Source organism: Halodesulfovibrio sp. MK-HDV, assembly GCF_009914765.1.
Taxonomy (GTDB): Bacteria; Desulfobacterota; Desulfovibrionia; order Desulfovibrionales; family Desulfovibrionaceae; genus Halodesulfovibrio.
In genome coordinates, this window is record NZ_WYDS01000021.1 from 1 (window position 1) to 57,671 (window position 57,671).

Sequence of the window (57,671 nt, forward strand, 5' to 3'; positions counted from 1 at the left end):
TAAAGATGAGTTGGCAAAATGGCTTTCGTTTTTTCTGTGATTGCAGCTTCAATTTTATCAGGGTTAATGTTGCCCCACGTGCCAGACTCTACGAGCACAGGTGTTGCGCCAACACGTAGTACCGCAAGGATTGTGGCAATAAAACCGCCAGCACTCACGATGACTTCGTCACCAGCGCCAATGTCTGAAGCTCGTAAGATGATTTCCAGTGCATCAAGTCCGTTGCCTGTTCCGATACAATATTTTGTGCCAGTCTCGGCAGCAAAAGACTTTTCGAATTTTTCAAGGCGTGGCCCCATGATGTAATGGGCTTCATCAAGCACGTCTTCTGTTACTTGCTGTAACTGGAGACGAAATTCTTCGTAACGACGGTGCATAGCAAGGTAACCTACCTCACTGATAACATTACGTTCCGCATCAAATGCGTTAAATATCTGTTTGTCGTGGATGTAGTCTTCAGGCTTGTAATCATCGGAAGCGAGCACCATAAGAACAGCATCTTTTGAAAAATCACTCATTTCCCGCCAGTAGCCAGCCGGAACAAGGACACCCTTATTAGGAGAATTTAGTTCGAAGGAATATGTAGTTCCATACCCTTCAAGCGAAAGCGTCACACTACCTGAGGTCGCAACAATACACTGCTGAAGTTTTTTATGTCCGTGAAATCCACGGGCGTTATTATCTTCAATACTATGAATGTAGTATATACGGCGAATAGGAAAATTGAGGTGCGTGTTGGCTTGAATAACAGACAGGGAACCACTTTTTTCTGTTTTATGTGTTTCAATGTCGATAAGTTTTGGGATGTTGTTCATATCAATAACTCCTTAGTTAACTGGGAGATGTGAAAACTGGGGGATGTGAAAAAATGGAATCGTTGTTCGATTGCTTATCACTTTGCATCAAAAGGTGTGCCCCAGCTTCCTTCGTTAATACGGACGTATTTCAAGAACACATAAAAAAAGCCGTGCATTGCATTGATGAATCCGGCTTTTCCATCAAGCATACCAAGCTTGAAAAAGTAAATTTTTATAAATCGCATTGTGGCATGAGCCAGAGCTACGGCGATACCGCCTTTGCGATTCTTTGCTCTTAGGTCTTCTGCACCTTCCTGAGCATAGAGATTTATCTTGCTGAGGTGATGAGAAAAGCTTTCATAAGGATAGTGCAGTATATCTGCATTGATATCCTTAACTGTTCCAGATGACTTAAAGGATTCGTGTGAGCCACTTTGTGTCACTGTAAGCTTTTCAGGACGGAAGATGCGAATCAACCTGTCAGGATACCATCCGGAGTGCTTCATGAAGCGGTTGTAGTACCAGTTGCGTCGACGTGGACGAAACGCGGTTACGGATGAATCTGCATTTTTGAGCTCGTTAATGATTTCTGTCTTCAATTCTTCCGAGCAAATTTCATCTTGATCGAGTGAAATAATCCACTTGCTCTCAATGTTCTCGAGGCCGAATTCAAGTTGTTTTTTGAAGCCGCTCCACGGGTTTTGAAGAATGGTTGCCTTGTGGTTTTTAGCAATGGATAGAGTCTCGTCTGAAGAAAAGGAGTCTACAATGACGACTTTGTCGCAAAAAGAAAGTGATGTTAGGCACTTATCTAAAAGGCGTTCGCCGTTGTATGTGAGAACCAATCCAGTGATTGAAGGCATAATTTTTTCCTTAAAAAAAGGGGGAGAGAAAACTCTCCCCCCTTATAAGCTGTTAGATTACCGTAGGTTCTCTATTCAGCGTCTTCTTCTTTAGCAGCGTCTTCACCAAGTTCGAAACGAGCGAAAGAAGCAATAGATGCGCCCTTGAGAAGGTCGCGAATAGTCATTTTGTCGTCACGGATGTAAGGCTGGTTCACAAGGGTAATTTCCTTGAAGAATTTAGCCATACGACCGTCAACGATTTTGTCTACGATGTTCTCAGGCTTACCCTCTTCGAGGGTTTTCTGACGATGAACTTCGCGTTCGCGAGCGATGAGCTCTGCAGGTACTTCAGTTTCATCGATAGCTACTGGGTTGGTTGCAGCAATCTGCATTGCAACGCCTTTAGCCATTTCAGCATCGTCAGAACCGAGGATCTCTACGAGAACGCCGATTTTGCCGTTGGAGTGAATGTAGGAACCGATGATACCTTCGCCGGAAAGTTCCATGCGATGTGCACGGCCAGCGGACATGTTTTCACCGAGGGTAGCGATAGCATCGTTTACTTCAGCTTCAACACGTGCGGTAAAATCTTCAGCACCATTTTCGAGAACGTCAGCAGCAAATTTAGCAGCGATGTCCTGGAACTTTTCGTTGCGAGCAACGAAGTCAGTTTCGCATTTAAATTCTGCAATAGCAGCGCGGTTAGCTTCAACTACGCAACCAACGAGACCTTCAGAGGTAGCGCGACCTGCTTTTTTAGCAGCTTTGGACAGACCCTTCTGGCGGAGCCAGTCGAGTGCTGCAGCTTCATCTGCGTCGTTTTCTACGAGTGCTTTTTTGCAGTCCATCATGCCGGCGCCAGTTTTTTCGCGCAGGCTCTTAACCATAGCAGCAGTAATAGCCATGATCTATTCTCCCTCTGAGTGAATTATTCGGATGCGGTAGCGGTTGCAGCAGCAGCTTCTTCAGCTTCAGCAGCTTTAACCATTTCAGCTTCAGCGTCTTTGCCATCTTTAGACATAGCGCCGCCTTCTGCACATGCGTCAGCAATGTGAGAAACGAAAAGCTTAATAGCGCGGATAGCGTCGTCGTTACCTGGAATGATGTAATCAATCACGTCAGGATCGCAGTTAGAGTCAGTTACTGCTACGATTGGAATACCGAGTTTACGGCATTCTTTAACAGCGATGTCTTCACGCTTAGGGTCAACAATGAAAGCGAGCTGTGGCAGGCGTTCCATGTTTTTAATACCACCAAGAGTAGCTTCGAGTTTGTCCATTTCGCGACGCAGACGAAGGATTTCTTTCTTCTGGTAGCGGTTGACGGTGCCGTCATCGAACATGATCTCGAGCTTTTTGAGGCGGTCAATAGACTTGCGGATTGTCTGGAAGTTGGTGAGTGTACCACCCATCCAGCGGTTGGTTACGTAGTACTGATCGGAACGAGCAGCTTCAGTTTTCACAGCTTCGTGAGCCTGACGCTTTGTACCGATGAAGATAACTTTGCCGCCATTGGCAACAGTTTCTACTACTTTGTCGTGTGCACGACGGTACAGTTTTACAGTCTGCTGGAGGTCCATGATATGGATGCCGTTGCGAGCGCCGAAAATGAACGGACGCATTTTTGGGTTCCAACGACGAGTCTGGTGACCAAAGTGAACACCAGTTTCCAACATTTGTTTCATAGTTACGTAAGCCATTGTAATCTCCTTCAATGGGTTTTTCTTCCACCCCGTGCCAAGTCCCTCCACCTCAAGAATCTTACGAATTCTCAAGGCACCCAGGGAAGATGCATCGGAGTGTGCTTTGTATTAAAAGGCAGGGATACATACTGCGAATAAATGAGTTTGGCAAGCATTCTTACCGTTCATTCGCATTTTTTTGTATGACGATCTCTTCGCCACATTTTTTACTATATCGCAGAATCTACTGAACTGGAACCCCTGACGAGTCCTTCCGCTGGATGAAATTTTTAACTGGATTGATCAGGGTGCCGATGCCGTCAATTTCTACCTGTACTTCATCGCCTTCTTTCAAAGGGCCGACTCCATGCGGGGTTCCCGTTAAAATCACGTCACCTGGCAACAGTGTCATAACATGAGAAATATCTGCAACAAGTTCGTGTGGACTGAATAGCATGTCTGAGGTGTTACCCTGCTGAATGATCTGATCATTTTTATAGAGCTTCACAGAAAGATCTGAAGGGTCGGGGATGTGAGTCTCAAGCCATGGACCAATCGGTAAGAATGTGTCGAAGCCTTTGCACCTGCCGAACATGCCATCACTTTTTTGCAGGTCGCGGGCTGTCACATCGTTGGCACAGGTGTAGCCGAATATGTATTCTGGAACTGCCTGCGGAGAGAGAAAACGGGCTTCTCGTCCTATAATAATGGCAAGCTCTGCTTCGTGATCCACCCGTGTCGATTGCGGTGGGATGTATATCGGCTGACCAGTATTAATGATACAGGACGGTGGCTTGAGGAAAAACATAGGCTCTTCCGGTAGCGGCATTCCAAGCTCTGCTGCGTGATCTTTGTAATTGAGTCCGACGCACACAACTTTTGATGGAGTTACTAATGGAAGAAGTTGTGCCTCTTCCAACGAAAAACGTTCTGAAATTCCGATGTGCGGAGTGAGGCAGCGCAAGAGTCCGTCTTCAAGAGCTGCGTAGAATGTTTTATATTGGTAATGGACTCGAACTATTTTCATGACACACTCCTATAATGATATTTGTATCTTATGACAGAATGTATTGGTCGAAACTATGATTACGACAGCATTGTGCCTACAATTTCTATGGTGCTGGTAACGGATGTGCAAATCTTGGTCATTATGGCAAAAAAAGTGTTACATTATCTTCTTTTTATGTACGGTTACCCAGTTTATCCAATTATTATAGAATATGTTTTTGAATGTAATTTCAGTCTGATATATACGAAATATTTTTTCTGCCCGTCAGGAGCCCGTAATGTCTGAGTCTGCTTTAATTGATAGGTTTTTACCTGAGTACACATTTAACGAATGCCACGAAATTATCGTGAACAGTCCTATTGAAGAGGTGTACGAAGTAACAAAAAATGTTGATCTTTCAAAATCTACATTGATTGTGACTCTATTTAAGCTCCGCGGCTTACCTACACGTAGGATGACATTGCAGGGGATCATTGAAGATCTCGGTTTTCTACGTCTTGCAGAAAACTATCCTATTGAACACCTAATCGGCTTTTTGGCAAATAGTCGTGTTGTTCCTATTTCTGATGCGAAAGAGTTTTTAACGCATTCGCTTTCTGCCAAAGTAAAAGTTGCCTGCAACTTCAGTTTATTTGAAATTAGTCCGGGACTGACAAAGGTTAGAACAGAAACACGAATTCTTTGCTTATCTACCGTTACACGAAGATTTTTCAAAGCATATTGGGTGGTTTTTAAGCCATTCAGTTCCATGATTCGAAAACGCATGTTGAAGATAGTGAAGCGGCAGTCTGAACTGATAGGGTGGAATTGCTACTTATAGGCATAACTAAATACCAGCGCCCATTTTTATAGTCATAGCAAAATGCCGCTCGTTATGAACGAGGGCGAAGTTAGCCTCATCAGAATTACATGATATAAATGAGATGATGCAAGCGGTGTGCTACTCCTGAGAATACCGCAACGCTTTATGCAATACAGGAGGACGTATGCCACAGATGAGTGAAACCGGAATGCTGGCAATGGTGCTGATTTGTTTAGCCGGATTTGTGTTGTATTCCATAGTCGTAATTTTGCCTTGCTGGATTATTGCTAAACGAAAAAACATTGCACCTCGTTGGTGGAATTGGGTGATTCCTCTGTGGAATCTGTATATTGCGTTTCGCATTGGCAACGGATCATTAAAGAACTTATTTCTCTCATTGGTGTTTTTTTTAGCCGGTATTGGTGCCTTTGCACTACAGGAGCAAGCTCAGTTTTTTGCGATAGCAGGGATTGTGCTTTTTGTTTTGTCGCTCGTGGTTGGGATATATGTCGCCTATAACTGGTTACGAAACATCAGTATTCTTGCCGGAAGACATCCGATGCTTCTTCCAATGGTGATGCTTGTTATTCCGTGTGTTTTGGCATTGGCTGGTGGCGCACTTGTCAGTCAGGGTGTCATTTCGCCAATGGAAGTAAGGGGCTCAGAAAATCTTATCAGCTTTGTTACGTGGATCATCTTTATGATTATTGCATTGCGAACACCACGGAACAAACAGGCTGAGCCGGATTTCATTCTCGGTAAGGAATAGGCGGTATGACACGTTAGACTCCTGCGGTACTATCAAAATATGATGTAGCAGAAAGCAATTTTGCAGCAGTAAAAATGAACCCCTTTATACTATGAACATGGTGGAGGGGTTTTTTTATGTCTGTTTCTATAGCTATAGAACCTGTCTTGTTTATTTCAAATGAGTCTTCACTTATTAAGAAAGTATAAAAAACGTTCAGTCACTTGAGAGGGGGGGATGTCGTAAGTGCATTGCGACACCGGAGAACTAAGATGGGTGGGGTGGGTTTTCTTACTAATATATTGAAAGCTTGTACTTTACTGGAAAGAATCAGATTGAGTTTATGCAGGTTGAATGTGTCAGATTGTTGCTAGTGTTGGTCTATATCGGCTAGGCTTTTTTCTAATCTGTTTACTTTTTTTACCGATATGATTTGAGCGCCATTAAAAGTTGTCTTTTATGATTTGTTATTTGGTTGTGGTTGATGTTTTTCAGCAGACGGGCGCGTAGACTCGATGTAGGTGTTTCGAGACTAGAATTGTTTGCTTACCGATTGATATGAGAAGCTTTAGTTGAATTTTGAGAAGGAAATTTTATGTTGGCTTTATTGTTTCTATGCTTATGCTCAATTTTGTATGTTGCTCCATGTTGGATTTTAGCCACCCGTAAAAATGTAGCACCTGCTTGGTATCATTGGGTGATCCCTTTTTGGAATCTTTTTGCCGCTTACAATGTCGGTAAGGGATCACTCAAGATGTTGTTTGGGGCATTGGCATTGTTTTTTGTTTTTGGAATAGCATCAGCCTTTGCACCCGGCATCGCCATGGGATTGCTGATGTCTGTAGGTGATGGCTTTAATTCCGCGCCGTTAATGTCTGGTGGCTTATTTTTTTATATGGCACTGGGATTGTCGGCATATGGCGTGTATCTTTATGCTATTTGGAAGTGGGCAAAAAATATAAGCGAGATGGCAGGGGTAGATCCGATGGTATTGGGTTTACTATTGGTTGTTATGCCTGCAATCCTTCCGATTGTGTGCAGTATTGCTTTGATGATGGGCTTGATTTCACCGGTTGTTTCGTCGGCAGTAAGTCCGTTAGCTTTTGTGCTGGCTTGGGTAGCTTTTTTAGTTATTGCACTTCGCACTCCTAAGGTGGGATACTTAGCCGATTCAGTATGATTAAAGTATAAAAAAAGCCCCGTCCGAAAATATTCGGCGGGGCTTTTTTTACGTGTAATTTTAAACCATCGTAATAACCGGAACGACAACAGGATCGCGCTCCAGTACTTTGCGGAAGAACCGACGAAGGCCGGAACGTATTCTGTCTTGGAGTAGCTGAATATCTTCAGGGCCGATGTTTTCGAGGAGTTCGAGAATGATGCATTTAGCGTCTTCTAAAACATGATCGAAATGAGCCTCAAAGATAAAGCCTTTAGAAACGATGGTAGGTCCGTGCAATATCTCCCAGAGCTGTTCATCCAGCACCATGAAGACCACAACCATTCCTTCTCCGCCAAGAATCTGGCGTTCTTTCAATACGGTGAGTCCAACATCGCCGACACCTTTACCGTCAACAAGAATTTCTTCAAGTTCGAGCGGTTTCTCGCGGGTGAGGGTTCCGTCACATAAGGTGACGGGCTGACCGTCTTCAATAATAAATGTATTTTCTTCCTCAACACCACACAGCTGTGCAAGACGGCAATGTTTTACCAGATGACGGTATTCACCGTGGACTGGAATGAAGTGTTTAGGAGCAACTGTATTTAGCATTTCACTCAGCTCGTCGCGGTAAGCGTGGCCTGATGCATGAATGTTACGGAAGCTTTCATAAAAGACTTCTGCACCCATGCGGTACATGTCGTTAATCATGCGAGTAATCGCAAGAGTGTTACCCGGAATAAAACGGGATGACATAACAACTGTATCGCCTTCCTGAATAGCAAGGTGTCTATGTTCACCACGGGCAATTCGGGAGAGAGCAGAAAGCGGCTCACCCTGTGAACCGGTGAGGAGCAGCACTGTTTCTTCGTCCGGCAGTTCCGGCATGTCTCGTGTGTCCATGTACAGTGGAGTACGGATACGAAGGAAGCCTAAATTATCGGCGATTTCTATGTTTTTAACTAGGCTGCGGCCGGATACGGCGATCTTGCGACCGTAACGGGCAGAAATATCGAGAACCTGCTGGATTCTTTGGATGTGGCTGGAGAATAGAGTGACAATGATGCGTCCCTTAGCGTTGGCAAAGAGATCTTCAAATGCACCTTTAATGTCACGTTCACTTAAAGAATGTCCCTCCCGCTCAATATTTGTTGAGTCGGAAAGAAGAAGTTCAACCCCGTCTTCAGAAAAAGCCTTGAAGGCTTCGAGGTCGGTGCGGTGGTTGTCAATTGGAGTCTTGTCGAGTTTGAAGTCACCGGTGTGAACAATTTTGCCAGCCGGAGTCTCAACGCCGAAGCCATATCCATCGACGATGGAATGGCAAACAGGGAAGAAGTTGAAGGCCAGATCTCCAAGTTCTAAACGTTCACGTGGAGCCACTGGGATAAGCTTTGTGCGGTGGAGCAGTTCTGCTTCACGCAATTTCCCTTCAACAAGAGCAAGGGTGAACGGAGACCCGTAAATAGGCACACTGAGCCAGCGGATAAGCCATGGAAGCGCACCAATGTGATCTTCATGTCCGTGGGTGAGTACAATGCCTTTGACTTTATCTTTCAGCTTAAGAATATGCTCAAACTGCGGGATAACAACGTCGACACCAAGATGGTAGTCGTGGGGGAACATGAGACCACAGTCTACGACAACGGTAGTTGTTTCTGTAGACCATATGGTACAGTTCATACCGATTTCGCCCATGCCGCCCAACGGCGTAAGTGTTACGCTTGGTTTTTGTGACATGCGCGCATCTCCATGTATTTTTTGTTCATGCGCTCACGGAGCATGTCGCTAAACTCGTTACGCTGTTTAACGGAATATTCAGCGGTGCTGATAGGGTCCATTGCCGTAATATAGACGTTTTTCCGTCTGCTGAGCTTCACGCGTCCTTTTGGCAGAATGTCACCGCTACCTTCGATAAGAACTGGTACAATAGGAACACCGGCTTTAAGAGCCAGCATAATAGCACCGGTTTTGAATTCACCGAGTTCGTCAAACTGCTGTTGGCGTGTGCCTTCTGGGAATATGATGACAGAGCGACCATTACGGATTGTTGTGGCAGCATCTTCAAGAGATTTCATTGCAGCACGTCTGTTGCTGCGATCAACGGAAATATTACCGTATAATCTGAAGCAGCGCCCGATGAGCGGTAGCTCTTGAAGATTCTTTTTTGCCATAAACGCAGGAAGTGCTTTTTGCAACGCAACGGTTGAAAGCGGAATATCGAATTGACTTTGATGGTTGACAACAAAAATTACCGGTTCATCAGTTGGTATATTATCTGTGTCTGTAATAAGCTTTATTTGCGAACAAAAGCGAGCAGATTTGCACCAGAACAGTCCAAAGTGTCGAACTAATTTTTCGGAGTTAGCGAATGTTGCTGCAATAGGCATAAAAATACAGACGTAAAGTGTCGTAATTAAAAAGGAAAAATAAAACCAGATTGTGCGTATCATACGTTGTCCAAATAAAAAAGTGAGCTGGTAAAAAAAAGCAAAATCAGCGCCAGACTCAAGTTTAGAAAGCCGGGGCGCATTGTAATGATGCGGTGCTTGTAGCACGGAGGGGGAAAAAGCCGTTAGCACTTTATTGTGTTAGGAAATTTTCAATTGCAAAAGCAGGTTGGAAGAGGAAGTGGGATTTTTGATTTGATGAAAGAAAAAAGGCCAACTTTTATCAATAACTGCAATAAAAGTTGGCCAAAGTTTTTAAATTGTCGGGTAAAAGTATTCTTTTTCGGTTTTTGTATTTTTCGTCTGAATATACAGTTATGTAATGCCCTGACTGATTTTTTGATGAATACATGGCGTTGTCAGCTCTCTTGATTAACGAGTCGGTATCAAGCCCTGAATCAGGGATGAATTCTGCAAGACCGATACTCATGGTAACAATGCAGTCAGGATCAATTTTTGAAAAAACGTTTATGAGCCGTTTACAGACGGTTTGAGCCTCCTCGGCGGAAGCGTTTGGAAGAATCATGCAGAATTCATCTCCGCCGTACCTTGCGCCGATATCTTCGTCTCGCAAAATTTGTTTTACTGCGGATGCAACATTTGTAAGAACCTGATCACCGAACTTGTGCCCATGAGTGTCGTTAGCTTTTTTGAAATTATCCAAATCAAAATAGCAAAGCGTAAACGTGTCAGCGCGCCTCTGAGACCTAGAGAGCTCGGTACCAAGGTATTCATAAAATGTTCGTTGGTTGTACAGACCAGTCAGGCCGTCTTTACTAGCTTGTTCTGCTAATTCTTTTGTGCGGCTTGCAATAGTGTCCTCAAGTTCCCGCGCGTATGTTTCGAGGTCTTCTTTACTACGGTTAACCTCGTTAACCAGTCCTTGAATGTATGTGTCAAAAACTAATACAAGGTCAAAGAGCATCAAGTTTTCCAGTGAACCGGATCTGCTGCTGCAAATATCGCATGAATTATCTTTATTATGTTCTCGTAGTTTTTTGCGTAATATTTTGCTGAGAATTTTATATGCAGCGATGTAAAGTTTCGGAGGAACTCCAATACGTTTATGAACAAGCCCGATACGAAGGCGGGTTTGAACATATTCCATATCGTACGGTCCTTCAAAGAGTGAACGAAGATAGCCCTGCAAGTGATTTTTAAGGCGATACAGGCTTTCGGCATCGCCAATTACTTGAGCTACACCCTCAACTTCTACAAGTGTTGTATAGAAATCAGTTACTATGTCGTCCAGCTCAGTGAGTATGATCGGCTTAACTTCGAGCAAATTTTGAACATCTTCATCTGAAAGATGAAAGATTTTTTTCCGTCTGATAATTTCATGTGCAGTAATTCGTAATTGCTCATCTAATGTTAAGTCTGTCGGCTTCATGATTCCTCCGGTAGCCTGATCATGGTCTCTTCTCGAGATACGATATCGTGTCGGCCGATTTTTTTTTCGCTCTCCGTAGAGCATATGGGCTCTAAGCGGGGCTCCATATGATAAGCTTTTTTGTGGTGGGGGCTCTCATTAAGCGGTTAAAAATCGGCTACAGATCATATATATTTGCAAATAGCGAAAGATGAGCAGGGACTTTGAATGAGAGACTTGGAGTTTGAAGCGGGATGATAAATTAGCCTGAGTGACTAGGGACGAAACATAGTTTTGATGCGTGATTTTGTTATAGCAAAGTGTTGGGTAGCATGCTTTTTCAGAACAAAAAGCCCCCTCATCATAAGATGAGAGGGCTTTCTTATTATACCCACAATAACAAGGAATTTTCTTTTAGTTGTCAGTTTGGATCACTAGCTAGCTTGTTTTTCGGCAACAACTTTATCAATTACTGGAGGTGGTGCCTCTTCGTAATGGTCAAATTCCATTGTGAAAACACCCTGACCGCCGGTAATAGAACGGAGGTCTGGAGCATAGCGGAGCACTTCGCCCATAGGAACATGCGCTTTAATTTCCGTGATGCCTGTTTTTGAGTCAGAACCAAGTACTTTGCCACGGCGTGAAGATAAATCACCGATTACGTCACCCATAAATTCATCAGGGATGTGTACGGTCATTAATACAATCGGTTCAAGCAAGGTTGGTTTTACCTGATCCAGTGCACCCCTAAGTGCAAGGGAACCGGCGATTTTAAAGGCCATCTCTGAGGAATCTACGTTGTGGTATGAACCATCATAGAGCCGTACTTTAAAGTCAACGAGAGGGTACCCTGCAAGGCAGCCACGGTGCGCAGCTTCTTGAATGCCTTTATCCACTGCAGGGATGTACTGACGAGGGATAACGCCACCAACGATGGCATTTTCAAACTCGTAGCCGAAGCCCTGCGGCATTCCTTCAATTTCAATCCAGCAATCGCCGAACTGTCCGCGTCCACCAGACTGTTTCTTATGTCTGCCTTGAACCTGTGCTTTACCTTTTATTGTTTCACGGTACGGAATTTTAGGGGTCTTCAAAACCATGTTGCATTTGTAACGGCGCATGGCACGTTCGATGCTAGTTTCAATGTGCAGCTGTCCCATACCGGAGAGCAGAATGTCGCTTGATTCTGCATCGCGGGAAAGGGTGAGTGTAATGTCCTCATCAAGTAATCTTTGGACAGCTGTATAAATCTTATCTTCATCGCCTTTCTCTTTTGGAGCAATAGCGTATGATATAAGATTAGGAGGAAGTTCCGGCATAAGAACTTCAAAAGTAGCTTTAGGGTCTGCCAGCGTATCGCCTGTTTTTGTAGCTTTAAGCTTAGGAACAGCGATAATAGAACCCGGGCCGATATCGCCCTTGGCTGGTTCAGATTCTTTACCATTCATGAATAATGGGGACCCGATACGTTCAGTCTCATCCTGAGTAACATTTTTCAGAGCTGCGTCGCCGTTAAATGAACCGGACAGAACGCGCATGATGGAGAGCTGACCTGAGAAAGGATCTGAGAGTGTCTTGAAGGTAAGTAATGCCAACGGCGCATCCGGAGAAGATGGGTGTTCGTTGCCTTCTTTATCCATCCATGCAGCGTGTTGCAGAGGTGAAGGCAATAGATCCTGCACGGCATTGAGAAGTTCAGCACCGCCACGGTTTTCTAGGGAAGACCCGAGCATAACCGGAATAAGGTCACGTGAGAGCACGCCGTCACGTAAGCCAGTTGTGATTTCTTCTTGAGAGAGTTCGCCTGTCTCAAGGTAGTTTTCCATCAGTTCTTCATTACTTTCTGCAATGTTTTCGATAGTCGTTTCGCGAAGCATTGATACTTCATCGGAAAGATTTTCAGGCACATCGCCTTCTGTTGTTGTTCCATCTTCATTAAAGAAGAATGCTTTGTTGTTAAGAACATCAACGTACCCTTTAAAATCGTCACCCTGACCAATTGGCATTTGTAGCAAAACAGGGCGGATTCCAAGGATTGAAGACAACCCGTTAAAGGCGGTGTCAAAATCTGCGCGATCGCGATCCATCTTGTTAATGAAGACGATGGAAGGAAGGGTTGCATCTTGAACAAAGTTCCAAAGACGGCTTGTAAGTGGGCGGACGCCATCAACTGCGTCAATAACAAAAACGGCGCCATCAACCCCGAACAATAGGTGGTTAATGTCGCCTACAAAGTTATTGTCGCCCGGGACGTCCATAAGGAAGTGGCGATTTTTGTTCCAGTCAATGGTGGCAAAGCCAGGTTGAATAGACCCCCTGCGCTTTACTTCCTCTGGTTCATAGTCGAGCGAAGTGGTGCCTTCTTCAATTTTCCCAAGGCGATTGATAACCCCGGACTGAAACATAAGCATTTCAGCCAGCGAGGTTTTTCCACTTCCTCCCGTGCCCACAAGGGCATAAGTTCTCTGAGAATCAAGTGTCTTGGCCATATACCTTCTCCCTTATGTGGTTTTAGGGGATTATGCTTGCTAAGAATGCAAACTACGGTGTTCCATAACTTGTCTAGAGGGGGTACCAATGTGCTGTTTTAGGGGGCACCCCTATGGTGTCACCTTGTATAACGTAGCGGTACTTGTCAACCTTTCAGACGAAATTTTCAAATTCTCAGACGGATACGTACCTTTATGTTGAATTTTATCGTAAGTTGTAGAAATATAATCCGTCATTAATTTTTGGTTACGCCAATACTGCTGATCTGGGAGTACAGATGTACATCAACATACTTGTTGGAATAGTCTTCATTGCACTTGTTGTGTGGATAGTGAGAAACTTTTTGCATAGTTTAAAGTCACCTGCGCGAATTATGGAAGATGAATTGAACCAGCGGCGGAAAAAGCAGGAGCAGATTTCTGCCAATTTAGAAAGAATTCGGGACACAGGGGTAAAAAAGCTTATTCCTGTGAATCAGGCGCTGGAAGAAATGAACGCTGCATTGCCAGAAGAAAAGCGATTTACCATAGAAAATAATCGTGACAGTGTGGCGATTATTTTCGAAAAAACATATGTAGAGATCACACATCGGTTAACACAATTCTCTCTTAGCGGTAGTGAACAGGATTTTTCGGATGATGTATCCATGCATCAAAGCTTTCTTGTTGAACGAAAGGATGAGCATGGAGATGTTATCACAAGCCGTGAGGCTGAAACGGAAGAGGAAACCATCCGCATTATTGCTAGAGAAATTGCCAATGTTGTTGAACCATGAGTAAGTAGCAACTACTTGCATAATAACCGCTGAATGTTGTTTTGGTGGTATATGAGTGGTAGTCTGATTTCGTTGCGTCCAATTTTTTTCAACCAGTTTGACGTGTACTACATTTTCCAAATGGGGGCGAAATGTCGAAAGAATGTACCCTGTATGCACTTTCTACCTGTATTCATTGTAAGAAAATGAAAATCTTCTTAGAAGACAATGATGTGAATTTTGATAATATTTTCGTAGATAAGCTGAGAGGCGATGAGCGAAAAGAAATTATTGATAGAATTAGGAATTACAATCCAAAACTGTCTTTTCCGACGCTTGTAGTGTCCGAAGGACAGTGCATCATTGTTGGCTTCCACAAAAATCAGATTGAGGAGGCGCTAGACCTATGAGTGATAAAATGACAGCTGAAAAGCTTTATGAAATGCTCAAAAAGATTCAAGAGCCGCGCGGATTTTTCTTTAATAAAGATATGTCCATGACCTTACCGCTGCTTGAAAGCCTGCTTGTCAATAAAGAAGAGTATGGCTACATGGCCTGTCCTTGCCGTTTGCCTAACGGTGAGTTTGATAAAGATAGAGATATCGTTTGCCCGTGTGAGTACCGCGACCCCGATTTAGAAGAGTTTGGCGTCTGCTATTGCGGCCTCTACGTGACAGAAGAGTACAATAAAGAAGATCATGACGAAGTGGCTATCCCCGAACGCCGCCCGCCTGAAAAAATTTTAGGGTAGCTCTTTGCCTACGGCGTTTTTTGAGCTTTATTGCCTTCGGCGAGTCTCCGACGGGCAGGCTCTGCCTTGCATCCGCAAGGGGGAATCCTCCTTGACCGTGACTGCGAGAAAAATTTATTCGTGAAGAAAATTACGGCTTAAAGCAGTTGAGAAAAGGGTGGAGTATAGTTACTCCACCCTTTTTTTATTTTGCAGAAAGGTGATGGGGCATAAGCCGCGAGGTTGTGTAACCAACGGGCTGAGCTCGCAGGTAAAAGTTTTAGGAAGGGGGTCTGGGGGAGAACCCTTTTTTAAAAGGGTTTCAGCCCAGCCGCCGGAGGCTCGTCGAAGACAAAAAAGCGTCGAAGACTAACCGGAGGCAAAAGCTTTATTCTAATCCAAGTAGCTCAGCACCATTGCTAAGGAACATTTCCAGCTTTGGTAGTGAGAGCTTGAGACGTTTTTTTTAGCTTCATAACTTCTCTTTCGGGACTGTAGAGCGGATAATCTGACCCGAAGAGAATTTTCTCATGTGGGTGTTTTTTCATAATCGCGCTTAGGGTCATGTCATCGATAAAATCAAGCGAGCTTGAGGTGTCGATGTAGACATTTCTTCCTATGAGTACTTCTAATGCGTGCTGCCACTGGTGATAGCCTCCAAAGTGCGCTGCAACAAAGCGTGCTTTCGGAAAGTTGTCGAGCAGTGCCGCAAGCTTGTACGGACAGGAAGGGTTGTCTTTGGGTGCTAGCTTGTCACCTATGTGGAAAAGCATAACAAAATCGTCCTGCGCAGCTTCGATCATAGGCAGCAGGCGTTTTTCATCCAGCCTGAATCCTTGGAAATCAGGATGGAGCTTAAGCCCTTTGATGCCGCGTGCTTTTAAGCGTGCGAGTTGATTTTCCCAATCATCGAAGTCGGGATGAATGGTACCGAAGGGAATTGCATCGGGGTGTGCAGCCTTTAGAGACAATGCAAAGTTGTTCGCGGGAATAACTTGCTCGGCTGATGTTGCTGCACAGAGTACCACCATCTTATCCAGACCGGCTTTTTTAACTCGGCGGATAAGGTCATCCATTATGCCGGTGCATTGGCATGTTAGCCCGTAATGGGAGTTCAAATGCTCAACAGCTTTGGCGGCAATTTTAGGATGAAATGCGTGAGTGTGGAAATCGAGATACATAATAGTGCAGCGTTCTTTTAATATTAAAAGTTATTTTCCTACGAAGAGTTCTTTCAGCCAGTCCGGAACTTTTACAGGACGCCCTTTTTCGTTAGTGCAGGCATGCTCTGTGTGACCGGTGGCAATAACAGTGTCTTTTGCTTCGTTGTAAATTTCGTACTCAAATACCATGGATGCGCGACCCCATTTGCTGATGCCGACGCGTACGTACAGTAAATCATCATAACGGGCAGGGCGTTTGTAACGGCACTTCGCTTCACGAACAGGAAGCAGTATGCCCCGTTCTTCAACCGTGTTGTAGCTCATGCCTTGTTCGCGAATGTATTCGCTACGGGCTCGTTCGAATAAATGTAGATATTCGGCGTAGTACATGACGGACATAGCATCTGTTTCACCGTAGGAAACACGATGCGCGAGCCATGTTTCAGGAATCGGAAATTCTGCCATAGTCATTCCCTCTATTTATTCAGTAGATATTATATGTGGTGCTGTAAGTACGGCACGTCAATATGTTGCCGTTTTCGCCATTCTGTTCGGGCTCTGCACAGCTCTTTACCTGTTTCGTCATGAGAGACGGAATGCAGATAGTCTCCATCATCAGTGATACCTGATTTACTGGTGAGCTTTTGAAGCGCTCCGCATTCCTTTCGATAGCTAATGTCGATGAGTACAGGCTCGTATTTTAACATGAGGTCTTCAGGCATGGATTCTTGAATCCAGCCGAGGTACCGCACGTTATTAACATGCCCGTTAATGTCAACGTCTGCTTTTCTGCTGACGAGTGGGCATTCGTGCTCTGAATTACGCAACCGTGGTACGACACGAGTGGGAAATTCTTTGCATGGTGGGTTGTTAACCGGATAATTTTTGGTAATAAACTCCGGCACCGGAACGAGCTTACGCTTTTTAATATCTATGACAAGCCAAGCGGTTGTTCCCTCGGCAATGAGATGGTTCTCTGCATCAAAAACTTCAAAACAGCGTAAAGCAAGATTGGGGGTATGGGCAGAAGGCCATGTGTGGATGGAGATGGTTTCTCCAACATCCGGATAGCGGTCTACAGTAAAGGTAAGTCTACTAAGTACCCATACAACGCCATGTTGCAGGAGGAATTCACCCGGGAACCCATGTAACCGTGCGTTGTTTGCGGCTGCTTCTTCAAAAAAAGCGGCAAATGCGGCAGGGCAAGCTTTACCGAACCGGTCTGTATGATAGGTTTTAATGGTGTAAGATTCTATGCCCTTCAGTATCATGTGTAATTCCCCTTTTGAATAGGCATGTTAGCTATCACTGACATGTGACGAGGGCAAGGGGTGCGGATTACTTTTTAGATACGGTGGTTACAGCGGGTATGAATACACGGCTATAACCACCAGTGAAATACTTATATTTGGGTCAAATTTGCATACGGATTGAGTGAGAACTGTGTAGGAGCGTAGATTGCATGATCTGTATGTGTTGATAGTGCCCAGCGCTGAGTTCCGTATTCAAAATGCCACCATTCGCAGTGGAAGTTTACAAAGCCGGCTTGCGTCATAACGAAGTAGAGAAGACGTCTGTTGTAGAGTGCTTCTTCCTCACGTTTTGTTAACGTATGGCCTTGCTCCAGCTTATTTTCAAAATACTGAGTGTTGGAAATATCACCGGGAAAATCAAATGGGGCACCGAAGAAAAGCTTTTTACCTGCACGATCTGCGATGACAACATCAACCGAGCCGCCTGTTGAATGCGGAGCAGGTGTGCTGACGTCTTTCATCGGCTTGGCAACATATTGCTGTGCCATGGTGACAATCTTTTCTGCGGGCTTGTCCGGATACATGATTGCGAGCGCATTTTTGCATTCAGCAAAAAGGAACGACTGCACATCTGTTGATCTCCAGCCATCCAAAATAATGAGGCGTAGATGGGACGGGAGAAGGGAAGATGCGTGCTGTAAACGTTCAAGAACGCCTTCACGCGCGTAACATTCTGGCAGCGCACCGACAATCTGGCGTTCAAAATAAATTGAACGGCTGAGCATGTGCTCCGGCGCTAATGCGAGTGACACAACTTCTTCATGTGATTCTACAGAAGGGACAGCATAAACGGATTCCCATGATGGTTCAGACAGTCCATGAATGGGTGGTACAATTTTATCAGGCATGACAAATCCAGTAATATGTATAGGTCAACGTGCTGTAAATATCCCAACAAGCGCGGTAGCCAGAGGGATAGTTCCGGCACAAAAATAAACAGCAATTGGCAAATAAGCTTCAGTCAAACAAAAGGCCAGATATGTTTGAACATTTTTTCTAAAACAAGATTGTAGAAGCAGAAACTACCTTATTGTAGAAGAAGTCTCCTTGCCTCATTGTTCGCCCGTCGTGCATCCGCAATTGTTTGATCTATCCATTCACGATCAATAATCTCGCTTAACCATTCGATGTATGAAGGTGTACTGAGTTTTTTGAACAAATCCATTTCTTTACGTGTCGGTTTGTAAATATGCATACCTTTATTCCGAAGGTAGGTAATTCGCTTTTCGACCTGAGACTCCACAAATACACGGGTATGCCTATTCGCGGCATGTGCAGCATCGCGTAGAATAGAGCGTTCTCTAGTTGTGAGCCCGTTCATCAGCGTATTGTTAACCAGAAGGAATTGATCCGAGTACTGCACATTGGCAAGTGTAAGGTACTTTTGAACTTCGTAGAAGCTGCCGATGATGACATAGGTGAGCGGGTTCATTTGCCCATTTACTGTACCATCTTTTAATGCCTGATAGACCTTGGTCCACGGTAGAGTGCTTCCAGTGGCACCGAAGGCTTTATACATGGCTATCTGGCTTGCATCCATTGCTCGAAATTTAGACCCTTTAAAGTCTTTGGGTGAGTTAATAGGAGTTGTGCTGGTGAATGCAATAAATCCCCCTTCTTCAATTACTTCCAGTAAAAGTATGCCTGTCTGCTTGGTAAATTCTTTACGAAGTTTTGCCATCACAGGGCTTGAGTCAAAAAAGATATGTGCAGCTTTGTAGCTGTTAAAAAGGAATGGTACGTTTGTCGCAAAAATTTCTGGAAAAACAGCCTCCATACCACCAAATGATGCAACGTTGATAATAGGATATTTCATGACCAGTTGCATCCGTTGTTGTTCGTTACCAAGTTGGCTGTTAGGCAGAAGTGTTATGGTAACTGTACCGTTAGTTTCTTTTTCAACAATCTGTTTGAAGTGGTTAGCAAAGACGTGCACGGCGTTATCCTTTTCCGTAGGTGCACCATTGTAACTCATTTTAATATTAGTGGCTGCTAAAGCGGCAATAGGAATTGTAACTAAAGCAAGACCAATCAGCATAGAGAGTTGGAATTTTTTCCAACAAAGTCCATGCAACGTCATTGCGTCCTCCAATAAGGTTGTACTTGTATATATGTACTTTTTTGATAGCAGATTCCCCAACATAAATTAATGTAGCTATGTGTTCTAAAAAAGAAACTACATGTCAATATGTTATAAAATAACGCTATTTTTTCTTAGTACATCAAGGACACTGGCATTGGAGGCAACCCATGCAGGGTAGACGTCAGCGGTAATGGCAAGGATACAGGAGCCGATGCTTGTACTGGCAATAAGGATGGGGTCGGTACACATACGGATAGCGTATTCAGTAAAGGTAAGCCCACTTAGCACTCATACAGCACCATTTTGCAGCAGAAGTTTATCCGCCCTCCATGTGTGACGGTGCGCTATTTGTGGCAGCTTCTTCAGAAAAAGCGGTAGGTGCGGCAGGGCAAGCTCTACAGAATAGGTCTGTTTGATAGGTATAACTGCTTTAAGATTCTATGCCTTTCAGTGCCATGTGCAGTGCCCCTTTTGAATCAATACATGAGTCGCGGGCAAGGAGCGCAGGGTACTTTTTGGATGCGGTGGTTACAGCGTGATATGAATACACGCTGTAACCACCGATGAAATATTTATATTTAGATTAAATTTGTCTACGGGGTGATCGAGGACTGTGTAAGTACTTAAAAACGCTTTCACGGTGTAACATCCCAGCAGTGCACCGACTATCCGTCGTTCCAGATAAACAGAACGTCTGAGCGTGTGCTCCGTTGTTAATATGAGTGATACAATTCAACCATGTGATTCTACAGAAGGACAGCAGAACCGGATTTCCATGATGGCTACTCCTTGTACTCAAGAATATCACCAGGTTGGCACTCTAGGTATTTACAAATGGCATCCAGCGTAGATATGCGAACAGCCTTAGCTTTTCCAGTCTTCAATATTGATAGATTTTGTTCAGTAATTCCGATTGCTTTTGCTAGTTCGATCGATTTCTTTTTACGCTTTGCCAGAACCACATCTAGGTTAATAATTATGGGCATGAGAACTCCAGCTAAACAGTTAATTGCTGTTCCTCAGCGATAACACGTCCTTCATCCATTACCCACGCAATAACAAAAACAATCCCTGCTACCATAAGCGTTGTAATTTCTGGTGAGCCAAGCCCTACACTAACAATTCTTTGTCCTGGAGGGTTTTCAAATGAAAATATGAGACTCTTGGCGGATTCATAAAATATTGATGAGAAAACCCAGAGAACAAGAGCTTTTGAAGTTTTTTTAAAAATACAGACATGCTCAAAGGAAAATATCACACCTTCCCTGTAGAAGGAAAATAGCTTCCTGATATTTATGAGCCCGTAAATTAGTGCAGAAAGAGGAAGTAAGCTAACAGCAAACCCTGCTAGCTGTAATTTTATTGGCAAAGGATTAGGACTCAAGTGCGTTGAACTAACATTTACGTTGATTAATGTTTCAGGGAGGACGTTTATGAGCGCCCAGTAAGCGGCATCAAAGAGAGGGATTACAATTAGCAGTAAAGAAAATAGTAGGTGGAATTTTTTACTTAACTTTTTAATTTGTAACAAATTGTCCATAAGAATATCTCCCGTTTGATTGATTGGAGATTAAACGTAGCAAGGTTGTTATTAGAAAACAATAAAATCTTATTGTTTTACAATAAGATTTTATTGTTTTGGAAACTAAAGAGATCTGTTGAAAAATTACATAGTAATCTATCATAAGCGAACGCTATTTGTTTCTTAGTACATCAAGAACGTCGACATTGGAGGCGACCCATGCAGGGTAAGCGCCAGCGATAATGCCAAGGATGCAGGAGCCGATGCTTGCACCGATAATAAGGATGGGATCGTACACATACGGATAATCTGCAACGTAGTAGATAATGGTGATGATAACGAGAGAGACAAGGGCACCCAGAGTGCCGCCAATGCCGGACAGTAGACTGGATTCAAATAAAAATTGAGACATGATTGCGCTTCTACGGGCTCCGATGGCACGGCGGACGCCAATTTCGAGCTTTCGTGTTTGCACGAGCAGAATCATGATGGATAATACGCCCATGGTACCGACGGAAAAGGAAATGGATGAGCTCATAAGTCCGAGAAGCCATACCAGCTGCAATGCCTGTGTTTTAAGTTTAGATACATCTTTTGCGGAGAGCACAAGGAAGTCTTCATTAGATTTTCGTGTGACAAGATGTTGTTTCAACATAATTTCGTAGGCAGCTTGCTTTGCAACCTCTTCATCCTTGTCCGAATAAAGAGTCATAAACACACCGGATACCCAGTCCTGGTTCGACATCCTACGCATGTAGGTTGTGATAGGGACAAAGACCTGTTCGTCTTGATCCGTTCCTGCGAGGTCACGCCCCCGCTTAGGCATGACGCCGATAACACGCAGGTTGGTGAGTCCATAGCGGACAATTTTACCGAGAGCTTGTGTGTGATGCTTGAAAAGCTGATTCGCAATGGTGAATCCAAGGATGCAAACCTTTGCCCGCTTTTCGACATCTTGGCTGGTAAAGAAATGCCCGAGCGTTACTGGTGCAGCACGAACTGATGGGAAATTTGCACTAGCTGCAATGAGTTGTGATTTTACAAAATTGCGCCGATAGCTGATGGTAGCGTTTTTGGTAACAAAGGCGGTTCCTTGTTTTACGTAGGGATTGTTCTCTAACAGAGCGTCGACGTCTTCCATTTTAAAGGTGGTGGTCAATCCGCCATAACGCAATGTTCCACTACGTCTGAAGGTCGGCTGTCCTGCCAGTACAACAAGCAGGTTTGGACCAAGCTTTTCAGTTTCAAGTCGAGCTTGTTCTTTGAGTGCTTCCGAGACGTGGATGACCCCAGTGAGCGCGAGTGTACCCAGAAAAACACCAAGCATGGCAAGGGCAGAGCGTAGCTTATGCGCGGCAAGAGAGCGCAGGGCAATGCGTAGATAATTTAACACTATCCATCTCCCCGAAGCGCGCTGATTGGATCAAGTTCTGCTGCTTGTCGTGCAGGGCTGAGGCCGAAAATAAGCCCGACAGCCATAGCTGCTCCCAATGCTGAAAGGAAGATTTTGAGCGAAAGCCGAATTTCAATAAGATTAAAGATAAAGAGCACCCTCGCCAACGCAATCCCCATTACAATTCCCAGTAATCCTCCAATGATAGTCAGAAGAACAGCTTCAAATAAGAACTGACGCACAATGGCACCTTTGCTGGCGCCAATAGCACGCTTGAGCCCAATTTCCAATGTACGTTCAGATACGGAAAGGTAGAACAAGTTTGCTAGAACAAAGCCGCCCACAATCATGGCCGTTGCAGCGGTGACCCCTAAGAAAATAGTCAACCCACCTTTGAGAGTAGAAAGAAATTGCTGAACTTCTTCCGCGGAAAGAATGGTGAAGTCGTCCGGCTCTCCTGGTTTAAGTTTATGCAAATGGCGCAGGAAGCTGGTCAGGTTGTCTACGTTAGCCTGCATGTTTTCTGCGTCGATGTATTTGATGCGTAAGCCTCTGAAGTATTGCCTGTCGGCACCAAAGCGCTGCGCAAGTGTTGTGAGGGGAACAATGATGCGGTCATCAAGACTTGTACCGCTGCCGCCAGAGTATCCTCTGTGTGAAAGCTCACCGATAACTGTGAATGGTATAGAGCCGACAAAGATAGTTTTACTGACAGGGCTTTCGTTTTTGGAAAACAGCGCGTTTGCAACAGTTTCGCCGATTAAGCAAACCTTCAAAGCCTGCGTTACATCTGCCTGTGTAAAATCTCTTCCAGAAATGAGCGGCCAGTTCCATGCTTCGCTGTAGTTGGCAGATGTTCCGATGATGCGTGAAACATTCCAGTTTTTGTTTTTGTAACGAATTGTTTTTCCGCTTACGGAACGTAATGGAACCACAAGGTATGTTCCTGGAAGAGAGCGTTTTATTTGTTTCAGGTCATTCCATGAAAGGGTCAGTGTTCGTTGCCCTACAGGGCGGTTGAAAATATCTCCACCGAGCACCAGTACGGCATCCGGTCCGAAGGACTCTGTCAGCTCTTCTGCTTTTTGATTTGCTCCGTCGTGGGCAGCAATAATGACTGTCAGAGAAGCAATCCCTAAAGATACTGATATGATAACAAAGAGCGAACGAATTTTATACGCCCACAGCGCTTGAAGCGCGAGGAGTCCTGTTCTGCCAAGAATGACTAAGTCTGATTTGAAGTTGTCAAGTTTCATTCATGTCATTGTACCTGAGATGAATACTTGAACAAGAGAGATTGCGTATATATTCAGCGCAGTTTGAAGAATAATGAACTGTTTGGCAGGAAATTGCTTAAAAAAAGTGCGTCCGGCAACACGCACACACTGCGAGGCCGGACGCTGGGGGATTCAAAAGAACTGTGATGCTCCAGGGAGGGAGCATCAATGACTGATGCCCGTGTGAAAGCAAGTTCGGGATGTTTTCAACCTAAGTAGATACATAAGGCAGGAAATGTATCTACAGAGACGTTTGTATGGAGTGAGACAGGCTCAACGCGTACACCAATCGTTCTTTTGAATAAATAAATATTGAATGAGATTCCGTGCAGGTAGCAGAAAAAACACATGCTCTGTGCAGATTCAAATTGCTTCGAACTGCTGTGTTTTTTCTACTACCATACGGGTCTCAATTTTTACGAAACTACGAGCAGTTCTGCCAGCAAAGCTGGATGTGCTCTTTAGCGAGGCTGCGGGAAACAAGACTTACCCCTACAGCCAATGCAATAGATATCGGCAGAGCAACTACGTTCGGGTCAACCCACTGGAGGAGAAACATGGTGCTGCCCGGAGCTGCATCTGCAACAAGTGTTACTTTTCCAAACAGTGTTTCACACAGGCCGATAGCCGCTGCTTCTTTTTTATGGATGAACAGCATCCACAACATTGAAACGGTAAATCCACCGACTATGGAAACCTTGGCTCCAGTCTTTGTCATACCTTTCCAGTAAAGACCAAAAACGTATGCAGGTAAGAATGTTGCGCCGCTTAATCCAAAGAAGAACGCTGTAGCGCGTGCAACAATGGATGGAGGAAGCAGCCATGCCCATACAAGGGTGGCAATGATAGTAGCAACAATACCGAGTTGGCTGATGGATGATGCGCTCAGTTTGTTTTTACTACGCATGATGTTTCTTGAAACATCATGCGCAAGAGAGGTACCACCAATGTGGAACTGGCTGGAGAGGGTGGACATGGCTGCCGCAAACATAGCCAGCAAAAACATGGCAGAGAACCAAGGCGGCATAACTTTTTCAATAAAAATAGGGACAATTTTATCAAGGTTGCCATCAGCCATGTGAATGCTGATTTTACCAAACTGGTTGAAGAAAATTGCATTGGAAAGTGCGCCTACAACGTAAACGACGCCAATGGTGAGCAGGATAAAAATGGAACCGTACAGAACAGCTCGGTTTAATTCTTTATCGCTGGAAACGGTCATGAATCGAACGGCAAGCTGTGGCTGAGCAAGTACGCCGATACCTACGCCGTAAACAATGGTTGTGTAGATAACGAGCCATAATGGTGAGCCTGTTTCTGTGCCTTGCGTCCAGCCGATAATTCCACCTTTCTGCAATGACTCAGGAACAAGATTTGCCATAGAAGTCAAAGCCTCATGTGCAGGTACAACGCCACCGAGCATGTAGTAGGTGTAGCCCAGTAAGAAGACCATCATGCCAACCATAATTGTTCCCTGAAATGCGTCTGTGTACATAACGGCTTTCATGCCGCCAGTAATAACGTAAAGGGATAAGATGGCAGTAATACCTATAAGCATCCACTCGTATGGTAATCCTAAAGAAACTTCTGTCATGCGGCAGATACCGGTTAAAACCGCAGCAGCGTATACCGGAATGAAGAAGAAAATGATGCCGCCGGAAAAGCCTTGAATAAATTTTGAATGGTAGCGTTTGCCAAGCAGTTCCGGAAAGGTATGACAGTTAAGAACTAAGCCCATGCGACGGGTGCGTTTGCCCAAAAACACCATCGCGATAAAAATTCCCACAAAAATATTTAAGAATGCCAGCCACAGAAGCGACATGCCGAACATTGCCGCGACGCCACCAAAGCCGATAATGGCTGAAGTGGAAATAAAGGTTGCACCGTACGACATAGCCATAACGAATGGGTTAACAGAACGTCCGGCGAGCATGTAGTCTCCGGCGTTTTTTGTTTCCTTCCATCCTTTCCAGCCTAAGTAGAAGACGATCCCGAAGTAGAGCAGTGAAGTAATCAGTTTGACGGCCATGTCGTATTTCTCCGTTACTTATCGGTGCTTTCCTGCACCAACGATTCAATTTTTACTGTGTCCGGCGTTCCCGCGTTGTTCCAATTCGCAATGCCGTACGCAACACAGCCGATGGTGGATATGATGCAAAGCCAGTAAGGCAAAGCAGTCTCGATACTTCCGAGTCCTAACAGCATAATGTCCTCCTTTTGCATAAAAAAAACCGCAGGCTCTCACCTGCGGTTCGTCGGTATAATTTCCATAATCTGTGCGTCTTACACGCACTCAACCGATCCGCAGGTCTTGATGACGCGGTAACCATAATATGCATAAAAATAGCTATTCATATGGCGGTTGATTGTTTCCATAGGTCAATTACTACACGTTATAAGACAAAAATGTCAAGTTCGATAAAGCGGAAAAGTATGATTTTTTCGATATAGTCGAAAAGTGTAATGTGGGTGATGCCTCCGGCGGCTCTTCGAGGATTCTCCGAAGGACAAGGGCGCACCCCAAGGGCACTTGTTCCCGTACGGCTCGAAGATCGCCTACGGTTGACTGGCGCTGCACCTGCACCCGCAAGAGGCTCGCCCCTTAACCCCCTTTTATTCGCGTTCCAATTTTCTAAATCTCATGTTGGAAGCCGCGAATAAGCTAACTTTCCGTTATCAATAAAGAACGGACTACTCTGTTTATGGGAGCAGTCCGTTCAGTACGTAGCAATATATTTTCAATCAGTAAGTGCTTTATGACAAATGTTTCCACAAAGGAAAGTTAGCTAGTTCGCGGCTTCCAAGGTGAACAATTACGGGTTGTTTCGCGAGTAAAAAGGGTCAAGGGGCGTCCCCCTTGCGGGTGCAGGGCAGCGCCCTTGCCCCTCGGAGAGTAGTCTTCGAAGAATTCTCAAAGAGCCGTCGGAGAAAAACACAGGAGCCATCTCCTCACCCACCTACACGTCAGCCGTATTTAATTATTCTGCCAGCAAAGCTGAATATGATCTTCAGCAAGACTGCGAGATACGAGGCTTACGACTACAGCTATAGTAATGGCCACTGGCAACGCAACTACGTTCGGGTCAACCCACTGGAGCAGGAACATTGTGCTACCCGGTGCAGCGTCTGCTACGAGTGTGGCTTTACCGAAGAGCGCTTTGCAGAGGCCGATTGCTACGGCTTCTTTTTTGTGGATAAAGAGCATCCAGAGCATGGATACGGTGAAACCGCCGACCATGGATGTTTTTGCTCCGGCTTTGGTCATGCCTTTCCAGTAGAGTCCGAAGACGTATGCTGGAAGGAATGCTGCACCTGTGAGCCCGAAGAAGAACGCGGTTGCGCGTGCAACGATGGACGGAGGAAGTAGCCATGCCCAGATGAGTGTGGCAAGAATTGTTGCGATAATACCGAGCTGGTTCACTTGTTTGGAATCGCGTTTTGTCGGCATGACTACCTGAGATACATCATGTGCGAGTGATGTACCGCCAATGTGGAATTGGCTTGAAAGTGTAGACATGGCAGCGGCAAACATGGCGAGAAGGAACGCTGCGGAGAACCATGGCGGCATAATGCTTTCGATGAAGACTGGAATAATTTTGTCGAGGTTTCCGCCAGCCATTTGAATGCTGATCTTGCCGAACTGATCGTGGAAGATAGCATTGGAAAGCGCGCCTACGACAAAGATTACGAACACTGTGAGCAGAAGGAAAATTGCACCGTAGAGGACAGCTCTGTTGAGCTCTTTGTCACTGGCTACAGTCATGAAACGAACTGCAAGCTGCGGCTGTGCCAATACGCCGATACCTACGCCGTAGACGAGGGTGGTGTAGATAACGAGCCAGAGCGGTGTGCCTTGTGCTGAGCCTTGTGTCCAGCCAAGGATTCCGCCTTTTTGAAGTGCTTCAGGCATGAGATGTGCCATGGCTGTGAGCTTTTCATGCGCGGGAATAACTCCGCCGAGCAGATAATATGTGTACCCGAGCAGGAAGACCATCATGGCTGCCATAATTGTTCCCTGAAACGCATCAGTGTACATAACGGCTTTCATGCCGCCGGTGATTACGTAGAGGGAAAGAATGGCGGTAATACCGATGAGCATCCATTCGTATGGTAAGCCGAGAGACACCTCAGTCATACGGCAGATCCCTGTGAGTACAGCGGCTGCGTAGACTGGGATGAAGAAAAAGATGATTCCGCCGGAGAAGGACTGCACAAATTTAGAATTGTAGCGTTTACCTAACAGTTCCGGGAACGTGTGACAGTTGAGGGTAAGCCCCATGCGGCGTGTACGTTTGCCAAGGAATACCATCGCGATGAATACACCCACGAAGATGGTAAGGAAGGCAAGCCAGAGCAGCGGCATGCCGAACATTGCTGCCACACCACCGAAGCCGATGATGGCGGAGGTGGATACGAATGTGGCACCATATGACATGGCCATAATGAACGGGTTAACGGAGCGGCCAGCAAGCATGTAGTCGCTTGCGCCCTTGGTCTCCTTCCAGCCTTTCCAGCCCAGATAAAAAACTGCTGCAAAGTACAGCATTGCGGTAATGAGTTTGACGGCCACGTCAGATTCCCCTCTTATTTGTTCGTGCAGTCTTGCACGATTGATTCAACTTCAGCTGTAACGGTGTCAGGCTCGCCTGCGTTGTTCCAGTTCTTAATTCCGTAAGCAACGCAACCAATTGTAGATAGGATGCAAAGCCAGTACGGCAGTGCGGTTTCAATGCTTCCTAGTCCTAGTAACATGTGTCTTCCCCTTGTAATTAAGTGCAAAAAAAAACCGCAAGCTTTCGCCTGCGGTTTCATCGGTGTATAGAGCTATCTTGTGTTACGTTCGAACACACTCAACCGATCCGCAGGCCTGAATGCCGCGGAAACCAAAAAACGCAAAAAAGGTATTGGTGTTGAGTTTGTTCATGGGTTCCTTTTACAAGTTGTTCGACAAAATTGTCAAGTTCGGTTTTGGTAAAATTAGAATTTTGTTTCTATTATATCCGCAGCCCGTTCGCCGTTTGCCCCTTTTAGATTACCTAACCATTGTCGAACAACGCTAAGATTACCTTTAATCCATGCTGTAGCAGTTTCTTCAACAGTCTGTTTTTTCAATGAAACATCGTATGTCCATTTCCCTTGTGTGAGCTTACTTACGTTGAATCGTGAGAGGATCATGAATGCGTCTGGGTATTCTGTTTTAATGTCAGTACGGATAAGGGTGTTGATGGTGCTTTTTGAAATAAGTTTGGTGGAGCCGGGCATGGCTTTCAGGTAACGCATGTCGAGAGTCAGGTTCATCCAGTGTGGTTCCCAGCAGCTGAATACAATCCATTTTTTTTCTTTGAAGGCTTTAATGACGTCGTCGAGCATTTTGTCTACACGTTCCCCTTTTTGCTTCCAGCTGCCGAGTCCTTCAAAATCTTTTTTTATGAGATCTTCGACAAGAATATACATGCCGGAGGTTGGTTCAATTGTGTAGATGGTTGAATCAAATTTTTTAGCATTCGGTGCAAGGTCGGCAATGTTCTTAACGCCTTCAGCGCTAACGTATCCCGGAACACAGAGGCCGGTGTGAGTGTTTTGAACATTAACGCCAGCTATGCGTATTGTTTTTTTCTTTAAAAGCGGCTCAAGAAGCATGTCCTGTGTGGGAAGCCATGCGCTCATAAATACGTCAACCTTTCCGTCCCCAAGAGCTTTGTAGACTTCACTTGCATTCATGGAAATAGTGGAGGTTTCGTATCCGACTGCTTCAAGTATTTGGGAGGCAACTTCTGTTTTTACCATTGCACCGGGCCATGGCGGTACTGCAAATCTTATAGCTGCTGATGCCGTTGAAGCGGGAACAGCAGATGCCACAAATGCCACTGCAAATAGAAATGTAATTAGTTGCTTATACATAATGTATCCTCGCTTGTTGTTATTTATTTTATGAAACTGTCTGCGGGCTTTTCTTGCTGCGGACAGATTCTTGTTCTTGGTCGCTAATGACTTCGCCGTCTTTAAATACAATGCGGCGTCTGGCGCTGTTTGCTGTGAGCGGATCATGCGTAACGAGTATTATGGTTTTTCCGGTTTCGTTAATCTTTTCAAACAGGTCGAGAATTTCGTTACTGGTATGTGTGTCCAGCTGTCCTGTGGGCTCATCTGCCAGTAGCAGAGGTGGATTATTGAACATCGCACGCGCCAGTGCCACACGTTGTTGTTGTCCACCGGAAAGGCTGGATGGCTTAAAGTTGATTCGATCTCCGAGGCCTACTGAGTCGAGAAGTTCTTCAGCGCGTTGGCGTATACGAGTTTGTTTCCCACGTCGGTAGAGACCTGGGAGCATAACATTCTCAGCAGCAGTGGCATATGGAATGAGATAGAAATTTTGGAAGACAATGCCGGTGAGTTTGTTTCGGGCGTCACTTTGTTCGTTGTCAGTCATCTTTGCTGTGTCTGTACCATCAAGAAAATATGCACCGGCAGTGGGGCGATCGAGTAGCGCAAGGAGATGGAGCAAGGTGGATTTACCCGATCCGGAAGTTCCTTGTATCGCAACAAGTTCTCCGTGATTGATGATCATATCAAGAGGCTTAACCGCACTGATAGTGAGGCCACCTTGAGAAAAGGTTCGGGTTAACCCTTTTGTTTCAATTACTGGCTTGTTCATATTGTTTACTTGTCGTCTTCAGTTTCTATGGCTGGAATGATGACGCGCGTGGCAACCTTATCGCCTTCCTCAACACCTGATATAATTTCGGTGTTGTTTTCTCCCATAATTCCGAGTGTTGGTGAAACTGGCGTTGCGTTGTCGTCAGCATCAACGATATAAATATACTTTTTACCATCTACCCATTTGATTGCGTCATTGGGAACGACCAGTACGCTATCAATTTCCTTGGTTATGATGGAGCATTGAGTTGTCATTTTTGGTCGGAGCTGGAGAGCCGTTTTTGGCGAAAGTGGTACAAGGGCTTGATAGTAGACAATGTTGTCCTGCACGACAGCTTCGGGATAAATGTCAGCAACCATTCCTCTGAAAATCACATTTGGGTACGCATCAACCGTGAAGTTCACCGCCATGCCGCGAGTTACGGTTCCAACATCTGTTTCGTCGACATAGATCAGCATTTCAAGACGGGTAGGGTCGAGGATGGTAATGAGGTTTGCAACCTGTAAACCTGCTACTACGGTCTCGCCTTCCTGGGCTGTGACCTGACTGACAAGGCCGGTTATGGGAGCATAAATTTCTGTATAGCTGATCTGAATACTCTCGTTTTCCAACTGCGCTTGTGCGGAAGCAACAGTTTCAACTGCATTAATGATCGCTGTGACATAGTTTTCTTCCAAAAGGTGAAGAGCATCTTCATTTGCTTTGGCCTGAGTTACTGCCAACACATAATTTTGATAGGCTTCATCAAGAGCAGATTGTTCCAGTACGCCAGTGGCCACAAGTGCTGTATTGCGCTGCCATGTGAGGTACGTGAAGCGTTGTTCAGCAAGCGAGCCATTAAGTGTTTCCTGAGCCTGTTCTATTTGAATGGGGAATGTTTTGTTAACATTAGCCAGATCTGCCTGTGCCTGTCTCAATGCTGCTTCTTGAACCAGATATTGCGCCCGTTGTTCTCTGTCGTCGATTTTTGCAATGAGCACACCTTTTTCCACATTATCACCGACTTGAACGAGCATACGTTCAATAACGCCAGTTGCGCGGGTACCAGTTTTTACAATGGCACCAACCTGCGGCTGAATGATGCCTGTGGATTTCAGCTGCACAGTTACACTGCCACGCTGCGCCTCGGCGACTCGCAATACGCGAGGGGAGCTGCTGTTTTGTTGCGCAACAAAGAACCATATTGCTCCAAACAGGAGCAATATAGCTATGAGCACAGATGGAAGAATAGCAGTCCGTTTACGCATTCATGTGTGTCCTTTTGCGTGTTGTGGCCAGTAAACTGTACTCTATATATGAGTATGATAGCTATTCTAAGAGATTGTGTAAGGGAATAATCATGTGCGGTGCAGGGGGGGGAGGACAGCAGGCAAAAAAAAAAGACCACTGAAAAACAGTGGTCTCTTATGGGCGTAATAGCGGTGATGCTAAAACTGATTGGTGGCGTATGCCGCGTTAAGCAGCGCGGTATATCTGCTGTCGTATCGTTTGTCGTCCTTTTGAAGGGACGCAGCAGCTTCAGCAGGCGGCAACGCCTTTGCGTAATTACGGTCTGTAATCATCGCGCTGAAAGAATCTGCAACAGCAGTAATTCTGCCGAACCAACCTATATCATCACCTTTAAGTTTGTTAGGGTACCCTGACCCATCCAGCCGCTCGTGGTGCTGCATAATAGCCTGCACCATTTCGTCGAAAGCAAAACCAAGCTTGTGTACCACCTTACCGCCTTGAAGGGCGTGTTCGATGATCTTTGCCCGCTCGTCGCGTTTAAGCGGCTCTGTTTTGGACAAGATAAAGGAAGGTACTTTTGACATTCCAATATCATGTAAAAGCAGCGCCAGTGCAACCTTGTCTAAATCTCTGCGTTTGAAATCCTTACGGGTTTCAAAGAAGAGCCAGAGTCCGGCAGTCGCAGTGTTAAAAGAGTGCGAACTGAGCGTATGCTCTTTCAGTGCTAGGCGACGCATGAAGAGCTTAATGCGGAACTTGTCATGAGAAAGAAACTCGGTGAAGACCATGACATCCTTGTACAATGTTTCAAACACTGGGCGTACAGGCTGGTCAATAAATTCTTCAAGACGGATGGTTAACGCCTGAATAATAACTTCAGCGATTTCAGTCTGTTTTAAGTTTTCATCAACAAGCACAAGGTCAAGCTGTTTGACAATATGCTTAAAGTAAACCGCATGGTCTGCTCGGGCTACAAACAGGCTTCCATTGGCACAGAGCTTGTGGACTTCATCTACCTGATCGTTGGAGAGTCTATGGCCTTTACGGCAATAGGTCTCAAGCGTGGCAGACTCATCTTTAAACACAAACAGATCCAATGGTGGCCTGTATTTCGGGAAGCTTTCCAGAATAGACTTAGCTATCTGGTAATACGCCTCTCTAAAGCTTTCGGAAGCAGCGGAGTGATCAGTTGTCATACTTACTTATGGTAGATTTTAACCAAGTTTGTACCCCTGGCTTGTCCTCCGGATTTTGGCTGTCCTGCAGTAATAACAACGCGATCACCAGCACGGAATTCAGGGGATGTTTCAACAAATGTTTCAGCCCTTTGTAGGTGGGCTTCAATAGATTTGTCAACCGGATCGGTTACAACACCCCATGAGAAGTTCAATGCACGACGAACATTTTCGTTTGGAGTCAGTGCGTGAACGAGCTGGTTCGGGCGGCGGGCAGACATAAGTCGAGCAGATGCGCCACTGTTGGAATGACATACAAGTGCTTTAGCTTCTACTTTTTCAGCCATGAGACATGCAGAGTATGCAAGGAAGTCCGGTGTGGACTGACCTTTGCTCGGAGTCATGTCGCGTTCCTGCTCAAAGTAGTATTTTTCTGCTTCCTGAGCGATGTTAGTCATGTACTTAACTGTCTGAACCGGGAAGTTACCCATAGCGGTTTCTTCAGAGAGCATAAGACAGTCAGTACCGTCGAGGATAGCGTTCGCTACGTCAGTAGTTTCTGCACGGGTAGGAACAGGGTTGTTCACCATGGACAGAAGCATCTGGGTTGCAACGATTACAGGTTTGCCTGCGCGGTTACATGCTTCGATAATGCGTTTCTGCATAGCAGGAAGCTGCGGAAGCGGGCACTCAACACCAAGGTCACCACGGGCAACCATGATGATGTCAGTAACTTCGAGGATTGCATCGAGGTTATTAACAGAATTCTGGCGTTCGAGTTTTGCGATAATTGGAATGTTCTTCCCAGCTTCGAGGATGATTTTTCGTGCTACTTCAATGTCTTCAGGAGTCTGAACAAAGGAGAGTGCGCAAGCATCAACGCCTAGACGCAGGCCGTCACCCAGGTCTTTCTTGTCTTTATCGGTCATAGCCGGAAGATTGATCGGCTTACCTGGAAGAGCAAGACCTTTACGGGAGGTCAGGAATCCGTCGTTACGACATTCGATCTCGAATGCGCCGAGGTCGAGTTTTTCAGTCACGCGGAATGGAAGTACACCATCTGCAAGGACGATCTTGTCGCCGATTTCCAGTGTTTCCATGATCGCAGGAACATCAAACGGGATAAATGGAAGTTGACGCACGTGTTCGGAACCTGAAGGGCCGAGTACAAGACGATCATGTTTTTTCAGCGTGTAGCTATCTTCGCTGAGCTGACCAATACGCATCTTAGGGCCGGAAAGGTCCTGAAGAATTGTAATAGGTGTGTCGTACTCTGTTTCGAGTTCGCGGATAAGTGCAATAAGACCTTCAAACATGGTTGCATCGCCATGAGAGAAGTTAAGCCTGAAAATTCGTACACCAGCTTCAATAAGTTCAGACAATTTCTGTCTGGAGTTACTGGCCGGACCAATGGTGGCAATAATTTTAGTTCTCATGGTATCGATATTTTGTGATTTGCGACATATTGTCAAGAGCTATTGAGGGGTGAAACCGGTTTTACTTTACATACGCCCAGTTACAACTTTGCGCGCTATCCCATTCTTATAATAGAGGGGGTGGTAAAGTGTGGTAAAAGGTGGTAGAGGTGACGTATGTATTTCAGAGGCCGATCCCACCGAAGTCTCGATAATAAAGGCAGAGTAATGCTGCCTGCTGCCTTTAGGGACATCCTTTTATCTCGCTCAGAAGGCGGGACTCTCATCCTTACTACCTATGACAGGTGTGTGATGGGATTCCCATTGCCTGATTGGGAAGAGTTCGAACAAAAATTCCACCGCCTAAAAAATCCATCTCTTAAGTTGCGTCATTTCCGAAGACTCGTTATTGGCGGAGCCGAAGAAATTATTGTGGACAAGCAGGGACGCATTCGAATTCCTGCCGACCATGTAGCTTATGGTGGACTTCAGAAAGAAATAGTGCTTGTTGGGCAGGGAAGCAAGTTCGAGATTTGGGATAACACTCGTTTTGAAGAGTTGATGACACTCAACTTTGATGACGTTGCCGATGAATTAACAGAAAGCGGGATTGATTTCCCGATTTAGGAATAAGGTGATTAGTAATGACTTCCGAACAGGATGGCGCACAAAACCAGCAAGTATGGGACGACCACGTTTCTGTATTGCTGAACGAAGTGATCGACTATCTCGACCCTAAGCCGGGTGGCTACTACTTAGATGGCACACTTGGTCTTGCTGGGCATAGCGAAGCTTTGTTGAAAAAAACTGAAGGAAAAGCGCATCTTCTCGGTATCGATAGAGATCTTGATACGCTTGAGCGCGCCCGTAAGCGCCTTGAGCCGTTTGGAGATAATGTTGTAACCGCTCATGCCAGATTCAGCGAATTTGAAATGGTTTTGCGTGATGTGAACTGGGACGAGCTGGACGGAGCACTTTTGGATATCGGTGTTTCTTCCATGCAGATCGATCAGCCGGAACGCGGTTTCAGCTTTAAGACAGAAGGCCCGCTTGATATGCGTATGGACCCGTCCGGTGGCATGCCGCCTGCGAGTTCTATTGTTAACAAGGCCACATACGAAAAAATTAAATTTATTATTGGTCGATACGGCGAAGATCCAATGTGTGGACGTATTGCAAAAGCAATTCTCGAAGCACGATCTGTCGCTCCAATTGAAACAACCACACAGTTAGCTTCAATTGTCGAAAAAGCGTATCCGGCCAAATGGCGTGCTAAATCCAGAAATCATCCTGCAACACGTACTTTTCAGGCGTTACGTATGGTGGTTAACAGCGAATTAGAAGAGCTTGAAGCATTCTTGAAACGCATTCTGGATCGCTTGCGCCCTGGTGGACGACTTGCGGTAATCACCTTCCATTCTTTGGAAGACCGTATGGTTAAACACATGTTCAAAGAAGAATCTACCGGATGTATTTGTCCGAAACAGATTCCTGTTTGTATTTGTAACCATACTCCTAACGTAAAGCTGATAACCAGAAAGCCAGTTACTGCAACCGATGAAGAACGTAAGTTGAACTCCCGTTCTTCCAGCGCAAAATTGCGCGTGGTTGAAAAACTGTAGCGAGAAGCCGATGGCAAAAAAGTTTGATGTATGGATTCTTGCATTGATCCTGTCCGGAGTGGTCACCTTAGCTCTATGTCTTACCACTGTGTGGTTGAACATCGAACAGGTGAACATGGGCTATGCTCTGAAAGAACTTCAGGTAAGCGTCAATAAAAAGAAAGCCCATACAGCAAGACTTCAGTTAGAACGGGACAACCTACTGTCTCCGTATAGGCTGAAGAAAGATGCCGCCCGACTTGGTATGCAAGCCGCTCAAGTCGGGCAATTAAGGCGCATGGCAAACAAACCTGTTAAGGATTGACGGAGTGGCCGTGGCTAAGGCAACGCGAAATAGATCACTTACTAAATCAAAAAGAACCGCCTCGGCGAACCGGGATTCTGCTCCACAAAAGCGGGACTGGAGCCGTGTGCGGTTTTTGTGCGTTGCAGTAGGTCTTGCACTAGTGTGGTGTTCCTTATGGGGACGCGCATATAGTCTTCAGGTTGTGGACACCCGAAATCTGAGTGGAAGAGCTCTTCGCCAGCACCTTACTTCGGAATTGGTTACAGGACGTAGAGGGAAAATTCTCGACAGGGACAACAGAGTTCTGGCGTCCACTCTTGCAATTAAATCCGTTTTTGTTCGTCCTTATGAAGTTGAAAGCCCGTACACCGTTTCTGTTCGTCTTGCCAGAATTCTTGGAGTTGATCCAAAGTACATTCGCAAGAAAATTAAAAAAGGTCGGAACTTTGTTTGGATCAAAAGAAAGATCGACGACAGAGCTTCTGCTGCTATCAAAAAACAAGGTTTGAAGGGTGTTTATCTTCAGACTGAATTTGGACGTGTATACCCTAACAAGATGCTGAGCGGTAACCTGCTTGGTTATGTAGGGATTGACGAAAAGGGGCTGGCCGGTATTGAATACGCGTTTAACAAAACGCTTACTGGTTCTTCTTCAAAATTTGTTGTGCAGCGCGATGCCGCAGGACGAAGACTCTTTTTACAGGGTGCAGAAGAAACGACCCCGCTCAAGGGTGATAACGTTACCCTGACTATCGATTCTGAAATTCAATTTTTTGCTGAACAGGCAGTGCAATATGCAGTGAATGCATATGATGCCAAATGGGGCGGAGCGATGGTTGTTGATGTTGCCAGTGGCGACATCCTTGCATGGGCTCAGGCTCCTATGTTCAACCCGAACGTGTTCGGGCAGTATTCTGCCAGTCAACGCAGAGATCGCATCTCGCAGGATGCTTTTGAAATGGGTTCGACTATCAAGCCATTTCTTATAGCAGCTGCATTGGAAGAGAACGTTGTTAAGCCGGACACGCTGTTTTTTTGTGAAAATGGCAGGTGGAAGCTTCATAATGTTCGCATCCGCGATACTAAAAAAATGCAGTGGCTCACTGTCAAAAAAGTACTGACGCATTCAAGTAATATTGGCACAGCCAAAATTGGACTCGAACTTGGTGCTACCAAGTATCGAGATTACCTTGTCCGTTTGGGATTTGGTAAAAAAGCGGCATTGCCGCTGGCGGGTCAGTCTACCGGCATTTTACGTCCATTAAATAGATGGACACAGGTAGACCTTGCCAACGCAGCCTTCGGGCAGGGCTTTGCTTCTACGATGCCTCAATTGGCAGAAGCGTTCCTTGTTCTTGCAAACGGTGGAGTGCGAAAACCGTTGCGGCTGGTAAAAAATTTTCCATTAAATGAAAAAGTACTCAAAGAAAATTCCCAGAGGGTTTTTTCAGAAGAAACAGCTCACACTGTACTCAAAATGATGCAGGACGTTGTTGATTCCGGTACCGGCAAAAGCGCTGCGATCTCTGGTGTTTCCATCGGCGGAAAAACAGGTACAGCGCAAAAAGCAAAGCGCAGTGGCGGGTACGGTAGCAAGTATACTTCTTCGTTCGTCGGGCTGGTTCCGGCGCAAAATCCGAGGTTCATCACATTAGTTGTAGTTGATGAACCGGCTAAAAACTATTACGGGAGCAAGGTTGCCGCGCCAGCGTTTAAAGAAATCGCAATGCGGTACATGGCTCTCAATGGCACATTACCCGACTTTGAAAAGTCCCGTATGCTCGCATCAGCAGCTCCATCGACGATTAAGCCGAAATACGGTGAAAGACGTTTTGGTGTAGGCGGCAAGCCTCAGGCTTCCAGTAATTCGGTTCCTGATTTACGGGGCAGATCTATACGCTTCGCAATGGAAGTATATGCGCGTCAGGGCATAATTCCTTCCGTAAAGGGTAGTGGAGCTTTTGTGAAAAAACAAAAACCGGCAGCGGGTGCAAAGTGGTCTGCCGGCAGTAAACAGCAATATACACTCTGGCTATCGGAGCAATCGTAATATGGCGCAGTCTATACCTATGGAACAGCTGGAGCAGCAAGTAGCAACTGGTTTGCTCACACTGCATATCGATTCCCGCAAAGTGACGCAGGGAGACGTGTTTATCGCGCTTCCAGGTGCCTCTTGTGACGGCGGGAAATTTATTGGAAACGCCATCGAAAATGGTGCCGCATACATTGTGTGCCGCAAAGAAAATATTCCAACAGACCCTGCAGACGCAGTGTTTGTTATTACAGAAGATCCTAAAGAAACTCTCGGCAAATTAGCCTCTGCCCGATTTGGCACGGCTGATCTTAACCTGAAACTGGTGGGTGTTACCGGCACAAACGGTAAGACAACTGTTACCAGTATTCTGGAATATCTCTTTGCTCAGGCAGGACGCAAGACCGGTGTTATCGGTACTGTTGCGTATCGCTGGCCGGGTACTGAGATAGTTGCCAACATGACGACACCGGACTGTTTAAAATTACATTCCTTGCTTTCCCGTATGGAAGCTGCCGGTGTTGAAAATGCATTCATGGAAGTATCTTCACATGCTCTGGATCAGAACCGATCAGCCGGAATTCATTTTTCCGGTGGTGTGCTCACAAATGTGACGCAGGATCATCTGGATTACCATGGTGATATGGAAACGTATTATGAAGCAAAGAAAAAGCTATTTACCGCAGTTCCTGACGTCGCAAAACTTGGCGTTGTGAATCTGGATGACGGTTACGGTAAGCGTTTATTACCGGAATTGACTAACGGTATCGGCTTTACGTTAACCGATCAAAAAATTGAAGGTTGCCGTATTCTGCGTGGCGATATTGTAGAATCTACCGTGGACGGTCTCAAACTCCATACCACTTTCGAAGGAAAGGAATGGACTATTGTTTCACCGATGGTAGGTACACATAACGCTTCCAACCTGCTTGCAGCAATGGCTGTAGGGATTGGAATGGGGCTTACCCCGTCACAGATGCAAAGCCTTTCTGGATACAATGGGGTTTGCGGTCGTCTTGAGCGCATTCCAACCAACAAAGGCATTTATGCTTTTGTAGACTATGCACATACCCCTGATGCGTTGGTGAACGTTCTTTCTGCTCTTCGTGAGACAGGATTTGAACGCATTATCACCGTGTTTGGCTGTGGTGGTGACCGTGACCGGACAAAGCGTCCGATTATGGGTGAGGCAGTAGCAAAAGGATCTGATGTCGCGGTGCTCACCTCTGATAACCCGCGTACAGAAAATCCCGATGCTATTCTCGATGATGTGAAGCCGGGTCTTGCTGATTGTAAAGAAGTGCACGTTGAAGTGGATCGTAAAAAAGCTCTCGAGCTTGCCGTATCCATTGCAAATCCTGGTGATTGTATTCTCGTAGCCGGCAAAGGCCACGAAGATTATCAGGTTATTGGCACAAAAAAAGTATCATTCAGCGATCAGGCAATTCTTAAGGAGTTGCTCTAGTGAAGTTAACGCTCGGTCAAATTCAGAGCGCAATGGGTGCTGTCGGATTTCTTGGTGACTCGGAAGATATGGCATTTATTGGCGTACAGACTGATAGCCGCGTGCTGAAGCGCGGTGAGCTGTTCTTCTGTATTTCAGGCGAGCGGTTTGATGGTCATAACTTTGCTAAAGCGGCTTTAAAACGCGGTGCATGCGGCATAGTGGCAGAACGTCCTCCTTTCTCTATGGATGAGATGATGGAGATGGAATGTCACGAAGGCGGCGTACCACTTTTGATGGTGCAGGATTGTGTAGTGGCTCTTGGAAGACTGGCAGCGTATCATCGCTTGCTGACCAAAGCTATTGTCACCGGTATTACCGGAACTGCGGGCAAAACAACTGTAAAGGAACTGCTTGCAGAAGTCCTTTCTGTCCGTGGTAGCACAGCTAGAAACCATCTTAATTTGAATAATCAGATCGGATTACCGGTGTCCATTCTTGGCGCAACTGGTGATGAAAAATATTGGGTTATGGAAGCAGGTATCAGCAAGCCGGACGACATGGACGAGCTTGGTGACATTTTGCGACCTGACCTTGGTATTATTTTGAACGTGGGTGAAGGTCATACAGAAGGTCTGGGTGACAAGGGTGTAGCTCACTACAAGTCGCAGCTTTTGAAATATGTTCAGCCGGGTGGTGTAGGGCTTGTCTCTGCGGACTATCCTGATCTGACAGAAGCATGCACTAAAAAGTTTGATGAAATGCGGTATTTCAGCACTAAAGATCCTGAGTGTGCGTATTACGCAGAGTACAGTGGGGCTGTCTCAGACATTCAGGGGAAATACTGTGTTAACTTATGTGGCAAAGAGTTTGATGTAATTGCTCCTTTCAGGGGCGCGTTTGCAGCTGAAAATGTAATCGCAGTGGCTGCTGCCGCAGACATTATCGGACTTAAGTCTACAGAAATAATTCAGGGTTTCGCGCAGGCAACATTACCGGAAAGACGGTTTAATTGTTCCCAGCGTGGTAACTGGCTTGTTATAGACGATTGTTACAATTCGAATCCGCTGTCTTGTGTCCGCGCGCTGGAAACAGCGTCTGAGCTGGCAGAAGATAAGCCGCTTGTTTTGGTATTGGGTGAAATGCTGGAACTGGGGGAGCAGGCTTACGAGGCACACAAAGACCTTGGCACAAAGATTACAGAATCTAATGCTGACGTTGTGTGCTGGATTGGCAAAAACAGCAATGCGGTGAAAGAAGGTCTTGATGAGACTAACTTTACCGGGGAATTCCACAGCGTGGAAACGCCGCAGCAATTTCTTAACTTGTGCAAAACGCTAGGTGTAAACGACGGAACCATTTTATTTAAAGGTTCGCGTGGTAATAAGCTTGAGCGTTTTGTTTCTGTGTTCTGCGACAATTTCTGTCGTTGTAGAACAACGGGGATTACTGGTGCTTTATAATCTGCTTTACCCGCTCAGCTCTGATCTGAGCTTTTTGAATGTATTTAAATACATTTCATTTAGAACTGTTGGGGCGTTACTTACAGCCTCATTCTTTCAATTGCTTTAGGTCCATATTTTATTAACTGGTTAAAAAAGGTCAAATGCGGACAGTACATTCAGTCAGAAGTAGCCTGTCATACCGGCAAAGCTGGTACGCCTACAATGGGCGGTATTTTGATCGCGTTTTCACTTATTATAAGTACCCTTTTATGGTGTGACTTAAGTAACCAGTATGTCTGGCTTACGTTGCTTGTATATATAGGGTTCGGCCTTGTTGGTTTTATGGATGACTTTACAAAGTTACGCCGTAAAGAAAATCAGGGACTGTCTGCCCGCTCCAAATTCTTAGGACAGATAATTATTTCCGGACTCGCGTTGTTCCTGTTGGTTCAACTTCCGGCATACTCCACTGAATTGTATGTTCCGCTCTTTAAAAATGTGAGTCCAGATTTAGGACTTTTCTATATTCCGTTTGCCATGGTCGTTATTCTCGGCTCGTCAAACGGTGTGAACCTTACAGACGGTATGGATGGCCTCGCCATTGTTCCGGCTGTTGTCACCGCACTTGTGTACGGCGTGTTCGTATACATTGCCGGTCACGCTGCTTTGTCACAATACTTACAAGTAGCAGCAGTGCCGGGTGTAGGCGAAATCACCGTATTTTGCGGAGCGCTTGTCGGCGCAGGACTTGGTTTCCTGTGGTTCAATGCGTATCCGGCACAGGTGTTTATGGGTGATGTTGGTTCTCTTTCCATTGGTGGCACTCTTGGTTTTATTTCTGTGCTGTGCAAACAGGAACTGATGATGGTTATTGTCGGTGGCTTGTTTGTTGTGGAAACACTGTCTGTAATTCTTCAGGTAGGTTCCTATAAGCTGCGCAAGAAACGAATATTCAAGATGGCACCTATCCATCACCACTTTGAAATAAGTGGTATTCCGGAATCTAAAGTCATTATTCGCTTCTGGATCATCTCGATCCTACTCGGCGTAATGGCTCTCAGTGTTCTCAAACTGCGTTAAGGAGTTACTCGTGGAATATAGACCACAGGTAGTCACACCAGGGTGCAAAGCCGTAGTTGTCGGTACCGGCCGTTCAGGTCAGGCCGCTGCAAGATTGCTGCATTCTCTTGGTGCCTCTGTACGCATTGTGAACATGAACGAGGAATCCGTTCCGGAATCCTTCCGTAAAATTATAGCCGAATGCGGGTTTGAGACCGCATTCGGCCCTCATACTTCAGAACAGTTTACAGGCGCAGATGTCGTAGTACCAAGCCGGGCGTTCCAATGCTCAAGCTTGCTTCGTTTATTCCTGAACAGGCTGTAGTGCTGGCTGAAATGGAACTCGCATGGTCATGCGTGCCTCATATTCCAGCTATTGCGGTTACAGGAACAAACGGGAAAACAACCACTGTACGTCTTTGCGATGCTATGCTTCGTGAAGCTGGAAAGCGTGTTTTTCTCGGTGGCAACATCGGGACACCGCTTAGTGAGTTTGTTTTGGAGCAGCAGGAAGCGGACGTTCTCGTACTGGAAGTTTCAAGCTTTCAGCTACAGACATGCCGCCATTTCCGTCCGACTGTCGGAGTGTTGCTTAATGTAACCGAAGACCATCTCGACTATCACAAAGATATGCAGGAATACACCGACGCCAAGTTACAACTGTTCTCCAATATGGAACAGAGTGACAAAGCACTGCTGGGTGAAGAAGCACAGAAGCTTGCTTCTGATAGTAACAACGCTGGACTACAGCGTGCCGAGCAGCATGTCTTTTCTGACACTGGTAGATTTGTGAAGGCTTCTCTTCATGGTGTGCATAACCGCTTGAATATGGAAGCTGCCTTTGCAGCGACCGAACAATTTGGTGTGACACTTGAGGATGCGCTTGCAGCAGTCGAAGATTTTTCCGCAGCACCGCATACATTGGAAACGGTTGCCAAAGGCCGTGGGATTGTTTTTGTGAATGATTCCAAAGCGACAACCGTTGATTCTGTCCGCGCTGCACTGGAAAGTTTTGCAGAGCCTGTTTTGCTTCTTGCCGGTGGTCATTACAAGGGCGGTGATTTGAGCTCTCTTGCGAACTTGTTGAAAAAACATGTTCGTGCTGTCGCACTTTATGGTGACAGTCGTACCGCTTTTGAATCTGCATGGAATGGTGTTGTGGATCTAGAGTGGCATGAATCTATGGAAGATGCAGCTCGATCACTAATGCACAAGGCGCATGACGGTGACGTAATGTTGCTATCACCTGCGACTTCCAGCTTTGACCAGTATGCAAACTACAAAGCACGCGGCGACGATTTTAGACGAATCGCCGGTGTTCTCAGCGAATAATTATAGATAATTGCCGGAGTATTCCGGCGAAGTGTGGAGTCATTGCATGGCTGATAAACGACAGGACACAACAATTTCGATGGACTGGATGCTTTTAATCGCAGTCCTATGTGTCCTTGCGTTCGGGCTGATAATGGTTCTGAGTTCCAGCGGTATTATGGCAGAGCGTCACTTTGGAAGTAAGTATCACTTCTTTCAAAGACAACTTATGTTTGCCGGCATTGGCCTTGTGGCCATGAGTATCTGTGCAATGCTGCCAAAACGTCTGATCTACCAACTGCATTATCCATTGCTTGGCATGTCAATATGTGCCTTGATTATTACACTTTCTCCGTTAGGAGTTAAGGTTAATGGTGCAAGTCGTTGGATCAGTGTTGGACCGTTTTCGGTTCAACCGATGGAATTCGCGAAGATTTCTCTGGTGCTGTACCTTTCATACTTTTTCAGCACCAAGCAGGAATTAGTCAAAACGTTTTCAAAAGGTGTTATCCCACCATTTTTAATAACTGCATTTTTATGTGCCTTGTTGTTGATTCAGCCGGACTTCGGCGGAGCAGCAGTACTGGCAGCTTTGCTCTTTTTCATGTGCTGGTATGGCGGTACTCGTCCATTGTACCTCGGTGGTTCCGGATTGCTTGCTTTAGGCGCCGGTTCCCTGTTGATTCTGCAATCTCCGTATCGTTATAGACGCTTGCTGGCATTCCTTGATCCGTTCAAGGATGCAGACAGCATCAGTTATCAGCTCGTGCAATCGCTTTATGCTTTCGGTTCAGGAGGCTTTAGCGGGCAAGGGCTTGGAGCAGGAAAGCAGAAGTTGTTCTATCTGCCGGAAGCCCACAACGACTTTATTATGGCCGTTGTAGGTGAGGAACTCGGATTTTTGGGCATGTCCCTCTTTTTCGTGTTGATGGGAATGGTGCTCTTCAGAGCCTTTACCATTTCCTACAAGCAGACCGAACTGCGGGATAAGTTTATCACTTTTGGACTGGCTCTTATTATCTCCCTTGGTGCTGTGTTGAACCTCGCAGTTGTTATGGGTGCTGCTCCTCCAAAAGGAATCGCCATGCCCTTCATGAGCTATGGCGGCAGTAACCTTATCGCAATGTTGCTCTGCACTGGTCTCTTACTGAATTTTTCCCGTTCCCAAGAAGAGCGCGAGAGTAGAGGTAGAAAATGAAACGAGTAGTATTAACCACAGGTGGCACAGGCGGGCATGTTTTTCCTGCTTTGGCTGTTGCCGAAGAGATTAGAAGACGTTTTCCAGAAGCCGAGTTTCTCTTTATCGGGGGACAGTACGGTCCGGAACGTCAGATGGTAGAAAAAGCAGGTATCCCTTTTGTGGCTCTTCCTGTTCGCGGTGTACTCGGTCGCGGTGTAAAAGCCATCGGCGCTTTTGTTGGACTTGGCATTTCAGCCCTTAAGTCCATGCGCATTATTCGAAAATTCAATCCGGATGTTGTAATCGGTTTTGGTGGCTATGCTGCTGTTGCCGGTTGCGTTGGCGGCAAATTATGCGGCGTTCCGGTAGCAATTCACGAACAGAACTCTGTTCCCGGCTTAACAAACAGATTGCTGAGTAAAGTTGCCAAGCGCATTTTTATCTCACTGCCGGATGAACAGGAATTTTTTGAACCGGATTACACAGTTTTGACAGGCAACCCTGTCCGTGCAGCCATTGCGGATATCCGTAGTGCTTCTAAAACATTGGACGCTGCTGCACCGTCTGTTTTTGTTTGCGGTGGTAGCCTTGGTGCTAAAGCTGTAAACAGTGCAGTTGTCGATATGTTACCGACATTGAAAAAGCTTGGCTGCACAGTCCATCATCAAACAGGCAAGACTGATTTTGAACGAATTCAGGCTGCGTATGCTGAAGGACGGATGGATCAATACATTGTTGAGCCGTTTGTAGATGACATGGCGGCGGCGTATACCGCAGCTGATTTGGTTATTTGCCGCGCAGGTGCAACGACAATTGCAGAATTGACAGTTGCCGGTAAGCCAGCACTCTATATTCCGTATCCTCATGCAACGCATAATCACCAAGTGCATAATGCCCGCTATTTGGAAACAAAGGGTGCAGCTGTAGTGGTGGAAGAACGTGAGCTTGACCAAAAAGATATGAATTCCATCGTGACTGAATTACTGACAAGCGACGAAAAGCTTCAGTCTATGAGTGTGGCAGCCAAAAAACTTGGTAGACCGGAGGCCGCAGCAAGTGTTGTGAGCTGTATACTGGATCTGCTGCCCAAATCTTCTCTTGAATCTCTGGTTCATCCTTATAATGAACCGGAAAAAAATGAATCAACGGATTAGAATATGATTTCTAAAATTAAAAATATCCACATGGTCGGCATTGGTGGCTCAGGAATGAGCGGCATTGCTGAAGTATTACTGAACCTAGACTTTAACGTAACTGGTTCTGATTTATCAAATGGTGCCCCTGTTCAGCGACTACGCGGACTTGGTGCAACCGTAAACATCGGTCACTCAGAAGCAAATATTACAGACGCACAGGTTGTTGTTCGTTCTACGGCTATCTCTGCCGATAATCCGGAAATTCTAGCAGCAGCACGAATGGGCATTCCTATTATCCCACGTGCAGAAATGCTTGCAGAGCTTATGCGCCTTCGTCTTGGTATTGCGATTGCCGGTACTCATGGTAAGACTACCACCACATCGTTGACAGCAGCTATTTTTGACGAAGCAAATACGGACCCGACAGTTATTATCGGTGGTCGCCTCAACGCGTATGGCGCAAATGCACGCCTTGGTGCCGGTGAGTTCTTGATTGCAGAAGCAGATGAGTCTGATGGTTCATTCCTGTGCCTGTTCCCGATCATTACTGTTGTTACCAACGTAGATTGTGACCATCTTGATTTCTACTCCGGACAGGAAGAAATCGATGCAGCTTTTGTTCAGTTTATGAATAGTGTTCCATTTTATGGTGCAAATATTGTGTGCGGTGATGACAAAGGCGTACAGCGTCTTCTTCCGCAGATTAAGCGCCGCGTGATCACATACGGTTTTGAGGAAGGGAACGATATTCGCGCAATTGAAAAGTCATGCGGCGAAAAATCTGAGTTTACCGTTGTTTTTGATGGAAAAGAACTTGGCGATGTTCTGCTTTCACAACCGGGACGTCATAATATTTTGAATGCCCTTGGCGCAATCGGCGTTGCTATTGAATCCGGCATTTCTCCGGAAAAATGTCTCTCCGGCCTTACCGGTTTCAACGGCGTTGGTCGTCGTTTTGAGCGCAAAGGTGAGCGCAACGGCGTTCTCGTTATTGATGATTACGGTCATCACCCTGTAGAAGTAGCAGCTACAATTCTTACAGCGCGTCAATGCTTCCCTGATCGTAGGCTTGTTGTGGCATTCCAGCCGCATCGCTTCAGCCGCACTCAGGCATTGTTCGGCCAGTTCTGCACCGCTTTCGAAGGTGTGGACAAGCTGTTGCTTACAGAAATTTATCCAGCATCCGAGTCTCCGATTCCTGGTATTAACGGTGAATCGTTGGCACACGGCATTCGTCAGGCATCTTCAACTAAAGTGGAATACTGCGAAGATTTTGAAGCAGTTTCTGCAAAGTTACCTGAAGAATTACAGAACGGCGATATCTTCATTACACTAGGCGCGGGTAATATCTGGACTGTTGGTCAGGGTTATTTGGACGGAGCGAACTAATGGCGATTACTGTTCATCAGGCTTTTTCCTTCAGTAAGCGTACAACGCTTCGCATGGGCGGCAGCGCCATTGCGGAAGTGGTGTTAACGCACGCTGATGACTGTGAACAGTTGCCGGATATTCTACATTCATTGGGCGGAGAGCCCCTCGTAATTGGACGCGGAAGCAATTTGCTTGCGAAAGATGGCGAGCTGCCAGTAGTGATTGTTAATCCTGCTGTTACCACTGATCCGGTTTGCATTGATGAAACCGATGATACTGTCACTGTACATGTCGGGGCGGGCTACCGCCTGCCCCGTTTTTTAAATTGGTGTGCAAATCATGGGTATGCAGGACTGGAAGGATTGGCCGGAGTACCCGGAACTGTGGGCGGAGCAGTGGCAATGAACGCCGGATCTTACGGTTGTGAGGTTGTAGACTGTTTAGAGTTTGTAGAAGTTTTCATAAAAAAAATTGGTACTGCAGTGTTCAAAAAAACAGATGTAGTATTACAGTATAGACATTTTTCTATTCCGACTGTAAATGAGCAGCCCGTTATTTTGAGTAGTGCCTTCAAGCTATATAAAAGCGATTCTCAAAAAATAAGAAAAGTTATCGATGATAATCTAATAAGAAAAAAGGCTACTCAGCCCGTTTCTGCACACAGCGCAGGGTGTGTTTTTAAGAATCCTGCGGAAGGCATTAGTGCTGGTATGCTTCTGGATAGGTCTGGATTTAAAGGGAAAATTTATGGTGGTGTTGCTTTTTCACCATTGCATGCAAATTTTCTTATCAACGTTAATAACGGCACAAGCAAAGAAGCATTTGAGTTGTTGCATATGGCGCAACAAACTGTTTTGGCCGATTCTGGGTATTCATTAGAGCTCGAAGTAAAAGTAATTGGGTAACGCACTATGGCTGCAAGAAGGCAAAAAAAAGCTCCTTATTCTTTAGTGAAGAAAAGCTATAGACGTCTGCTTTCCGATTTTATCCATGCAAAAGGTACTTCTTTGTTGCTTTCTTGGGCGATAACCCTCTTTACTGGATCGACATTTATTGTCATAATAAGTATCGGACTGTTATTCAGTTATCGTTCCATTACAAACAGTACTTTTTTTGCGGTGCAGAAAATTCAGATTTCTGGAAACGTTCGTTTGGAACAAGAAGACGTTTTGAATCTAGCTCATCTTAAAAATGGTGAGAACAGTCTCGCAGTAAATATTTCCGATATAGAGTACAAACTGCTTCGCAGCCCTTGGGTTGAAAACGTATCAGTTAAGCGTCAGTTACCGGGTAATCTTGCAATCACTATTGATGAGCGCAAACCAAGGTACTGGATGCGGCAAGATAATCGTATTGTGTATGCAGATGAAAAAGGAAACCCCATTGACTACGTAGGCACGTATAAATTTGCCTCCCTTCCTTTTTTATCTGTAGAAGCCGGCACAGAGTATCTATTGCAGCGTTTACCACAATTGGTGGCAGAACTGGATTCTTCTAGACTTCCAGTTTCATCACAAAAAGCTGCATGGATTAAACTGAGTTTGAGCGGTGGCATTACGATGTTTCTGGAGTCAGAAAATATTATGCTGAGTATTGGCGTAGAAAACTGGTCTTCTAATGTGCGTCATTTGGTCGCCACCATTGACGACCTGAAACGACGTAGCGAATTTGCAAATGTTCGCAGCATCAAGGCGGAAGATAAAAACGTCTGGGTGAATACTGGGATTACGTCCAAACCGGCAAGCTAGATAAAGAGGAGTGTTGCATGTCTAAGTCCGACCTCATTGTGGGCCTTGATATTGGAACGACAAAAATTTGTGCCGTAGTCGGAGAACCTTCTCCGGGCGGGGTCGATATTGTGGGCATTGGAACCGCTCCATCCACTGGTTTGCGTAAAGGCGTGGTGGTAAATATCGAGCAGACCGTACAGTCAATTAAGAAGGCTTTGGAAGAAGCTGAATTAATGGCAGGGTGCGAAATTGCTTCAGTATATACCGGCATTGCCGGCAGCCATATAAAAGGCTTCAACAGCCATGGTGTGATTGCTGTAAAAGGCGGCGAAGTTTGTAGCCGTGACGTTGAGCGAGTGATGGATGCAGCAAAAGCTGTAGCTATTCCACTTGACCGCGAAGTAATTCACACATTGCCACAAGAATTTATTGTTGATGATCAGCACGGAATTGCTGATCCGCTCGGCATGGCGGGCGTTCGCTTGGAAGTTCGGGTACATATCGTAACAGGGGCAGTGACAAGCGCTCAAAATATTGTTCGTTCTTGTCACAGAAGCGGCCTTGATGTTTCCGATATTGTTCTCGAAGCTTGGGCGTCCTCAAAAGCCGTACTTACCGCAGAAGAAAATGAAATTGGTGTTGCACTAGTAGATATTGGTGGCGGAACTACCGATATTGCCGTATTTGCAGATGATTCTGTTAAACATACAGCGGTCATACCGATGGGTGGACAGAATCTTACCAACGATATTGCCTTTGGTTTGCGTACTCCAATGGTGAGTGCGGAAAAAATTAAGATGAAGTACGGCTGTGCACTGGCTGAAATAGTGCAAGGTGATGAAGTTATCGAAGTGCCGAGCGTTGGCGGTAGAGAACCAAGAAAACTCTCTCGTCAGGTTTTGGCAGAAATTTGTGAACCACGCATGGAAGAGATTCTTACTCTCGTTGATCAAGAGCTAATACGGTCCGGTTTTAAGAATCTTATTGGTGCGGGCATTGTTCTTACTGGTGGCACTTCACTTATCGAAGGCTGTCAGGAACTCGGTGAGCAAATCTTTGGATTGCCAACCCGTATTGGGTATCCGCGCGGTGTGGGTGGTCTGAAGGATGTAGTTAACAGTCCTAAATTCGCAACAGCGGTTGGACTACTTAACTACGGTTCTGAGAAAGAAGATTTCGATATTCACTTTAGTAGCAGCAGTCCAAAGCGTGAAAGCTCTACATTCAATAAAATGCTAACGACAATGAAAAAATGGTTTACAGATGTCTCTTAGACGCTCCTGTAACTAATAATACGTTAATGGGTCTACAAGTAACCTAGGTATTGGCAAAAGGAGAGGCGTATGGAATTTCATGAAATTGAAAACGACAGCCAAGCGAAGATTAAGGTTGTCGGGGTTGGTGGCGGCGGAGGCAATGCCGTCAACAACATGATAAGCTCCGTACTAAAGGGTGTTACGTTTATTACTGCAAACACTGATGTACAGGCGCTTAACAATTCTCAGGCAGAAGTTAAAATTCAACTTGGTGATAAGCTCACAAAAGGTTTAGGTGCAGGCGCGAATCCTGCAGTTGGCCGTGAAGCTGCACAGGAATCTATTGATCAAATTCGTAACGCCATTGGCGAAGCGGATATGGTTTTTGTTACCGCAGGCATGGGTGGTGGCACCGGTACTGGTGCAGCACCAGTTATTGCTCAGGTAGCAAAAGAGATGGGCGCTTTGACTGTTGGTGTAGTAACCAAGCCTTTCTTCTTTGAAGGCAAAAAGCGTCAGGAAGCTGCGGATGCCGGTATAGAGGCATTCCGTGAGCACGTAGATTCTCTCATCACCATCCCTAACGATCGTCTGCTTTCTTTGGCTTCCAAAAAAGCAACCTTCGTAGAAATGCTTAAAAAAAGCTGATGAAGTTTTATACTTCGCAGTTAAAGGTATTTCCGACCTCATTATGGTTCCGGGTCTTATCAACCTTGACTTTGCTGACGTAAAAGCAGTCATGGGCGAATCCGGTCTTGCTATGATGGGTTCCGGCAGTTCTATTGGTGAAGGCCGTGCTCGCGAAGCCGCGATGAAGGCAATCACCAGTCCACTGCTTGAAGATGTATCTATTGACGGAGCTCGTGGTGTTCTGATGAACATTACTTGTGGTCCAGATCTTACTATTGATGAAGTTAGTGAAGCAGCTGGCGCAATTCAGGAAGCAGCACACGACGATGCACGTATCTTCTTTGGTACTGTATTCGACGATACTGTTGGCGATGAAATGCGTATTACAGTTATTGCTACCGGCATTGATACTATGGACACTGGAACACAGGGAAACGGATCAGGCGTTGCGATTAACAGCAATGGTGCGCGCAGCGTAACGTCTCTATCATCCGCCCGTGCAAGTGCACCACGTGCTGAAGCTGCCCCTGCTCCGCAGACACAGGCATACCAAGCTCCTCAGTCACAGTCATATCAGGCTCCACAGGCTCAGCCTGTTCAGGCAGCTCCAGTGCAGGCTCCTCAGACACAGCAGGTATATACTGCTCCGTCTGCTCAGCCTACTCCGCAGCCACAGCCAGTTCAGCCTGTACAGCATGTTCAGCAAGCTCAGCCAGTACCACCAGTACAGACTCAGCCAGTACAGACCGCTCCAGTACAGCCGGTTCATCCAGCTCATGTAGCGCCCGTACAGCCAGTTCAGCATGCTCAGCCAACTCAGGCTGCACCGCAGCCTGTTAGAGAGCCACAGCCAGTAGTTACTCCTCGTGTAGAGCCAAAGATGGATATTACCCATCCAGAGCCAGCACGTGAGGGTTACGACTTTAAAGCTGATGACACTAACGTGCCAACGTACATTCGCCGCAGTGCTCAAGCAGCACAGCGCGCCCATAAAGTACGTCACGCTCACGAACCAGGAAAAGACACTTTCGTTTTTGAAGAAGATTTCGAAATTCCGTCTTTTATTCGTAAGCAGGCCGACTAGAAAAAAATTAGGCGCACTTTTGTGTGCCGTGAAATCTTATAGACAGATTCGTTCTGTTAAAAACGTACCGTTCGGGGGAAGGGGCGTTCTATAAGTTTTCGCTTGAGATAGTAGACCCTGTCTCTGAGCAGTACTCACGCCTCTCTGCTTAGAAACAGTTAAAAACGCTGTTCAGTTAATCTGAACAGCGTTTTTGTGTGTGCATATATATCGCAGCTAATTGTGTGTAAGTAGTTCGCTATTTCTTGCGTTTTATATGAAAAACAGCGCGCCCTTCTGCCTGAACAGTGTCTGGAGTTGAAGCACTGTAGAGTCGCACATGGACATTCGCAATAGAGTTTCCAAGCATCCGCACTTCGCCTTCTCCTATCAAATCTTCCAGCATTGCAGGGCGTTGATAGTCCACACGCAGGTCAATAGTTGCGGTCTTATCTTCTGGGCCGAGGTGTGTCCACAAAGTAGATGCTGCAACAATATCAACAAACATAGAAGATATACCTCCATGTAAGATTCCGCGCTCCATGTTCCCGCCAAACTGTTCCTTGTACGGAAGGCGTAGCTTTATGAAACCGGGCTTAGCATCAATTACTTGGATGTTAAGGAATCGGTGAAAGGGGCTGCCGGATTCAATAAAGTCGATAAGTTCGTGATGAATGTCTTTCATGCAAGTAGTGTATGTAGAAACGGCATTGTCTGCAATTGTCTAGATTATTATAGATGGCTTGAAGTGAAGCAGGCGCGAAGCGCTTTGTTGCCTTCGGCGAGGGGGCTTTGCCCTCCACCCACGAGGGGGACGCCCCCTCGACCGCGAGTTTGTATCGTTTAGTTATACGTAAGCAGCTTTCGCAATAAACAATGTTCATATAGGTCGATGTGTTAGGTTGATGAATCCTAACTATTAAGTTTCCATACAACAAGAGCTCAGAACTATTGGTAAGTTCTGAGCTCTTGTTTTTGTATATGGACGGAACGTTAATCGCGTTGGGTGGTTTATTGTTGTGTTTTTGTTATCAGCAAACTTTCATCCGTTAGAGAACGGCGAGTGAGCTATTCAATACAGTTGAGTTTAGAAACGGTTGTCCAATCTTGAACTTGTGCTTCTCTGTAGAGGCGCTGAAAGTTACGGGTCACTTTTAAGCGTGTGAAGTACGGAATATAAAGATTAATCTGACTACGGTAGATACGACGGTTTTTCTGAAAATCGATAAGCACCGGAGTATGGTCATCTTTCACGAGCACATTTCTGCGTGCAACGCCGAAGTGATCAAGGGAATGTTTAAAAAACACATCACGTCTAAGTTGCTCCAATTTGCAGAAGAAAGCATCAGGAAGTGGAGTGCTCTTGTAGTGATCAAGACTTGGCGCAGTGGAACCGTCGGCAGTTATGACGCGCTCCATGACTAAACCGCGAACACCGATGGAGGTCATTTGCATACCTTCCATGCGCACAAAGTGTTTTTTGAGTGCGTCAGGCACGCAATTAATAATCTTCTGATAGTTAGCGTACTCAAATTCAAGCATGTTATCGATGCCGTATTTCTTTTTCGCTACCAGATTAGGATCAGGTTTTTCACCTTGATATTTGCGGTGTGGTGCAAGCACTTTAACGCACATGTTAGGTGCATCTTTTACAACATAAATGTTGCTCCAACCGCCTACAGAAGAAATCAATTCGCCAAGTTCAATCATAAATGCTCTCTATCGTCTCTTTTATTAGTCGTAAATCAAAGTGGGGTTGTAGCCCCTTGCGAAACTCTTAGCAAGCATCTCCTGATTCTCGTTCCTCACATCGTATAGTTAAGCAAGAGCGGGTTAATATCTAACTAATATTTCTAAATAAGTCGTTTCGCAAAAAACGCAGTCGAGAGGGCGTCCCTCTCGCGGGTGCAGGGCAGAGCCCTTGCCCCTCGGAGAGTCGTCGAAGACAAACATGTTGGCCATTATCACAACTTAGCAGCATAAAAAAAAGCCCCGCAATGCGGGGCTTGTGATTACCTGTGTGCCATTTGGCGAAGTCTGCTTACGCGTTCTTCAATTGGCGGGTGTGTGCTAAAGAGTTTAGCCATGTTTGCGCCTGCAAAAGGATTAACAATAAACATGTGAGCGGTTGCCTGATTGCCATGTTGCATCGGTACGCGCTGCGAATAGGCATTAAGTTTTTCCAGTGCGGATGCAAGATAGAGCGGGTTACCAGCAAGACGTGCTCCTGTGTCATCTGCGAGATATTCGCGAGAGCGGGAGATTGCAAACTGGATGAGGCTAGCTGCGACTGGTGCCACAAACGCAAGCAGCAGCGCTGCAAACGGATTTGAACCTTCTTCATCGTCACCACTTGCAAATCCGAAGATTGCGGCAAACTGCATGAAGTTAGCGATGCTGACGATGGCGGTTGCCATTACACCAGCAATGGACTGGATCAGGATATCGCGGTTGGTAATGTGTCCAATCTCGTGTGCCAGAACACCTTTGAGCTCTTCAGTAGAAAGAAGCTGCATGATGCCTTGAGTAACGGCTACAACACCGTGTTCAGGGTCACGACCTGTGGCAAATGCGTTTGGTGCCTGTTCGGGGATTACACAGATACGCGGCTTAGGGATACCAGCTTTATGTGCGAGTTCGTCTACGATCTGATGAAGCATAGGCGCGTCGTGCGGGCCTACTTCTTGTGCGCCGTACATACGAAGAACAATTTTATCTGAATACCAGTAGCTACCAACGTTCATGAAAAGTGCCAGAGCAAAAGCGATTATGATTCCGCCTTTACCGCCAAGTGCACCGCCCAAAACGATAATAATACCGGAGAGTAGGGCAAGTAACATCATTGTTTTTAAGTTGCTTGTCATTGTTCTCGAGTCTCCTTACGAAAATGATCAATGGCCTGAATGAATATGAATAAATTTCTTTATCTGGAATGTATAAGACGTGCCAGAAGAAAGGCAACCTTTCGAATGGAAAAGGTTGCCTAACATACTTAAATTGTTTCTTCTCTTAATATAATAAGAGGGGGTGTTATTTGTTGAATATCATCATATGGAATTTGCGGATAAGCTCCGGCGTGGCATCTGAGTACCAGTGACCTGTGAGTACGGCGATTCCATAGAATATTAACAGAATGGCAAGACATCCGCCGGCAATAGTTGCGAAGGGAACCTTTTTGTTGAATGTGCGAACCGTGAGACAATCGTTGACTGGACATACGCCTACGCACTCTGCACAGCCAACACATTCTGGAGAATGCACTGCCTTGCGTTCATCAACATGGATAGCGGCCGGACATATTTTTCTACATTTACCGCAGGATATACAGGTGCCTGCTTCTCGTGTGATTGCTGTCGGGCTGAATGTTGAACAAATCCCAAGCAAAGCGCCGTATGGGCATAGAAATCGGCACCAGAAGTTGCGGATAAAAAGAGAGATGATGGCGAGAACTGCAATGACAATCAAAGTTGTTGCAGACGGGGCTAGGAAAAATGCCAGCATTTTGGAGTCAGCAACATAGTTGTACGGAAGGGTCAGAAAGCTGCTGATCTGGCGGGTACTCATGTTGATGACAATGAAATAAACAAATCCGCCGAGTATAATGTATTTGGGGATAGATAGAATGCGAGCTGCTTTAACGGGCAATTCTTTTTGAAATTTTAGTTTGCGACCGAGCTGTTCTGTAAGGTTGGAAATGAGACCTACAGGACAAATGTATCCGCAGAAACTTTTCCGAAAAAGAAGCGCCATCCAGATGAAGGCAAAGAAAAGCGTTAATCCGGCAGGGTGAACCATGTCCCACTTATTGGTGAGAATAAACTGTTTTGCTGCCATGAGTGCGCTGATAGGAAGGAATGCTTCAACAGAAGGCGGCTTTGGGACGAATGCAGATGATTGTCCTGTTGCCCATATGAAATGCTGAAAGAGGCGGTAGCCAATAAAGAGACAGAAAAAGAGAAAAAGATACTGAATAACGCGCCGTAGGATATGGGGCGTTACAATTTTTTGAGACATCGTCTACAACCTCGTCTACTTTTGGTGAAAAAAACAGTAATTCTGGGGAAAGAGTACATCTGTAATGCTTTAGTCATCTGTCGGTTAGCTGACAGATGTTTTTTATATGGAGGGCTTTGGAGCCTGTGGTGATGCCTCCGGCGGGCAGGCTTTGCCTTGCATCCACAAGGGACACTGTCCCCTTGACCCCGATTAGGTTTGATCTTTTTACGTCGGGATAAATTAGTTGGTTGGGCTATTGAGACCCGTACTCGCCGTAATAAAAGATTTTCCCAGTAAATTTTGAAGGCGTGTAGTAGCGACTACAACACTTAGTATTAATGCTATGTGATTGGAAAAGTTATTTTTTAACCTGTTATGTGAAATGCTATTAGCAGAGTTAGGTGGATCACTAGCAAAATATTTTCTCACACTATGCGAACTTCTGCGTGCTTGCTGTGATGCAGGCCACAAAAAAGGACATAAACTGCATGAGTTCATGTCCTAAAATAGACCGGTATTCCGGTCAACCAGTACCCATACGGTACGTGGTTGCGGTTACTAGCTAGTTTTTTTGATGAAGTATAATGCACCAAATACTGCTACCATTCCGAGAAAAAAGAAAATAAAGTCCATTCTGTCACTCCTTGTCTGTTGAGCCTGCCAGCTCTTGAAATTTCTTAGCCCACGCAGGATACATACTGTAAATCAATGAGATTCACAAGAAGATAGAACCGGCAGAAGCGCTGTAATTCCTTGGGGGAGAAGCGGTTAGACCGTGATTTCTGCGAACGCTTTAGCTGATTCTTCAGCGAATTTGCATACGAGAGCTTGGCTTTTCCTACCTGTAGAGTCTTCTACGCCCGTATGAGCATCAACACCTGCCGGTTTTACAAAGCGGATGGCGTCCGCAACATTTTCAGCAGTTAAGCCGCCTGCCAGAATAACAGGGTGCGGTGACTGCTGAACGAGCAGGGCAGAAATATTCCAGTCGTGCGTTAAGCCAGTTGCACCGTCTGCTCCGGTTTTTGGATTGTGCGTGTCAGTAATATACGCATCAACATACGGGGCAGTCTCGGCAACAGCTTGTAACAGGGCTTCTTTGTTGCTTCCATCTGCCTTTACCACCAGTGATTTGATGACGTAAAGATTTGGCGCGATGGTTGCTAACTTTTGCAACTCCTTCAGATCAATGTGACCGTGGAGCTGCACATGGGTAACGTCTAGTTCTTTGCAGAATTGGGCAATGTCTTTTGCTTGAGCCAGATATGTAATGCATACGGGAAGAATGTCTGCACGAGTTGTTTGGATGATAGCGCGAGCTTCATCCTCCGTAATGTCTTCTTTATTAACCGGTAAGCGTAAAGGCAGCCCCACACAGTGCACGCCACAATCAGCAAGCATGTGTGTTTCCTGCACGTCGTGGACTCCTGCAATCTGTATGAGGCTGTGGAATCTGGAATGTTTATTCAGCATACGTGTCAGCTAAAACGGACGTGAATGCATTTTTCGATTTTTAAAATAGACACTCTCGGTGTACCCGAATTTGCGTGCGTGCTCTTCGAGTTTGTCGAAGTTGAATGCAACAGACATGGTTGAGTGTGCGTCGGAACCAAATGTAATCGGCAATTCAAGACTGCTTGCGATACTCATGATGTTTTCGCATGGGTAAATTTCCTGACACAGTTTACGAATACCGGCAGAAGAAATTTCCATGGACATTCCTGCATCACGAACCGCAGTAAGTGCTTTGCGTACTAATGCCTGTGCTTTTTCTGTAGCGATCCATGTAGAGAACTGATCGCAGGAAAAAATTTTAATGATGTCCGGATGAGCAATGGTGTCAAAAATACCTGTTTCAGCCATGGTGGTCATGGTGTCGTAGTATTTCTCATAAATTGCGACCAGCTCATTTTGGTGCAGTGATTCCCAGTCAGCTTTCGCGTAATCAAATCCCCAGTTTTCCAGAAAGTGGATGCCGCAGAGAACATAGTCGAAGTTATGCTTCGCAAGTTCAGATTTAATGAACTCTTCGTTCCCTTCCATCCAATCC

At 45.6% G+C, this 57,671-nt stretch carries 52 protein-coding genes and 3 pseudogenes (1 of these 55 running past the window's edge); 21 read left to right on the forward strand and 34 right to left on the reverse strand.

The features are described 5' to 3' along the window. From MKHDV_RS15295 to MKHDV_RS15315, 5 genes are all read right to left on the reverse strand, one after another. The coding region (locus tag MKHDV_RS15295) for a WxcM-like domain-containing protein (protein ID WP_174239249.1) at window positions 1–815 on the reverse strand (815 nt) is incomplete at its 3' end. A 77-nt stretch (window positions 816–892) separates the two neighbouring features. Beyond that, window positions 893–1,660 (reverse strand): glycosyltransferase family 2 protein, encoded by a 768-nt coding sequence (locus MKHDV_RS15300; RefSeq protein ID WP_162859881.1) that lies wholly within the window; start codon window positions 1,658–1,660, stop codon window positions 893–895. Between the two features lie 71 nt (window positions 1,661–1,731). Then, window positions 1,732–2,547, reverse strand: coding sequence for a translation elongation factor Ts (gene tsf / locus MKHDV_RS15305; RefSeq protein ID WP_162859882.1), 816 nt, complete (start codon window positions 2,545–2,547; stop codon window positions 1,732–1,734). Window positions 2,548–2,570: 23 nt separating this feature from the next. Further along, window positions 2,571–3,341: a 30S ribosomal protein S2 gene (gene rpsB / locus MKHDV_RS15310; RefSeq protein WP_160716814.1), complete on the reverse strand. Its 771-nt coding sequence runs from the start codon at window positions 3,339–3,341 to the stop codon at window positions 2,571–2,573. 226 nt (window positions 3,342–3,567) lie between these two features. After that, window positions 3,568–4,350, reverse strand: coding sequence for a fumarylacetoacetate hydrolase family protein (locus tag MKHDV_RS15315; protein WP_160716816.1), 783 nt, complete (start codon window positions 4,348–4,350; stop codon window positions 3,568–3,570). 259 nt (window positions 4,351–4,609) lie between these two features. Between MKHDV_RS15315 and MKHDV_RS15320 the strand changes: the two genes are divergently transcribed. From MKHDV_RS15320 to MKHDV_RS15330, 3 genes are all read left to right on the forward strand, one after another. After that, window positions 4,610–5,152: a hypothetical protein gene (locus MKHDV_RS15320; protein WP_160716818.1), complete on the forward strand. Its 543-nt coding sequence runs from the start codon at window positions 4,610–4,612 to the stop codon at window positions 5,150–5,152. Window positions 5,153–5,318: 166 nt separating this feature from the next. Further along, window positions 5,319–5,903, forward strand: coding sequence for a hypothetical protein (locus MKHDV_RS15325; RefSeq protein WP_160716820.1), 585 nt, complete (start codon window positions 5,319–5,321; stop codon window positions 5,901–5,903). Between the two features lie 574 nt (window positions 5,904–6,477). After that, window positions 6,478–7,062, forward strand: a complete 585-nt coding sequence (locus MKHDV_RS15330; protein ID WP_160716822.1) for a hypothetical protein — start codon at window positions 6,478–6,480, stop codon at window positions 7,060–7,062. A 60-nt stretch (window positions 7,063–7,122) separates the two neighbouring features. On the opposite strand, the gene MKHDV_RS15335 is transcribed toward MKHDV_RS15330, so the two are convergent. From MKHDV_RS15335 to MKHDV_RS15350, 4 genes are all read right to left on the reverse strand, one after another. Then, window positions 7,123–8,778 carry a ribonuclease J gene (locus MKHDV_RS15335; protein WP_160716824.1) on the reverse strand — a complete coding sequence of 552 codons (1,656 nt, stop codon included), beginning with the start codon at window positions 8,776–8,778 and terminating at the stop codon, window positions 7,123–7,125. Next, on the reverse strand, window positions 8,757–9,491 hold the full coding sequence (locus tag MKHDV_RS15340) for a 1-acyl-sn-glycerol-3-phosphate acyltransferase (RefSeq protein ID WP_160716826.1): 735 nt from the start codon (window positions 9,489–9,491) through the stop codon (window positions 8,757–8,759). Before MKHDV_RS15340 ends, MKHDV_RS15335 begins: the two co-directional genes overlap by 22 nt. Before the next feature lie 220 nt (window positions 9,492–9,711). Beyond that, a complete protein-coding gene (locus MKHDV_RS15345) occupies window positions 9,712–10,878 on the reverse strand; it encodes a GGDEF domain-containing protein (RefSeq protein WP_160716828.1) in 1,167 nt (388 codons plus the stop codon). A gap of 413 nt (window positions 10,879–11,291) precedes the next feature. Then, window positions 11,292–13,346, reverse strand: coding sequence for an elongation factor G (locus MKHDV_RS15350; protein WP_160716830.1), 2,055 nt, complete (start codon window positions 13,344–13,346; stop codon window positions 11,292–11,294). Between the two features lie 374 nt (window positions 13,347–13,720). On the opposite strand from MKHDV_RS15350, the gene MKHDV_RS15355 reads away from it, so the two are divergent. The 3 genes from MKHDV_RS15355 (at window position 13,721) to MKHDV_RS15365 (ending at window position 14,852) form a co-directional block, all read left to right on the forward strand. Then, window positions 13,721–14,122, forward strand: a complete 402-nt coding sequence (locus MKHDV_RS15355; RefSeq protein ID WP_160716832.1) for a hypothetical protein — start codon at window positions 13,721–13,723, stop codon at window positions 14,120–14,122. A 131-nt stretch (window positions 14,123–14,253) separates the two neighbouring features. Further along, window positions 14,254–14,511: a glutaredoxin family protein gene (locus tag MKHDV_RS15360; protein ID WP_160716834.1), complete on the forward strand. Its 258-nt coding sequence runs from the start codon at window positions 14,254–14,256 to the stop codon at window positions 14,509–14,511. Further along, window positions 14,508–14,852 (forward strand): ferredoxin-thioredoxin reductase catalytic domain-containing protein, encoded by a 345-nt coding sequence (locus tag MKHDV_RS15365; RefSeq protein WP_160716836.1) that lies wholly within the window; start codon window positions 14,508–14,510, stop codon window positions 14,850–14,852. The genes MKHDV_RS15360 and MKHDV_RS15365 overlap by 4 nt, the downstream gene beginning before the upstream one ends. Before the next feature lie 398 nt (window positions 14,853–15,250). On the opposite strand, the gene MKHDV_RS15370 is transcribed toward MKHDV_RS15365, so the two are convergent. From MKHDV_RS15370 to pyk, 19 genes are all read right to left on the reverse strand, one after another. Next, on the reverse strand, window positions 15,251–16,012 hold the full coding sequence (locus tag MKHDV_RS15370; RefSeq protein ID WP_371416039.1) for an amidohydrolase family protein: 762 nt from the start codon (window positions 16,010–16,012) through the stop codon (window positions 15,251–15,253). 30 nt (window positions 16,013–16,042) lie between these two features. After that, window positions 16,043–16,459 carry a thioesterase family protein gene (locus MKHDV_RS15375; protein ID WP_160716838.1) on the reverse strand — a complete coding sequence of 139 codons (417 nt, stop codon included), beginning with the start codon at window positions 16,457–16,459 and terminating at the stop codon, window positions 16,043–16,045. A 29-nt stretch (window positions 16,460–16,488) separates the two neighbouring features. Then, window positions 16,489–17,265, reverse strand: a complete 777-nt coding sequence (locus MKHDV_RS15380; RefSeq protein ID WP_160716840.1) for an acyl-[acyl-carrier-protein] thioesterase — start codon at window positions 17,263–17,265, stop codon at window positions 16,489–16,491. A 131-nt stretch (window positions 17,266–17,396) separates the two neighbouring features. Further along, entirely contained in the window at window positions 17,397–18,155 is a 759-nt protein-coding gene (locus MKHDV_RS15385; RefSeq protein WP_160716842.1) for a M15 family metallopeptidase, read from the reverse strand. 179 nt (window positions 18,156–18,334) lie between these two features. Further along, window positions 18,335–19,387, reverse strand: coding sequence for a TRAP transporter substrate-binding protein DctP (dctP, locus tag MKHDV_RS15390; protein ID WP_160716844.1), 1,053 nt, complete (start codon window positions 19,385–19,387; stop codon window positions 18,335–18,337). Between the two features lie 111 nt (window positions 19,388–19,498). After that, window positions 19,499–19,678: a hypothetical protein gene (locus tag MKHDV_RS15395; RefSeq protein ID WP_160716846.1), complete on the reverse strand. Its 180-nt coding sequence runs from the start codon at window positions 19,676–19,678 to the stop codon at window positions 19,499–19,501. Window positions 19,679–20,172: 494 nt separating this feature from the next. Next, the gene (locus MKHDV_RS15400) at window positions 20,173–20,376 is read right to left on the reverse strand and encodes a helix-turn-helix transcriptional regulator (RefSeq protein ID WP_160716848.1); all 204 of its coding nucleotides are present in this window, start codon (window positions 20,374–20,376) and stop codon (window positions 20,173–20,175) included. Between the two features lie 11 nt (window positions 20,377–20,387). Further along, a complete protein-coding gene (locus MKHDV_RS15405) occupies window positions 20,388–20,930 on the reverse strand; it encodes a DUF2975 domain-containing protein (protein ID WP_160716850.1) in 543 nt (180 codons plus the stop codon). Window positions 20,931–21,084: 154 nt separating this feature from the next. Continuing rightward, window positions 21,085–22,305, reverse strand: coding sequence for an ABC transporter permease (locus MKHDV_RS15410; RefSeq protein WP_160716852.1), 1,221 nt, complete (start codon window positions 22,303–22,305; stop codon window positions 21,085–21,087). Beyond that, on the reverse strand, window positions 22,305–23,561 hold the full coding sequence (locus MKHDV_RS15415; RefSeq protein WP_160716854.1) for an ABC transporter permease: 1,257 nt from the start codon (window positions 23,559–23,561) through the stop codon (window positions 22,305–22,307). Before MKHDV_RS15415 ends, MKHDV_RS15410 begins: the two co-directional genes overlap by 1 nt. Window positions 23,562–24,006: 445 nt before the next feature. Next, complete coding sequence (locus MKHDV_RS15420; RefSeq protein ID WP_160716855.1) at window positions 24,007–25,611, reverse strand: sodium:solute symporter; 1,605 nt, start codon at window positions 25,609–25,611, stop codon at window positions 24,007–24,009. 14 nt (window positions 25,612–25,625) lie between these two features. Beyond that, the gene (locus tag MKHDV_RS18620; protein WP_162859883.1) at window positions 25,626–25,787 is read right to left on the reverse strand and encodes a symporter small accessory protein; all 162 of its coding nucleotides are present in this window, start codon (window positions 25,785–25,787) and stop codon (window positions 25,626–25,628) included. A gap of 769 nt (window positions 25,788–26,556) precedes the next feature. Continuing rightward, complete coding sequence (locus MKHDV_RS15425) at window positions 26,557–28,152, reverse strand: sodium:solute symporter (protein ID WP_160716857.1); 1,596 nt, start codon at window positions 28,150–28,152, stop codon at window positions 26,557–26,559. A gap of 14 nt (window positions 28,153–28,166) precedes the next feature. Further along, entirely contained in the window at window positions 28,167–28,334 is a 168-nt protein-coding gene (locus MKHDV_RS18625; protein ID WP_162859884.1) for a symporter small accessory protein, read from the reverse strand. Between the two features lie 225 nt (window positions 28,335–28,559). Further along, a complete protein-coding gene (locus MKHDV_RS15430; protein WP_160716859.1) occupies window positions 28,560–29,483 on the reverse strand; it encodes a glycine betaine ABC transporter substrate-binding protein in 924 nt (307 codons plus the stop codon). Window positions 29,484–29,511: 28 nt separating this feature from the next. Continuing rightward, on the reverse strand, window positions 29,512–30,237 hold the full coding sequence (locus MKHDV_RS15435) for an ABC transporter ATP-binding protein (protein WP_160716861.1): 726 nt from the start codon (window positions 30,235–30,237) through the stop codon (window positions 29,512–29,514). Window positions 30,238–30,242: 5 nt separating this feature from the next. Continuing rightward, window positions 30,243–31,487, reverse strand: a complete 1,245-nt coding sequence (locus MKHDV_RS15440) for an efflux RND transporter periplasmic adaptor subunit (protein WP_160716863.1) — start codon at window positions 31,485–31,487, stop codon at window positions 30,243–30,245. A 180-nt stretch (window positions 31,488–31,667) separates the two neighbouring features. Next, window positions 31,668–32,666 carry an HD-GYP domain-containing protein gene (locus MKHDV_RS15445; protein ID WP_160716865.1) on the reverse strand — a complete coding sequence of 333 codons (999 nt, stop codon included), beginning with the start codon at window positions 32,664–32,666 and terminating at the stop codon, window positions 31,668–31,670. Between the two features lie 2 nt (window positions 32,667–32,668). After that, window positions 32,669–34,081, reverse strand: coding sequence for a pyruvate kinase (pyk, locus tag MKHDV_RS15450; protein ID WP_160716867.1), 1,413 nt, complete (start codon window positions 34,079–34,081; stop codon window positions 32,669–32,671). 156 nt (window positions 34,082–34,237) lie between these two features. Here pyk and mraZ point away from each other — a divergent pair, with 156 nt between their 5' ends. The 15 genes and pseudogenes from mraZ to ftsZ all read left to right on the forward strand — a co-directional run. After that, entirely contained in the window at window positions 34,238–34,687 is a 450-nt protein-coding gene (gene mraZ, locus MKHDV_RS15455; RefSeq protein ID WP_160716869.1) for a division/cell wall cluster transcriptional repressor MraZ, read from the forward strand. Between the two features lie 17 nt (window positions 34,688–34,704). Further along, on the forward strand, window positions 34,705–35,682 hold the full coding sequence (gene rsmH / locus MKHDV_RS15460; RefSeq protein ID WP_160716871.1) for a 16S rRNA (cytosine(1402)-N(4))-methyltransferase RsmH: 978 nt from the start codon (window positions 34,705–34,707) through the stop codon (window positions 35,680–35,682). Between the two features lie 10 nt (window positions 35,683–35,692). After that, the gene (locus MKHDV_RS15465) at window positions 35,693–35,986 is read left to right on the forward strand and encodes a hypothetical protein (protein ID WP_160716873.1); all 294 of its coding nucleotides are present in this window, start codon (window positions 35,693–35,695) and stop codon (window positions 35,984–35,986) included. A gap of 10 nt (window positions 35,987–35,996) precedes the next feature. Beyond that, complete coding sequence (locus MKHDV_RS15470; protein ID WP_254060499.1) at window positions 35,997–38,018, forward strand: penicillin-binding transpeptidase domain-containing protein; 2,022 nt, start codon at window positions 35,997–35,999, stop codon at window positions 38,016–38,018. 1 nt (window position 38,019) lies between these two features. Then, a complete protein-coding gene (locus MKHDV_RS15475; RefSeq protein ID WP_160716875.1) occupies window positions 38,020–39,465 on the forward strand; it encodes a UDP-N-acetylmuramoyl-L-alanyl-D-glutamate--2,6-diaminopimelate ligase in 1,446 nt (481 codons plus the stop codon). Then, window positions 39,465–40,907, forward strand: a complete 1,443-nt coding sequence (murF, locus tag MKHDV_RS15480; protein ID WP_160716877.1) for a UDP-N-acetylmuramoyl-tripeptide--D-alanyl-D-alanine ligase — start codon at window positions 39,465–39,467, stop codon at window positions 40,905–40,907. The genes MKHDV_RS15475 and murF overlap by 1 nt, the downstream gene beginning before the upstream one ends. Beyond that, window positions 40,897–41,969 (forward strand): annotated as a pseudogene (mraY, locus tag MKHDV_RS15485) (phospho-N-acetylmuramoyl-pentapeptide-transferase). Before murF ends, mraY begins: the two are co-directional and overlap by 11 nt. Window positions 41,970–41,979: 10 nt before the next feature. Continuing rightward, window positions 41,980–43,280: pseudogene (gene murD / locus MKHDV_RS15490) on the forward strand (UDP-N-acetylmuramoyl-L-alanine--D-glutamate ligase). Between the two features lie 46 nt (window positions 43,281–43,326). After that, entirely contained in the window at window positions 43,327–44,457 is a 1,131-nt protein-coding gene (gene ftsW, locus MKHDV_RS15495) for a putative lipid II flippase FtsW (protein WP_160716879.1), read from the forward strand. After that, window positions 44,454–45,593, forward strand: coding sequence for an undecaprenyldiphospho-muramoylpentapeptide beta-N-acetylglucosaminyltransferase (gene murG / locus MKHDV_RS15500; RefSeq protein ID WP_160716881.1), 1,140 nt, complete (start codon window positions 44,454–44,456; stop codon window positions 45,591–45,593). Before ftsW ends, murG begins: the two co-directional genes overlap by 4 nt. A 3-nt stretch (window positions 45,594–45,596) precedes the next feature. Continuing rightward, a complete protein-coding gene (gene murC, locus MKHDV_RS15505; RefSeq protein ID WP_160716883.1) occupies window positions 45,597–46,964 on the forward strand; it encodes a UDP-N-acetylmuramate--L-alanine ligase in 1,368 nt (455 codons plus the stop codon). Then, window positions 46,964–47,851 (forward strand): UDP-N-acetylmuramate dehydrogenase, encoded by an 888-nt coding sequence (murB, locus tag MKHDV_RS15510; RefSeq protein WP_160716885.1) that lies wholly within the window; start codon window positions 46,964–46,966, stop codon window positions 47,849–47,851. The genes murC and murB overlap by 1 nt, the downstream gene beginning before the upstream one ends. Before the next feature lie 6 nt (window positions 47,852–47,857). Then, entirely contained in the window at window positions 47,858–48,694 is an 837-nt protein-coding gene (locus MKHDV_RS15515; RefSeq protein WP_216846941.1) for a cell division protein FtsQ/DivIB, read from the forward strand. A 17-nt stretch (window positions 48,695–48,711) separates the two neighbouring features. Further along, the gene (gene ftsA, locus MKHDV_RS15520) at window positions 48,712–49,950 is read left to right on the forward strand and encodes a cell division protein FtsA (RefSeq protein ID WP_160716889.1); all 1,239 of its coding nucleotides are present in this window, start codon (window positions 48,712–48,714) and stop codon (window positions 49,948–49,950) included. Window positions 49,951–50,019: 69 nt separating this feature from the next. After that, window positions 50,020–50,974: pseudogene (ftsZ, locus tag MKHDV_RS19000) on the forward strand (cell division protein FtsZ); the annotation flags it as partial. Window positions 50,975–51,884: 910 nt separating this feature from the next. Here ftsZ and MKHDV_RS15530 read toward each other — a convergent pair. The 6 genes from MKHDV_RS15530 to MKHDV_RS15555 all read right to left on the reverse strand — a co-directional run. Beyond that, complete coding sequence (locus tag MKHDV_RS15530) at window positions 51,885–52,310, reverse strand: PaaI family thioesterase (RefSeq protein ID WP_160716891.1); 426 nt, start codon at window positions 52,308–52,310, stop codon at window positions 51,885–51,887. A 383-nt stretch (window positions 52,311–52,693) separates the two neighbouring features. Next, window positions 52,694–53,335 (reverse strand): YrbL family protein, encoded by a 642-nt coding sequence (locus MKHDV_RS15535; RefSeq protein ID WP_160716893.1) that lies wholly within the window; start codon window positions 53,333–53,335, stop codon window positions 52,694–52,696. A 302-nt stretch (window positions 53,336–53,637) separates the two neighbouring features. After that, entirely contained in the window at window positions 53,638–54,489 is an 852-nt protein-coding gene (gene htpX / locus MKHDV_RS15540) for a zinc metalloprotease HtpX (protein ID WP_160716895.1), read from the reverse strand. 166 nt (window positions 54,490–54,655) lie between these two features. Continuing rightward, a complete protein-coding gene (locus MKHDV_RS15545; protein ID WP_160716897.1) occupies window positions 54,656–55,639 on the reverse strand; it encodes a 4Fe-4S binding protein in 984 nt (327 codons plus the stop codon). A gap of 750 nt (window positions 55,640–56,389) precedes the next feature. Further along, window positions 56,390–57,094: a phosphoribosylanthranilate isomerase gene (locus tag MKHDV_RS15550; RefSeq protein ID WP_254060500.1), complete on the reverse strand. Its 705-nt coding sequence runs from the start codon at window positions 57,092–57,094 to the stop codon at window positions 56,390–56,392. A gap of 9 nt (window positions 57,095–57,103) precedes the next feature. Beyond that, window positions 57,104–57,671: the 3' portion of a histidinol-phosphatase gene (locus tag MKHDV_RS15555; protein WP_160716899.1), read on the reverse strand. The gene runs 254 nt beyond the window's last position; 568 of the gene's 822 nt are visible here — the last part of the coding sequence; its start codon lies beyond the right edge, outside the window; the stop codon is at window positions 57,104–57,106.

Coding starts and splice junctions, on each gene's coding strand:
- MKHDV_RS15300 (WP_162859881.1), bottom strand. CDS start 1,660: ATGCCTTCAATCACTGGATTGGTTCTCACATACAACGGCGAACGCCTT.
- tsf (WP_162859882.1), bottom strand. CDS start 2,547: ATGGCTATTACTGCTGCTATGGTTAAGAGCCTGCGCGAAAAAACTGGC.
- rpsB (WP_160716814.1), bottom strand. CDS start 3,341: ATGGCTTACGTAACTATGAAACAAATGTTGGAAACTGGTGTTCACTTT.
- MKHDV_RS15315 (WP_160716816.1), bottom strand. CDS start 4,350: ATGAAAATAGTTCGAGTCCATTACCAATATAAAACATTCTACGCAGCT.
- MKHDV_RS15320 (WP_160716818.1), top strand. CDS start 4,610: ATGTCTGAGTCTGCTTTAATTGATAGGTTTTTACCTGAGTACACATTT.
- MKHDV_RS15325 (WP_160716820.1), top strand. CDS start 5,319: ATGCCACAGATGAGTGAAACCGGAATGCTGGCAATGGTGCTGATTTGT.
- MKHDV_RS15330 (WP_160716822.1), top strand. CDS start 6,478: ATGTTGGCTTTATTGTTTCTATGCTTATGCTCAATTTTGTATGTTGCT.
- MKHDV_RS15335 (WP_160716824.1), bottom strand. CDS start 8,778: ATGTCACAAAAACCAAGCGTAACACTTACGCCGTTGGGCGGCATGGGC.
- MKHDV_RS15340 (WP_160716826.1), bottom strand. CDS start 9,491: ATGATACGCACAATCTGGTTTTATTTTTCCTTTTTAATTACGACACTT.
- MKHDV_RS15345 (WP_160716828.1), bottom strand. CDS start 10,878: ATGAAGCCGACAGACTTAACATTAGATGAGCAATTACGAATTACTGCA.
- MKHDV_RS15350 (WP_160716830.1), bottom strand. CDS start 13,346: ATGGCCAAGACACTTGATTCTCAGAGAACTTATGCCCTTGTGGGCACG.
- MKHDV_RS15355 (WP_160716832.1), top strand. CDS start 13,721: ATGGAAGATGAATTGAACCAGCGGCGGAAAAAGCAGGAGCAGATTTCT.
- MKHDV_RS15360 (WP_160716834.1), top strand. CDS start 14,254: ATGTCGAAAGAATGTACCCTGTATGCACTTTCTACCTGTATTCATTGT.
- MKHDV_RS15365 (WP_160716836.1), top strand. CDS start 14,508: ATGAGTGATAAAATGACAGCTGAAAAGCTTTATGAAATGCTCAAAAAG.
- MKHDV_RS15370 (WP_371416039.1), bottom strand. CDS start 16,012: ATGTATCTCGATTTCCACACTCACGCATTTCATCCTAAAATTGCCGCC.
- MKHDV_RS15375 (WP_160716838.1), bottom strand. CDS start 16,459: ATGGCAGAATTTCCGATTCCTGAAACATGGCTCGCGCATCGTGTTTCC.
- MKHDV_RS15380 (WP_160716840.1), bottom strand. CDS start 17,265: ATGATACTGAAGGGCATAGAATCTTACACCATTAAAACCTATCATACA.
- MKHDV_RS15385 (WP_160716842.1), bottom strand. CDS start 18,155: ATGCCTGATAAAATTGTACCACCCATTCATGGACTGTCTGAACCATCA.
- dctP (WP_160716844.1), bottom strand. CDS start 19,387: ATGACGTTGCATGGACTTTGTTGGAAAAAATTCCAACTCTCTATGCTG.
- MKHDV_RS15400 (WP_160716848.1), bottom strand. CDS start 20,376: ATGCCCATAATTATTAACCTAGATGTGGTTCTGGCAAAGCGTAAAAAG.
- MKHDV_RS15405 (WP_160716850.1), bottom strand. CDS start 20,930: ATGGACAATTTGTTACAAATTAAAAAGTTAAGTAAAAAATTCCACCTA.
- MKHDV_RS15415 (WP_160716854.1), bottom strand. CDS start 23,561: ATGAAACTTGACAACTTCAAATCAGACTTAGTCATTCTTGGCAGAACA.
- MKHDV_RS15420 (WP_160716855.1), bottom strand. CDS start 25,611: ATGGCCGTCAAACTGATTACTTCACTGCTCTACTTCGGGATCGTCTTC.
- MKHDV_RS18620 (WP_162859883.1), bottom strand. CDS start 25,787: ATGCTGTTAGGACTCGGAAGTATCGAGACTGCTTTGCCTTACTGGCTT.
- MKHDV_RS18625 (WP_162859884.1), bottom strand. CDS start 28,334: ATGTTACTAGGACTAGGAAGCATTGAAACCGCACTGCCGTACTGGCTT.
- MKHDV_RS15430 (WP_160716859.1), bottom strand. CDS start 29,483: ATGTATAAGCAACTAATTACATTTCTATTTGCAGTGGCATTTGTGGCA.
- MKHDV_RS15435 (WP_160716861.1), bottom strand. CDS start 30,237: ATGAACAAGCCAGTAATTGAAACAAAAGGGTTAACCCGAACCTTTTCT.
- MKHDV_RS15440 (WP_160716863.1), bottom strand. CDS start 31,487: ATGCGTAAACGGACTGCTATTCTTCCATCTGTGCTCATAGCTATATTG.
- MKHDV_RS15445 (WP_160716865.1), bottom strand. CDS start 32,666: ATGACAACTGATCACTCCGCTGCTTCCGAAAGCTTTAGAGAGGCGTAT.
- pyk (WP_160716867.1), bottom strand. CDS start 34,081: ATGAGAACTAAAATTATTGCCACCATTGGTCCGGCCAGTAACTCCAGA.
- mraZ (WP_160716869.1), top strand. CDS start 34,238: ATGTATTTCAGAGGCCGATCCCACCGAAGTCTCGATAATAAAGGCAGA.
- rsmH (WP_160716871.1), top strand. CDS start 34,705: ATGACTTCCGAACAGGATGGCGCACAAAACCAGCAAGTATGGGACGAC.
- MKHDV_RS15465 (WP_160716873.1), top strand. CDS start 35,693: ATGGCAAAAAAGTTTGATGTATGGATTCTTGCATTGATCCTGTCCGGA.
- MKHDV_RS15475 (WP_160716875.1), top strand. CDS start 38,020: ATGGCGCAGTCTATACCTATGGAACAGCTGGAGCAGCAAGTAGCAACT.
- ftsW (WP_160716879.1), top strand. CDS start 43,327: ATGGCTGATAAACGACAGGACACAACAATTTCGATGGACTGGATGCTT.
- murG (WP_160716881.1), top strand. CDS start 44,454: ATGAAACGAGTAGTATTAACCACAGGTGGCACAGGCGGGCATGTTTTT.
- murC (WP_160716883.1), top strand. CDS start 45,597: ATGATTTCTAAAATTAAAAATATCCACATGGTCGGCATTGGTGGCTCA.
- murB (WP_160716885.1), top strand. CDS start 46,964: ATGGCGATTACTGTTCATCAGGCTTTTTCCTTCAGTAAGCGTACAACG.
- MKHDV_RS15515 (WP_216846941.1), top strand. CDS start 47,858: ATGGCTGCAAGAAGGCAAAAAAAAGCTCCTTATTCTTTAGTGAAGAAA.
- ftsA (WP_160716889.1), top strand. CDS start 48,712: ATGTCTAAGTCCGACCTCATTGTGGGCCTTGATATTGGAACGACAAAA.
- MKHDV_RS15530 (WP_160716891.1), bottom strand. CDS start 52,310: ATGAAAGACATTCATCACGAACTTATCGACTTTATTGAATCCGGCAGC.
- MKHDV_RS15535 (WP_160716893.1), bottom strand. CDS start 53,335: ATGATTGAACTTGGCGAATTGATTTCTTCTGTAGGCGGTTGGAGCAAC.
- htpX (WP_160716895.1), bottom strand. CDS start 54,489: ATGACAAGCAACTTAAAAACAATGATGTTACTTGCCCTACTCTCCGGT.
- MKHDV_RS15545 (WP_160716897.1), bottom strand. CDS start 55,639: ATGTCTCAAAAAATTGTAACGCCCCATATCCTACGGCGCGTTATTCAG.
- MKHDV_RS15550 (WP_254060500.1), bottom strand. CDS start 57,094: ATGCTGAATAAACATTCCAGATTCCACAGCCTCATACAGATTGCAGGA.